Source organism: Hyphomonas beringensis (assembly GCF_000682755.1).
GTDB lineage: Bacteria > Pseudomonadota > Alphaproteobacteria > Caulobacterales > Hyphomonadaceae > Hyphomonas > Hyphomonas beringensis.
Genome location: NZ_AWFF01000028.1, coordinates 55,837 through 107,012, shown reverse-complemented (window position 1 = coordinate 107,012; position 51,176 = coordinate 55,837). Strand labels below are relative to the sequence as shown.

The window sequence follows — 51,176 nt, the reverse complement described above, 5'->3', positions numbered from 1 at the left end:
GTTGCGGCCAGTCCGGCTTTAGGTGCTGCCGAGGGCAGAATGCCCCCCTAAACCCCTACGTCCAGCATCGCCTTGTAAGCTGGCCGGGCCTGGACCGTCTCCAGCCAGGCCTTCGTCGCCGGCAAGGCCTCCAGCGCGCCCATTGCGGCGGCGGACTGGATCTGGAAGGCCATCAGGCAATCGGCGGCGGTGAAGCTGTCGCCGGCGAAATAGGCATGCTTCGCCAGATGCCCTTCGATCGTCTTCATGGCTTTGACCTGTTCAGCCTCCATAGAGGCGGCCAGCGGCGTCTCCAGCAAGCCGGCATTCATCAGGTAAAAGCGGAACAGGCCCGGCAGGAAAATCGCGCCCTCAGCCGCATGGACCCATTCGAGATAGCGCGGAAAATCAGCCGAATCAGACCGCGGGTGCAGTGTGTGGTCCGGGTCATGTTTGGCCAGCAGATATTCGGCAATCGCGCCGGTCTCCGCGATGACGATATCGCCGTCTTCCAGCAGCGGTGACTTGCCCATCGGGTGCACCTTCAGCAGCGCCGCCGGGGCGAGCCGTGTTTCAGGATCGCGGCTATGATGGACAATCTCGTGCGGCACGCCGAGTTCGAGCAGCAGCCAGACAATACGCTGCGAGCGCGAGGCGTTCAGATGGTGCAGTTTCAGGCTCATGAAGGGCTCCCCTTGGATGGATTCTTGGCGCGGCGGCTCTATCTAGGACCCATGCAGGCCTTTGCAGAGCTTCTTGACCGATTAGTCTTAACGCCTTCCCGTAACGGCAAGCTACGCCTGATGGTCTCCTATTTTCGCAACGCGCCGGATCCGGACCGCGGCTATGCCCTTGGCGCGCTGACCGGCGACCTCGACTTGAAGAGCATCAAGCCCGCCGCAATCCGTGAGTTGATTACCGACAGGATGGACCCGGAACTCTTCCGCCTGTCCTATGACTATGTTGGCGACATGGCCGAAACCGTCAGCCTCGTTTGGCCGGGAGAGCGCCGCGCGAACCGGCCGCCGCCCCTGTCAGAGATCGTCGAGGCGCTGGAAGAGGCCACCCGGCCCGGGGCGCAGCGCCTGGTCGCCGGCTGGCTTGATGGGCTGGACCCGACAGGCCGCTGGGCGCTGCTGAAGCTGATCACGGGCGGCCTGCGCATTGGCGTCTCCGCGCGGCTCGCAAAGCTGGCGCTGGCCGAGTTCGGCAGCGTTGACGTGACAGAGATCGAGGAGATCTGGCATGGCCTCGCCCCGCCTTATGAGAGCCTGTTTGCCTGGCTGGAAGGCAAGACAGAACGGCCCGAGCCGGACATTCGCGCCCCCTTCCGGCCGGTCATGCTGGCCCACCCGCTGGTCGCAAAAGCCGACAGGGACAATCCGGATGCGGTCGACCCGGCGCTGATTACGCCAGAAGCCTTTGCCGCCGAGTGGAAGTATGACGGCATCCGCGTGCAGGCCACCTCCGAAGACGGTGTACGGCGCATATATACCCGCACGGGGGACGATATCTCCCACACCTTCCCGGACGTGCTGGCGGCGATGGACTTCGAGGGTGCGATCGATGGCGAGCTTCTGGTGCGCGCAGAGGATGGGATAGGCGTCGCGCCCTTTAACGCGCTTCAGCAACGCCTGAACCGCAAGACGGTGTCGAAAAAGCAGATGGACACGCATCCGGCCTTCATCCGCGCCTATGACCTGTTGCAGGATGGCGAAGAGGACGTCCGCCAACTGACCTTTCGGGAGCGTCGCAAACGTCTGGAAGCCTTCATCGCCCGCGTGGACACTCCGCGATTTGACCTCTCCCCCCTTGTGCCTGTCACAACCGTGGAGGCATTGGACGCCCATCGGATGCAGCCCCCTGCTCCGGAAATTGAAGGCCTGATGCTGAAACGCTGGGACAGCCCCTATCTGCCCGGACGGGTCAAAGGCCACTGGTACAAATGGAAGCGCGACCCGTATCTCGTCGACGCCGTACTGCTTTACGCCCAGCGCGGCCACGGCCGCCGGTCCAGCTTCTATTCGGACTTCACCTTCGCCGTATGGCGCGATGAAGACGGCGAGGATCGGCTCACCCCGGTCGGCAAGGCCTATTTCGGTTTTACCGATGAGGAGCTGAAGCAGCTGGACAAATTCGTCCGTGACAACACGATTGAGCGCTTTGGCCCCGTGCGCTCTGTTACGCCGTCGCTGGTGCTGGAGGTAGCCTTCGAAGGCCTGCAGCGCTCTGCCCGCCACAAATCCGGCGTCGCCATGCGCTTTCCGCGCATCAACCGCATCCGCTGGGACAAGCCTGCCGAAGAGGCAGACCGTCTGGAAACGCTGGAGGCGATGCTGCCGGAATAAGGACGGCACGGTCCGCCCCAAATCAACTCTTACATTCCGCATAACAGAGTCTAAGCTGAAAAACGGGAAGGAGTGAAAAACCGATGAGCCAGAATAATCTACGAATGATCCACACTTACGCGGATTTCTGCAAATACCATGATCAAGGAAACGTCAGGCCTGATCTGACATCTCACCTGGGTCGGAAAAGCCTGAACCGTCTTAAGGAAATGGGCTGGCATATAGGGTACTGGCGGCCTCAAACCGATTTTCTGCGTATATGCAGAAGCTCGGATGAAAACTTCCAAACCGCATATCAGACCGCTGGAATTGATTTCTGGGTCCGCGAATAAAAAGGGCCGGACAGAAAACCGCCCGGCCCTTTGAATTTTGTACGGAAGAAGAAATCCTTAGACGGACTCTTTCAGTTCCTTGGAAACGCGGAAGGCAACTTTCTTCGACGCTTTGATCTTGATGGACTCACCCGTTGCCGGGTTACGGCCCATGCGTGCCGGGCGCTTGCGCACTTCCAGCGTGCCGAGGCCGTTCATGCGGATACGTTCGCCTTTTTTGAGGCGCTTCGTGATCCGGTCAGCCATGTCGGAAAAGATTTCCTCGGACTGTTTTTTCGTGAGGCCATGGGCCTCTGCGATTTCGGCAGACATCTGACGCAGGGTCGTGGTCGTTGCCGTTTTCGGCGCAGCCTTGGCAGCAGCAGCTTTGGCCGGAGCGGCCTTTTTAGCTGGTGCAGCTTTCTTGGCAGGAGCAGCTTTCTTCGCCGGTGCCGCTTTCGCAGCAGCAGGTTTAGCAGCAGCCTTTGCAGCCGGTTTTTTCGCCGTGGTAGCCGCTTTAGCAGCGGCCGGTTTCGCAGCGGCCTTCTTGGCCACAGGTTTCTTTGCCATGAGCAAATTCCTCTATTGAGTCTCCGCAGAGACGGCGGCGTATAACGCAAATTCGCCCGATGGCATCATACTTTTTTCAGCCGGAACTTATTTGCCACCTGAGAATTCAGGCACATATGACTGGCATGGAAAAACGTCTGCCTCTGATCATCATCGTGCTCGGCCTGTTGCAACCCCTGTCCGGGGCGCTTGCCCCTGCCTTTGGAATTGGTACGCCGATTGGAAATGCCACACGCGACATCGCTGCACCGGAACAACCCCTGCCTGTGTTCTTTTCCATTTGGGGCGTGATCTTCCTGACATATTTCCTGTTCGGTCTCGCCTATTGGCGCAAACGCGAACCCTGGATGGACCATGTCGCAAAGCCCTTGGCGCTGGCAGGCCTTTTCAATGTGGTCTGGATGATCAGCGCACAACTCATCGCGTATCAGCCCCTGAATTTCCTGCTTCTGTTTCCGATTGCGATCACGGCATGGCTCGCCGCCTATAGACTGGACCGCCTTCGGGAAACCGGCTGGAGCCCGATCAAGGCACTGGCCGACATGACCACATGCCTTCTGGCAGGCTGGATCAGTGTTGCCATCGCCATTTCCATTCCATTGACGATCCGCACCTTTACCGATCTTGGACCAACCGACCTGCCCTGGAACATGCTGTGGACGACGCTGATCACCGCAGGCATGGCCGCGTGGATGTTCGCGCGCTATATCAGCCGCAGCTGGTGGTACTTCATCGCACTCGGCTGGGGTGTGATCGGCATCATCCTGAACAACTGGATGGAGACACAGATGCATTGGCTGGCCATCACAAGCGGGATTGTCCTGATTGTGATCCTTTCCCTGCGACTGTTCCGGGGTGCAGATGGCGCTGTGGTGCCCAGCTGAAAAACTGGACAAGGCGCACAAACTGACGCTCTCTTACAGTCAAACATAGATCAAGATCCGGCCCTCTCATGGACATAGAACACCTCACCCTGCCAGACATCGATACGACCAACTGGCCTGTCTGGCTGTCGTCGTCATGGCCCTTCATGGAGAAATGGGGCCTGGTGCTGTTGGCCTGTATCCTGATCTGGCTTGTCTCGGGTCTGATAAAGTACCTGATCATGAGGGTCGGCAAGCGGGCCACGGCTAAAGACGAATCCTTTGAAGGGTCCAGTTGGGATGTTGCCAGCTCGATCGCGCGGGTCTTCGCACTGATCTTCATGTCTCCCCTGCCCCTGGGTCTCGCCGGATATGACTGGAGAGCCATCATAGAGAAGCGCGGGCCCAGCGCCTTTGCGGCGGTGGCCATTCTTGTCATTGCCGTATTGTTCGCCAATTGGGTGGCCCGGTCCATGCGCGCTTTTGGTGGCAAGGCACATGCCCATCATGGCGCAGACGATACGCTGTTTGCCTTCTCCGCCTCGCTGCTGAAATATCTGATCTTTGCCATCGCCATTGTGCTGGCATTGACGCAGCTTGGCTTCCCGACCGCATCTCTTGCCGCGCTGCTGGGCGGCGCAGCCCTGGCCATCGGCCTGGCCCTGCAGGATACGCTGAAAGCCGTCGCGGCTGGCGTCATGCTGGCCCTGTTCCGCCCCTTCCGCATCGGAGACTATGTGACGCTGGCCGGTATGGAAGGCGAGGTTTCCGACATCACGCCCTTCCGAACGACGTTCCGGCAGATCGACAACAAGACGGTTTCCATCCCGAATGACAAGGTATGGGCCGACCCGTTGGTCAACCATACGCGCCAGACACGCCGACGCCTCGACCTCTATTTCGATATTTCATATGATGACAATATGGACCATGCGCTTCAGGTTCTGCTGGCCGTTGCGAATGATCATCCGCGTGTCCTCTCCAAGGGAGAGACATGGGTGGGCGTTCATACACTGGCCGACTGGAGCGTGCGCCTGCGTCTGCGCGCCTTTGTTGCCACGCCGGAGTTTGTGCAGGTCCGCGCGGATATCACCAAGGGCGTGAAAGAAGCCTTTGACCGCGAAGGGATCACCATTCCCTTCCCGCACCAGGTCAATATGGCCTATCGCCCGCACCCTCAGCCGGAGGTTGAACCAGCTGAACTGCCCAAGACAAGTGATATTGAATCCTAAACGCCCCCAATCCCCAAAAGGAGACCGGTATGCCAGAAGATCTCACCCCCAGCGCTCTGTGGGCTGAATACTCCCCCTTCATTCTCGCCTTCGGACTGAAAGTGCTCGGCGCGCTTCTTGTCCTGATCATCGGCCTGCGCATCGCGGGCTGGCTGTCAGGAGCGGTGCGTAAGGAGGCGCTGAAGCGCGAAGGCATTGACGACACACTCGGGAATTTCTTTTCCTCCCTTGTTCGATGGGGCCTGATGGCAGCTGTGTTCATTGCCGTTCTGCAGGTCTTTGGTGTTCAGGCGACCAGCTTTGTTGCCGTGCTGGGCGCACTCACCCTGGCGATTGGCCTGTCCATGCAGGGCGCGCTTGGCAATATCGCCTCTGGGGTCATGATCATGCTGTTCCGCCCCTACAAGCTGGGCGACTATATCGAGGCCGCCGGTGTTGCCGGTACGGTGAAGGATATCAACCTGTTCCAGACTGTTCTTGCCACGGTGGACAATGTCAAAATCATCATGCCAAACAGCCAGGCCATTGATGGCGTGATCGAGAATTATTCCGGTTATGACACGCGCCGCGCGGACGTCACCTTCGGGATCGACTATGATGACGACATGGACAAGGCCATCGACATCATCAAAGGTGTGATTGAGGCAGACGACCGCATCCTTCGTGACCCGGAACCGTTCGTGAAAGTGGTCAATCTGGGCGACAGTTCTGTCGACATCGCCAGCCGCAGCTGGGTGAAGGCTGCTGATTTCTGGGATGTTAAGTTCCATTTGACCAAGGCGGTGAAAGAGGCCTTTGATCGTGAAGGCATCTCCATTCCGTATCCGCATCAGGTGGAGATCCATAAAGAAGCCGCAAATGACTAGAGTGAGCCCTCAAGACATATGACCACCCCTCCGCCTTCTTCCGAATTGCCTGAAGTCACGGTCGAGCCGATTCCACAACCGGCGCCCGAGCCAACACCGAAGGCAAAAGAGGCGGCAGCCAAACCTGAACCGCGCCCATTGCTGGCGCGGTTGTTCGGCATCTCTATCTGGGGCGCTCTGAAGCTGATTGGTCTGTGCATTCTGGTCGGATTTTTTGTGCTGGCCTCGCAATTCGATCCGACCAATCCCGATGTGAATGCAGGCGAAGCCATCATGAATGTCGCGCGGACGGCGGTTTCCGCGCTTGGCTGGGCCCTGCAGAATTTCTGGAAACCGGCGCTGGCAGGCGCAACCATCGTGTTGCCGCTCTGGGTGCTCTGGCGGCTGATCAGCCTGCCGTTTCGCAAATAGGTCAGGCCGGGGCACGGGAACCCCCGGGCCGTTCCTGCGTAGACTTGTTGAAGACGGGACAGGAGCCCCACATGAAATATTCCCTGATTGCAGCCGTTTGCGGCCTGATGATCACAACCGCCTGCGCCTCCGCGCCGGACTATCGCCCTGCCCTGACAGATGACGGACAAGGCTATTCCTCTCAGGTGATCGAGGCGAACCGCTACCGGGTCACCTATAGAGGCGATACCGCGCAGACGTCCGGTGAGGTACAGAACATGGCCCTGCTGCGCGCGGCAGAAGTGACCATGGAAAATGGCGGTGAGTGGTTCGAAATCGTCGGCGATGAGACCTCAGGCGATGTCCGCACTCAGGAACGCCTGGCCGATAATGGCGTGATGAGCCGCCCGGAACTGCGCCGCGATTGCGGTGTTCTGGGCTGCACGACACGCGGCTATCCGGTCGATGTGAGCCGCAGCGATATCGAGACCGAAACACGCGTTGTCTACAGCCACACGCTGGAAATGGTGATCCATCAGGGGGCGAAGCCGCAAGGCAATTCCCGCGCTTATGACGCCGCCGAAACGGCTGCAAATCTGAGGGCCACAATAGACTGACCCTGCGTGACAGCTTTGCAGTTGTCCCAAGCGCCTTATCATCCTCCCGGACTGCATATCCGGGAGGAAATTTCATGGACATAACAAAACTGATGTATCGCGACGGCCTGATGGAGGGCGAACGCGTTCTCATTACGGGCGGCGGCACCGGGCTTGGCAAGGAAATGGCCGAAGGCTTCCTGAAGCTGGGCGCTGAAGTACATATCTGCGGACGGCGCGGACAGGTGTGCGAAGACACAGCCGGTGAGCTGATGGACAAGCATGGCGGCAAGGTCGTGCCCCATGCCTGTGACATTCGGGTGGCTGAGGCCATCACTGACATGAATGACCAGATCTGGGCCCAGCACGGCGCCCTTACAGGCCTGATCAACAATGCCGCCGGCAATTTCATCAGCCGCACCGAAGACCTCTCCATTCGCGGCTTTGATGCGATTTCGAACATCGTGTTCCGCGGCAGTTTCTACATGACGCAGGATATCGGCAAACGCTGGATCAAGGCCGGTGACAGGGGCAGCGTCTGTTCCATCCTGACGACCTGGGTCTGGAATGGCGGGCCGTTCGTCGTGCCCTCGGCCATGTCTAAAGCGGCCGTCAACACGATGACGCAATCACTGGCCGTTGAGTGGGGCCGCTATGGCCTGCGCTTCAACGCCATCGCGCCGGGCCCCTTCCCCACGGAAGGCATGTCCAAGCGCCTTGCACCGGACTCCGAAGGCGCAAAGCGCATGGATTCCGGCGGCGGGAACCCGATGGGCCGTGTGGGTGAGATGCACGAACTGGTCAATCTGGCCGTGTTCCTGATGGCGCGCGGCGCGGAATATGTGAACGGCCAGACCATCGCGATTGACGGGGCCGCCTATAATGCAAGCGGTGGCAACTTCGCCCAGCTGACGGCCTGGGGTGATGAAGAATGGCAAGCCGCGCGCGACGCCATCGAAGCCACGAACGCGAAAGACAAAGCCAAACGGACCGTGTAGACTGACGCCTCGACATGACACCATGTAGAGGATGATTGATATGTTCCGACTGATTTGCCTGTCCGGCTTGCTGGCGGCCAGCGCGTTGACCGCCTGCGTCTCTCCTGAAACGAGGACCGTCAACGTGTCAGCCCCCGATGCTAAACGGCCCACGGAACATGCCATCACCGGCGAGTTGACCTATCGGGAGCGGATAGCCCTGATCCCCGGCAGCCTGGCGGAAGTCACCCTTATCGATGTGTCGTTGGCTGATGCGCCCTCCACACTGATCGCCGCCGAAGAAATCGAGATCGGTGCGGAGCAGGTGCCGATCCCGTTCACCCTGATCTACGATTCCACCGCGCTGGAACCGCGTATGAGCTATACCCTGCGCGCGACGATCAGCGATCCGGAGGGAAACCTTCTGTGGACGACAGACACGGCACATCCCATCGCGGCGGGTGATGGAGATGTCGATGTCGGCACGCTGATGCTGGTCAATGCCATGGGCTCCGGCGCGCCGTCTTCCGCCCTGTTGGGAGAGGAATGGATTGTGGAAGACATCAACCGAACGGGTGTGATGGATTATGCCCGCGTCTCCATCCAGTTCGGCGCGGATGATACGGTGAACGGAGAAGCCTCCTGCAATCGCTATACCGGCAAATATGAGCAGACCGGCAATGATCTCGCCATCGGCCTGCTCGCCCTGACACGCCGCATGTGCGGTGAAGCGCAGATGGATCAGGAAAGCCGGTTCACGGACATATTGAGCCGCGTGACGGAGTTTTCCTTTGACCAGACCGGCGCCCTTATCCTGTCCACCGATGCAGGCGAAACCCTGCTGGCGCGCCGGTAGCGGATGGAAGGGCGTGACGGCACCGAGACGCTTGCCCAGCGGCTGCTGGAGCTGAAGCGCGAAACAGACAGCCTGGTGGTGGGCCTCACAGGCTCTGTCGCCTCCGGCAAGACCACATTGGCCGGCAAGGTCGAGGACATTCTCGACAAGTCTCACCGCGCAGAAACGATCTCCACAGACGGTTTCCTGTTTTCCAATGCCGTTCTGGAAGAGCGCGGGCAAACCCTGCGCAAGGGCTTTCCGGAAACATATGACATGACGGCCATGGGCGACGCACTCGAAGCGCTTGCCGCCGGAGAGGCCGCCTTCCCGGTCTACAGCCATGTGACCTATGATGTTGACCCCGGCCTGACGCGCACGATTGTCCAGCCGGACATACTGATCCTTGAAGGGCTTGGTTTCCAAACGCTCTCGCCCCCGCCGCGTCACGACCGGGAGCCGGACATCCTGATCTATCTGGATGCCACGGAAGACAATCTGCAGACCTGGTTCCTCGAACGCTTTGTGCGCTTCTGGCATGCGGCAAAAGAAGACCCGTCTTCCTTCTATGCCAATTTCCTGCACATGTCCGAACCGGAACTTGTGGCCTTTGCAAAATCCGTCTGGGAGCAGATCAATCTACCCAATCTGCGGGAGCATATTGCTCCGCTCCGCGAGACGGCAGACATCGTTGTGCTGAAAGATGCCGATCATGCCATACGCATAACGCATGACAGGATCGGCTAGTCTCTATCAGGCGTTCGGCGCGATCAGATATTTCTCACCCGTTGCCTTGGCATTGTAGGCGTGCAGCGTCTCCAGATCGAGGGCTTCGGCGAGCGAAACCGTCTTCGTGTAGTGGCTGGCAAAGGTCGTGTTCAGCTCGTCGATCACCCGCTTGTGCATGCGTTCGCGCACTTCCGGGGCGGCCTTCTCCAGGAACGGCGTCAGCAGATAGCCACTGAGATTCCAGGCAAAGCCGACACCTGCCGGGACGATGGACGGTGACATGTCGAGCCGGCCATAGATGTAGACCTGTGTCTCTGTGCCGGAGCCGTAACGGGAATATTCCTTCATCTTGCGATTGGCCGCGGCTTCCATGGCAATCAACAGCTGGCCGGCGAGCGGACCGCCGCCAATGGCATCAAAGCCCATCGTAGCGCCGGTTTCGACGAGGCCGCTGATCAGGTCTTCCATGAAGGTGTCTGAGGAAGAATTGACGATATGTTTCGCCCCGATGCCGCGCAGGATGTCTTCCTGTTCTTTCTTGCGGACAACGTTCAGGATCGGCACGCCATCCTTGAGACAGATCTTGTTCAGCATCTGGCCAAGGTTTGACGCAGCCGCCGTATGCACGAGGGCGGAATGGCCTTTGGCCTTCATCGTCTCAACGAAAGACAGCGCCGTCAGCGGGTTCACATAGCAGGATGCACCCTGCTCTGCGGTCGTGCCGTCTGGCAGGGCCATGCACTGCGAGACATGCAGTGTGCGGTATTCCTGGTACATGTTGCCCCCCAGGCAGGTGACCATCTTGCCAAGCAGCGCCTGCGCCGCCGGGGAGTCGCCCGCCGCAATCACGGTGCCTGCCCCTTCATTGCCCACGCCCAGCGACTGGCCAAGCCGGGCCTTCATTGCGCGCAGGCCGCCTGCCGGCACATCAGCCGAAATGGTGGGGCTGTCTTTCGTGCCGCCCTGCACGGCGGTCGACATGTCCGCACCGCCGACCAGCAGGCCGAGGTCGGACGGGTTGATCGGCGTGCCTTCAACGCGCACAAGCACCTGGTCCGGACCGGGCACTTTCACCGGTGCGCTTTCAAGGGAAAGTTCAAGCTTGCCTTCCGGCGTCACCAGCGTGCGGATCTGCAGGCTTGTCTCGGGAAGTTGATCGGCCATTGGGTATTCCTCTTTTCGTGTTTGACGTCCTGAATCTGATTTCAGGGAGTTATAATGACCTTGCCGACGACTTCTCTGTCCGTCAGCAAGCGGTAGGCTTCACGCCACTCGTCCAAAGGCAAATTGGCATGGATGCGCGGATGCGTTTGCCCCTCCGCCGCCCATTTCCAGATGGCCTGAACATTCTCTTTGCCGCGTTCGGGAAATCGGCGGCCATACTCCCCCGCCCTTACACCGACCACGGAGAACCCCTTTATCAGGGGCATGTTGACTTTCACTTCCGGAATGCGCCCCGATGTGAACCCGACCACCAGAAGCCGCCCGTCAAAGGCGATGCAGCGAACGCTCTCATCAAACACATCGCCGCCAACGGGATCGAAGATCACATCTGCGCCCGCACCGCCGGTCAGCGTCTTCACCTTGTCCCGAAAGCCCTGAGTGACATTGATCACATAGTCGGCGCCATACTCCAGAACCTTGTCCAGCTTGGCATCAGAGGCCGAGGTTGCGATCACGGTCGCGCCAAGCAGCTTGCCGACATCAACCGCCGCCATGCCGACGCCGCCACTTGCGCCGTGCACGAGCAATGTCTCCCCCGGCTGCAGATTGGCCCGGCGCACCAGCGCCACATAGGCCGTGACATAAGCGGCGGAGTAAGATGCTGCGTGCGCAAAATCCATCGTCTCCGGCACGCGGGTCAGCCCCGAAGCCGGCAGGACAGTATATTCCGCAAACGCACCGGTCTTGTTGCCGCCGGCCACGCGGTCACCCGGGGCGAAGCCTTCAACGCCCTCGCCGACAGCCTCGACCACACCGGCGCATTCCATCCCCTGAATAAAGGGCAGATCGGGCTTCAGCTGATACTTGCCCTGGCTCATCAGCAGGTCCGGGAAGTTCACACTGGCCGCCTTCACGCGCACCAGCACCTCCCCCGCCCCCGGGTCTGGCCGCGCGACATCCACGACACCCAGACCGGAGAAATCCTCCGTCAGTTCATGACAGACAAGCGCTCTCATAGGCGGGCAACGGTCTCGCGAACCATGTCGGCAATTTCGAGACAGGCTTTGCGCGAGCCTGGAGAGAAACCGGTAAAGGCCGTGAAGGCATGTGGCAGAGTCTCAAAGCATTTATGCTTCACCGGCACGCCCGCCGCTTTCAGGCGCTTGGCATAATCATCGCCCTCATCACACAGCGGATCATGGCCAGCCGTCACAAGGACAGCCGGTGGCAGGCCTTCCAGCTCTCCTGTCTGGGCGGGCGACAGCAATTGATCGGCCCGGTCGAAGCCCTCTGGCAGATACTGGTCCATGAACCACTCCATCGTATCGGTGCTGAGGGAGAAGGTCTCGCCGAAATCTTTCTGGGAAGGATACTCCTCCACAAGGTCCACCGCGGGATAGATCAGCAATTGATAGGCCGGCAGCGGCTTGTGCTCACGCTGCATCTCCTGGCTGATAATGGCGGAGAAATTACCGCCCATACTGTCACCGCCGACGGCTGCCACACCCTCGGGCGCACCATAGCGGCCCGCATTGCGCACGCCCCATTCATAGGCCTGGATGCAATCATCAATGCCCGCCGGGAATTTGTGCTGAGGCGCCAGCCGGTAGTCGACGGAGAGAACCGGGCATTTCACAACCGAGGCGAGAATCGAGCACCAGGCATTGCAGGTTTCCAGATCGCCAATCACGCCGCCACCCATATGATAATAGACCAGCAAGGGCGCTTTCGGGTCTTGCGTCTCGGGCCGGTAGAGGCGGACGGGGATTTCGTTGCGGTCCGGGCCGGGAATGGTGAAATCCTCGGTCTTCACACCCGGCTCCAGCGGCGCAGCCATCGAATCCAGCTGTTCCTTCACGGCGGCCTGCGCGACTTCGGGCTGCAGCGAAGACATGGGCGGCGCGTTGCGGCCATTCCAGGCCACCAATTGCAATTGTGGCTCCAGCACCCGTCCGCGTATCTGGACAGGCTTGCCCCCGGCCATTCGGACCAGAATGCCATCTGGCAGCTTGAAAATGAGCTTGGTGATCATCTGCTGCAGGCTCATGTCGGCCTCCCTGTCCTCAATGAACCAGAAGATTAGACCTGCCCGGGCACATCCGCCAAGGGCTCGTGCAGCTTTACTTTGCGGTAATCTCGCGCACCCCGCCCAGCAGCATTGAAGCAGCGAACTGTGTGGCGCCCTCAACATCAATCGGGCGGCGCGTCAGCATATGGTCCCCCATCTCACGCGCAATGCCGATTGCAGCCGCCGTCAGATAGGCCGTATCGAGTTTTGGCCCCTCATCCCGGGACAGCACATGCTCCAGGTCCAGGCGGATCTCTTCCGCCACAGCCAGCATTTCCGGCGTATCCACGCGCACGCCGATCAAAGCGAGATGCGGTGCGCCATTACAGATCGCCTCCTCATTCTCGGCGGCGATAAAGCCGAAATAGGCCCGGAAGGCATCATAGACATAGGCCTCGAAGTCCGTTGCCGTCGCGCGCACATCGCTCAAATGCGCGCGGAAGCGATGCGCGGAATCCTCGGCAATCGCCTCAAATACTTCTTCCTTGGACTTGAAGTAATTGTAGAACGTGCCTGCCGCGAGCTCTGTCTCCCGGATGATGTCGCGCACCGTCGTGGCCTCAAAGCCAATCCGGGCAAAAACCTGACGCCCCGCATCCAGAATGGCGCGCCGGTTGGCAGCTTTGGACCGGGCACGCTTGCCGGTCGGTGACGGGAGGATTTTTGCGGGTGCTGTCATGGGGGCTTCCTGATCGGGACACCGCTATCATGACCAGAGTGTCACCATGCGTCAACTTTTTACACGCCCTGCGCGAGAGCTTCTGCAGTGGGGGGTCCTCCGGTCTCCCGTCTGAACTGGCGCAGCATGGAGACGATGACGCCAAAAACGACCCGCAGAATGATCAGCAGCAACACCCCCAGAAGCGGCTGGCCCATCCCGATGGCCAGGAAAGCGCCCAGGATGATCGCCACATGAAGGGTGACGATCCGGCCATAGGGCGCGAACATTTCGCCGCCCAGCTCCGCGTTCCGGAACTCACCCTTGAGGATGTAGTCGCTGACATAGAGCACCAGATTAACCGCCAGGATCGCCGCGACGAACCAGGCCATCCCCTGCCCTGACCCAAGCGCCCAGTGCACCAGGCCAATCGGATCCTCTCCGCTCGACGACATGCCCTTTCCGGACATGGACCGGATGAACAGGCCGTGGCCATAACAGAACATGCCATAGTGCAAGGTGAAAAAGGGAATCAGGAACAACAAGCCCGCCAGATTTATCAGGCTGGCAAAGCCCGTTCCGATCATCCGCAGAATGGTCATCACTCCGATGACCAGATTCTCCAGCCAATACAGCGCCACCAGCGGCACCGCGCCCCAGCCATAGATCACAACAGCTAGGATCGGCAGAAGGTCGACCGCCAGCACCAGCCAGGCAAGCGGATTGCGATAGGTCCGCAGGACCAGTTCAGGATCGAAAAAGCGCTTCATTCAGCGCCGCGCCTTCCGGGCAACTCCCAGGTCATCCAGTCTGGTTTCACGATACGTCCCCCTTATCGCGTCTGCCTATTCGTAGGCCTGCGCATATTCATAAGGCGGAAACGAGAACGGGTCACGGGGGGTCAGGCCTTTTGAACCGCGGGGGTTATTATAATCGCCTAGCAATATCTCGTAATGGATGTGAACCGCAGACGCATTGCCGGATGATCCCATCATGCCGACAGGCTGGCCAAAGCCGATATGCTTTCCGGGCGAAACGCCCGGCTGGATGTAGGCCAGGTGCGCATAGCGGGTGTAGACGCCCTTGCCATGGTCGATCAGCACCATATTGCCATAGCCGGTGGACACGCGCGCCTCGATCACCTTGCCCGGCGCGGTGGCGTAAATCGTGCCTGCGGGGCGGGACTGGAGGTCAATCCCGTCATGACGGCGGCTGAAGCGTTGGCCGAAGCCCGATGTCAGGCACACATCATTGGCCGGGGACGCCGCCAGCGGCAGGCCGTTGACCACGACAATCGGCTTGTAGTTCAGAACCCAGCCATCCTCATCCACAAGCGGCGAGTTCGACACGCGAATGCCATAACAGGCGCGCAGATAGGCATTTGGCTGGAATGTGCCCTGCGGCGCGGCCCTAACGGGTGGGCTCGCCGGCGCTTGGGTTACAGGCGCGCGTGAGGGGGCACCACGTATATCTATCGGCGCTCTCGTGGCACAGGCGGCCAGCACCATCAGCATGAGGACAGGCAGGAAACGAAACATGCCTGCCCTTATGCCCTGTATACGGTTAATATCAGGCAACGACGGGAGCGCGTTTCGCCCCGCGGTCAATTTCTTTCATTAAGTCTTTGCAATAAGCGTTGAAATCAACCTGCATGCGGTGGCGCGGACTGTCATAGAAATGGCCGAGATGCTGTTTCTCGTCTTCGACGATGATGCGCTCCATCTCCTCTTCCGGCGGGAAGGCATAATCGCCATTCAGCGCCGCCCCGACCAGCTTTGACTGCTGCTCTGCAAAATTCACCAGCGTCGGCAGGGGCTGGGCGAGACCCAGGAAAAAGATCGTCTCCCTGCCCGGCTTCACCATGCGCTTGTAAAGCGGGAAGACATTTTCCTTCGGAGTCAGATCATCCTGCTTCAGGAAGGGAAAGGTCACATTATAGCCCGTAGCCCAGACAATCGCGTCCACCTTTTCCCGCGTACCATCGGTGAACACGACGCCGTCGCCGTCCAGGCGCTCAATGCCCGGCTTGGGGATGATGTCGCCACAGCCGACGCGCGTCAGGAATTCACCTGAGACAGACGGGTGGCCGTCCAGCGGTTCATGGTCCGGCTTGGGCAGGCCGTAATCTTCCATCATGCCGATGGTCTTCTTGATTTTCTTGCGGGCCAGCGCCCGTCCGAGCCCGGAGGGCAACCAGGCGGGCAGCACCGCCTTGTCGGCCGGCTGGCCGTCCATGTATTTCGGCATCACCCACACACCGCGGCGCATGGAAATGAACAGCTTCTCCGCCAGCGGACGTTGTGACAGCTCAGAAGAGATATCCATCGCCGAATTTCCTGCGCCTACGACCATGGCGCGCTTGCCGCGAAAATCATACGGCTCGAAGGGGTCTGTGTAATTGTGGGAGTGGACCTGATAGCCATCGAATTCGCCCGGATATTCCGGCATGCGCGGGTCCCAATGGTGGCCATTGGCAACGACGACCGCATCATAGTCCCGCGTCTCCCCCGTCGACAGCGTTACCTTCCAGCGCCCGCCGGGCAGGTCTTCCACATTCGTGACGGCTGTATTGAAGGTGATCGTCTCGCGCAGGCCGAAATGGTCTACATAATCGCGGAAATACTGCAGCAGCTGGGCATGATGTGGAAAATCCGGCCAATCCTCAGGGACGGGATAATCCTCAAAGGCAAGACGCCATTTGGACGTGTCGATATGCAAGGATTGATAACAGGAGGAGGCGCCGTTCGGATTCTTGTAATACCAGTTGCCGCCAATATCGTCCGACATCTCGAAACAGTCATAGGGCAGGCCATAATCCTTCAGGCGTTTTGCCATGGTGAAGCCGGAACAGCCTGCACCAATAATGCAGGTCTTCGGTTTTGAGGCACCGTCGAATGCCATTTTCTTTTCCTCCAGATGAGCTGTTTGTTTTTGCTCTTTTGACAATGATGTTATCGGGGCAAAACGACTCGTCAAACGAATGAGGGCCAAAATGAGCAATGACCCCGCGTCAGCACCCGAACCGTGGGAGCTAATGCAAGAGAACATAGAGATGATCAGCGGCGGCGTTCCGTGGGGTCGGCGTATGGCTTTCCGGTTCACGCGCATCGAGAAGGGACACGCCTGGGGTCTGCAGCCCTGGAAAGAGCGCCTTGTCGGCGATCCGGACACAGGCGTGATCCATGGCGGCGTGCTGACTGCGTTTCTGGATAATCTGTCCGGCACGGCGGCCGGTTCCGCCCTCTCCAAACCTCGCTTTGTGGCGACACTGGACCTACGGATCGACTATATGCGCCCGGCAGAAAAGGGCCGCGACATCATTGGCGAGGCCGAATGCTATCACACCACGCGCAATATCTGCTTCACGCGCGCCTGGGCGTATCATGAGAGCCGCGACAAGGTGATCGCCACAGCCGCCGGCGCCTTCGCCATCAACAAGCCGCGCCCCGCAGACAGTATGGGGAAAATAGGCTGATGAAGGACGAAAACACGAAACTGAGCCGCGCCGACGAAGTCCGCGCCTTCATCGCCCGCACGCCGCTGGCCCAGGAAATGGGCTTGCGCTGTGAAGTCATGGGCGACGAGATGACCATGGTGATGCCGTATCAGGACAAGCTGATTGGCAATTTCATGATCAAGGCCATTCATGGCGGGGCGATTGGCGCCTTCCTTGAGCTGACCTCACAGGCGCAGGTTTTCCTGGTGACAGAGCATCTGGCCCGCCCGCCCCGGCCGATCAATCTGACAATCGACTATCTGCGCCAGGGCCATGCCAAGGATTTATATGCCCGCGCCGAAATCACCAAGATGGGCCGCCGCATGTGCTCGGTCCGCGCAGAGGCCTGGCAGGACGAACGCGAAAAGCCTGTTACGACGCTGATGGCGCACTTCATGGTGGCCGGAGACTAGGCAATTTTGGGGGTGGATACGCCGCGCCTCTCCACCCCCAAACTTAGCCCCTAAACTATCCCAAAACAGACCCAAAACAGCCCCGAAAAGAGCCTGAACAGCCCCATCGGAGCCCCGGATTATTGGGTCTCTTCGGCCTCATCCACCTCTTCAGGCACATCCGCGTCGGCAGCCACCAGCGGAAAAGCCCGCGCGATTTCCTGGTTCCATTCATAGAGATGCGGCCAGTTTCCGCCCGCATTGTCCATCAGGCCGAGATGCACGATGACCAGATCCCGGCTCGGCACGATCCAGATGGTCTGGCCTTCATGGCCCTGCGCGGAGAAGGCATCATAGGGCGGCGAATGTGCGGCCTGACTGGCCGGCACCGGATCTGCGGAAGGCGTGAGCCAGAAGCCCGCGCCATAGGTGTTCGCGTCTGTCTCTTCCGGATCTGTGCGCGAAAAGTCCACCCAGCCCTGGGGCAAGAGCCGCCTGCCCTCCCACATGCCGTCACGCAGATAGAGATAGCCGAATTTTGCAAAATCCCGCGCAGACGCCCAGACGAGCGAGCCGCCGAGATAAGTGCCTGCCGTGTCATACTCGATCACCGCGTCCATGCCGATGGGGTCTGCCAGATTACGATCGAACCAGTCCGTAAAGTCAGCTGCGCCGCTCACCTGCTGCAGCGCGTAACTGATGAGATGGAAGCCCGCCGTGGAATAGTTCCACACAGTCCCCGGCTTATGCACGGGCGGCAACTTATCCTCTGCATATTGCAAGACATCGAACCGGCCGGCGCCATACATCATCTGTACGACATCATTCGTCATCAGATCAGTGGCACCGATTTCCAGATAGTCCAGCCCGTCTGTCATGTTCAGCCATTGACGCCAGGTAATATCCGCTCTCGGATCGCCCGCCTCGAACGGCGTGGGCATGGGCGCGTCCAGATCATCAATCAGGCCGAGCTTCACCGCCCGCCCGACCAGTGAGGAGGTGATCGACTTTGCCATGCTCCAGGAGACCTGTTTCGTGTCCGGGCCAAAGCCCTCGCGATAGGTTTCAAAGACCAGCTTGCCATGATGAATGATGACAATGGCGCGGGTCTCCCCCATCGGGTCTGCCAGTTCGCCTGCCATGGCGCGGTCAATGACGGGCTGGATCAGCTCTGCCGTTTCGGAGGGCATCTGCCCCGTTTCCCAGCCATGGGTTGGCCAGGCAAGACCTTCCGGTTGAGGTGGCAGCGGCACAAGCGGCTCAGCCCCCGCAAGCCCCGGCGCCAGCATCAGGCCCAGCGCCGCCAATCCTGACTTCACGCGTCTGCTGTACACGAAAACCTTGCCCATCTTGCCCACTCTCCCTTACTCTCTGAGCGAAAGATTAGGGGCAAGGGATGAAACTCGTCAAAGCACTTTTGATTGTGGCGGTGACATTGGCCATCATTGGCGGCGCGGTCTGGCAATTCTGGTTGAAGGATCAGGTGGCCTTTGCGCGCGTCGCAACGGCCTATGGCGCCAAGACGGTTTGTTCCTGCCTGCACATTGGCGAGCGAAACATTGAAAGCTGCCGCAATGACTTCACCGTGGATGTCAGCGCCATCACCTTCAGCGATGAGGACAATGTCACCCGCGCCAGCGTGCTGGGCGGCCTGGTAAAGGCCGAAGCCCGATACGAGCCCGGCATGGGCTGCACACTTGTGAAGAAGTAGCGCCTAGTCGCCCATGCGTTCGACCGGGGCGGGCTCGCCGTCAAACAGGTTTGTATATTCCGGCTTCAGTTTCTCACGGAATGCCGATTGCGGCACCGTGATGTGATAGGCCCCTTCCGCATACGCCCCAATATCATAGGGCGCAAAATGCACGACATAGCCACCGAACTTTCCAGGCACAGTGGACGGCACGAAATTCACCTCCCCGGCCAGGATGCTGTCTGCATTGACCAGTTCAGCGGCCTCGGCGACAAATGTTTCCATCTGGCCTGAACCGCCTGCCTTAGTCTGTTTCTGCTCGGCAATCTCCTGCCATACCAGATTCATATGCTCACGGATGGTCGCCTGAGGCTGCAGGAAGAAATTGCTGAGGCGCATGGGCTGTCCCGTCTGGGAATCATAGAGCCGCGCATCGGTCATGTAATTGCCATGAGCGCCGCCAGTGAACGTGTAGATGAAGCCCTCAAGGCTCATCACATTGCCAGCTTCGGCGACGACATTCCATTTGATGCGTACGACATAGGGGCGGAAATACTCAGGATCGGCTTCCTTGTAGGCCTTGGCGTCGGCCAGCATCGCCTCGATGCGAATCTGGGCGCTGTCGACGATATCCATGGCGATGGCCGGTGCCTTCTGGAACAGGGCCTCATCAAAGGTGACCTCTGCCTTCAGATATTCGTTATCCACGATAATTTCGCGCGGCAGGTCCGCAAGGGTTTCGATGGCCATGACATCCACTGAGCCGTCATAGCCATCATCCTGCCCTGCAACGGCGTCGCCCGCCTCAGGCAGTTCACGCACCTTCTTCTGACAGCCTGCCAGAAGAAGGGCCCCTGCGAGCGTTGCCATTGCAAGTGTTTTCATGCCGGGTCTCCCTAGAGGCTGAGGAGTTCCGTGTCGCCTCCTTGCGCCGTGATATTCACAGTAAGAGTGCGCTCTGTGGCGAAACGATGCAAGTAGTGTGGCCCACCTGCTTTTGGTCCGGTTCCGGAGAGGCCTTCGCCGCCAAATGGCTGTACGCCGACCACCGCCCCGGTCATCGAACGGTTCACATAGGTGTTGCCGACCGGCACTGCATCGCGCACTTCGATCTGGAAGCTGTCGAGACGGGAATGGATGCCCAGAGTCAGGCCATAGCCCTTCGCTTTCAGCGCCGCGCCGACCTTATCAATGTCATCCGGGTCATAGCGGACAATGTGGAGGATCGGGCCGAACTTCTCTTCCGTAATCTGGTCAAGGGATTTCAGCTCGACCAGGGCCGGGCCGAAGCCATAGCCGGTCTCGCCGATCCTGCCGGCCGGAATCTGGTGAAGCACCTTGGCTTCGGTCTCCATCTTCGCCAGGTATTCCTGCAGCATTTCGCGGGATTCCTGGTCGATCACCGGACCGACATCCGTGTCCGGATCGGCCGGGTCGCCGATCTTCAACTCGTTCATCGCGCCAATCAGGCCCTCGACCAGCATGTCCGCCGTATCATGCGGCAGGAACGCGACCCGCAGCGCCGAACAACGCTGCCCGGCTGAACCAAAGGCCGATACGATGATGTCGTCGATCACCTGCTCCCTCAGCGCTGTCGTGTCGACGAACAGGCCGTTGAGGCCGCCTGTCTCGGCGATCAGCGGAATGATCGGCCCGTCACGATCGGCCAGGGACTTGGCGATGATGCGTGCGGTGCTGGTGCCGCCAGTGAAGCAGACACCGGAGACGCGCAGATCCTTGATCAGGACTGAGCCCACCTGTTCACCGGTGCCCGGCAACAGGTGCAGGGTTTCGACCGGCAGGCCGGCCTTGTGGAACAGCTTCACGGCTTCGAAGGCGATCAGCGGCGTTTGCTCTGCGGGCTTTGCGACAACCGTGTTGCCGGAGGCCAGCGCAGCCGCAATCTGGCCCGTAAAGATGGCCAGCGGGAAGTTCCACGGGCTGATGCAGCAGAAGACGCCTCGTCCGTGCAGGGAGATCTGGTTGGTCTCCCCTGTTGGCCCGGGCAGGCGTGTAGGCCCGGTGAAGTCAGCCTCGGCCTGTTTTGCGTAATAGCGGCAGAAATCGACTGCCTCACGCACTTCGGCGACCCCATCGCCCAGCGTCTTGCCGCCTTCGCGGGCCATCAGGGCGATCAGGCGCGTCATGTTCTCTTCGAGAATATCGCCCATGGCGCGCAAATGCTTGGCACGCTCCGCCCCGCCGAGACGGTCCCATTGGACCTGATAGCCGGCGGCTGATTTCAGGGCCTGGTCAATATGCTTCTCGTCAGCCGACTTGACCGAGCCGAGCACGATCTCGGTATCAAAGGGCACGCGCACCATGTCGCCGCCGCCTGAATCGACCTTGCCATTGACGATCGGCCCAGCGGAAATTGCCGGGCTATCGCGGAAGGATTTAACCGCCGCGGCCAGATCCTTGCGGATGGCATTCTGACTGATGTCCATCCCGGCGGAATTGCGCCGGTCCGGGCCATAAAGGCGTGGCGGCGTCGGGATGCGCGGGTGGCGGCGCGGGCCGACTTCCACCTTCACGATCGGGTCTGCCACGACCATTTCGGCCGGAACATCCGGATCGAGGAAAGAGTGCACGAAACTGGTATTGGCACCATTTTCCAGCAGGCGGCGCACCAGATAGGGCAGCAGGTCGCGGTGGGCACCGACCGGCGCATAGACGCGAACCTTACGACCGGCATCCGCTGCCGCGAACAGGGCTTCCCCCATGCCGTGCAGGCGCTGGAATTCAAATGCCGTGGTGCCGATATCGTCCGCCAGCTGTTCAATCGCCGCAACCGAGTGGGCGTTGTGCGTAGCAAATTGCGGATAGATCGCGCCGGATGCTTCCAGCATCTTCCGGGCGCAGGCGATGTAATGGAAGTCCGTACCATTCTTCGTGGTAAAGACGGGGAAGTTCGGGAAGCCTTCGACGTGCGAGTGCTTGATCTCGCTGTCCCAATAGGCGCCCTTCACCAGGCGGACCATGAAGCGGCGACGCGTTTGCCCGGCAAGATCCTTGAGCAGATCAATCACGACACCAGCGCGTTTCTGATAAGCCTGCAGCGCCAGCCCCAGACCGTTCCAGCCTTTCAGCGATGGCTCGCGCGCCAGGCGCTCAAGAATTTTCAGGCTGATGACCAGGCGGTCTGCTTCTTCCGCATCCAGACAAAGATTGACGTTTGACTTCGCCGCGCGCTGGCAGAGCTCCAGCACGTGCGGATACAACTCGTCCATGATGCGTGCTTCATTTACGGCTTCATAGCGCGGGTGCAGCGCGGAGAGTTTCACGGACACGCCATTGGCCTGTTCCGGCGAAACGGACGGATCTTTATCGGCGGCGACGGCATCAATTGCGTTCTGATAGGCCTTCAGATACCGCTCGGCATCCTTTGCCGTGCGGGCCCCTTCGCCCAGCATGTCAAAGCTGAAATGCGCTGCTTCGCCAGCCTTCACCATGCGGCGGCCACGTTTCTGCGCGTCCTTCACATTGCGGCCCAGCACGAATTGCTCGCCCATGATGCGCATCGCCTGCATCATGGCTGCGCGGATGACGGGCTCGCCGCTTTCGCGGATCAGGCCCTGCACGAACTTCCCTGGCCCCTTCTTCAGGCTGGCCGGCACGCCGATGACACGGCCTGTCAGCATCAGGCCCCAGGTGGACGCGTTGACCAGCCAGGAATCCGATTGCCCCATATGGGCAGTCCAGTCACCCGAGCTGATCTTTTCGGCAATCAGTTCGTCGCGGGTTTCAGGATCGGGTACGCGCAGCAGGGCCTCTGCCAGACACATCAGCGCCAGCCCTTCGGCATTGGACAGACCGAACTCCTCAAGGAAGCTCTCCATCATGCCCTTGTTCTTGTCCTGCTGTCGCGCCTTCTCGACCAGTTCCAGTGCGCGACGCATCGTTGCCTGGCGCAAATCGTCAGAGAGGGGGGATTGTTTCAGCAGATCTTCGAGAAGTGCCTCTTCATCGGCAAATTTGATGTCGTCGAGGGAGTTCCAGTCGATCTTTTCCAAAGCAAGCGTGTCAGCCATATAATTCCTGAATGAGCGTTTGTGTGAGTGATATGAGAACTAGGTACACTAGACTTTAATCCGCAAAAGGCGAATCCGGGCCAATTTTTGCCTCCTGATAAGCCATTAAGAGGCGGAAGCCTACCACCTGCATTGCATGCACAGCAGGACTGTTCAGGACGCAACTGGCCCTTTACGCACTCTACCAACCCCGCCAAAGTGACGCGGGACTGTGGCTGAGGCTGTTGAAGGAGCGCTCATGCGCATCATGCTCGTAACGGACGCCTGGGATCCTCAGGTGAATGGCGTCGTGCGCACAATGAAGCGCGTGATCGAGGAAACCGAGGCCATGGGCCATGTCTGGGAGATCGTTCATCCCGGACAGGGGTTCAGAACCATGCCCCTGCCCACCTATCCGGAGATCAAGCTGGCCCTGTTCGCCCGCCACCGGATCGAGGAGCGTTTCCACGAGTTCGAGCCGGACGCCATCCATATTGCCACGGAAGGCACGCTGGGCATGGCCGGGCGCGCCATGTGCCTGACGGTGAAACACCCCTTCTCGACCGCCTATCACACGCGCTTTCCGGAATATGTCGCCGCCCGCCTGCCGATCCCGGTTTCTGCCGGCTATTCCTTTGTGCGCTGGTTCCACAAATATTCCGGCAAGGTGATGGTGCCGACCCCGTCCATGGTGGAGGAGCTGAAAGCCCAGCGCTTCATCAATCTGGTCGCGTGGAGCCGCGGCGTGGACACGACCATGTTCAATCCGGACAAGCGCATTCCGGAAGGCGCGGAAGACGACCCGTTCAAGGGCCTGGCCCGCCCGATCTTCCTGAATGTCGGCCGCGTGGCAGTGGAGAAGAATATCGAAGCCTTCGCCGAGCTGGATCTGCCGGGCACCAAGGTGATCATTGGCGACGGCCCGCAGCGAGAAGAACTGGAGAAGCGCTACGAGGATGTCGTCTTCCTGGGCGCAAAGTTCGGCGAGGAATTGGCCACCTATTACGCCTGCGCAGATGTTTTCGTCTTCCCCAGCCTGACCGACACATTTGGCCTTGTCGTGCTGGAGGCGATGGCCTCAGGCACGCCTGTAGCGGCCTATGAGGCAACCGGCCCGCGCGATGTCATCCCCGGCTCCAATGCCGGCACGATCACGCCTATTGGCGGCGATCTGGCCGCCGGGGCAAAGGCCTGCCTGGATCTGGACCGGGAGACCTGCCGCAAATATGCCGAGGGCTATAGCTGGCGTGCCTGCGCGGAAGCCTTCATCGAGAATCTGCAGCCCCTGCCGGCCCCTGCCCGCAAACGCTTCTGGCAAAAGATCCGCCTGCGTCGCCGCAAGAAGCCACAAATCCCGGGCCTCTAGGACCCGCTATTTCCGCGCGCCCCGATTGGCCAGCTCTTCTGCAATCTCCTGCTGTGCGAGACGGTCTTCCGCCGGCAGCGGGATCAGTCCCTTTTCCAGCAGATAGCCATCCGGCCCCATGGCACGGTCTGACACGAATTCGGCAATGAATTCAGCAAGGCCCGGCACCAGCGGCAAATTCTGATCCTTCACATAGATATACATGCTGCGTGACAGGCCGTAATCGCCCGAGGCAATCGCTTCGAACGTCACCGCGACACCGTCCAGATGGGCCGCTTTTACCCGATCTCCATTCTGCTCCAGAAAGGAATAGCCAAGCACGCCAAGCGCGGTCGGTGTCTTGATCAGGGATTGGATGATGGCCGTATCATTCTCGCCCAGATCGATCCACGCGCCATCGGTGCGGATCGTATGCGTGCGCAGCTTGTAGGCGTCAGGATCAGATGTCTTGAGGGCCGCCATCGCGGGCACGTCCAGCGCCCCCTGCTCCATGCCCAGCTCGACAAAGGCATCGCGCGTGCCGGAGGTGGGCGGCGGGCCGAACACCATGATCGGCTCGTCCGGCAGATTCGGATTGACCTCAATCCAGCTATTGTAGGGATTGGCCATGAAGCCGCCCTGCCCATCCGGCAATTCCGCCGCAAGGGCGCGGTAGAGGTCCACCTTTCTCAGATCCAGCGGCGGGGCCTCACGGGCATTGGCCAACACAATGCCGTCAAAGCCGATGGAGAGGGCCGTGATGTCCGTAATGCCATTGCTGGCGCACAGGGCCGTCTCGCTTTCATGCACGGAGCGCGAGGCATCCGCGATGGAGGGATGGTTCGGGCCTATGCGCTGGCAGAAGGTCTTGAAGCCGCCGCCTGTGCCGGTCGTCTCGACAATTGGCGTCGGGTAGCGGGTTGTCGCGCCGAAGCGTTCCGCCACGGTCGTCGCAAAGGGCGCCACCGTGGACGAACCGACAATGCGGATCTTCTGCGCATCCTCACGGTCCACGGGCGGCGGCAGAATGACATCTCCCGTTTCCAGCTCGGACAAATCCGTTTTGCCACATGCCACAAGGCACGCCATCAAAAGGGATACGAAAAAAGGCCCAAGCCTGACTGTCATTTCGGGAGGAACTCCTCGGCAAGTGCTCGCGTTTTAATCAATTAGCGGCAGGGTTTCAGCCCTGTAGAATAAGGGCTTTACGCCCGTAATGTTATCTATGGGTGACAAAAAATGCACCATGCCCAAAATTTTCGCTTGCATGCCCGAATAGAGTCTCCTACATCGCCGTTCGAATTTGAAGCGGCGGACATCTGGGCCAACCCTTAAACTGGGGGCCCCCTGTACTAACGCCCAAAGCTGGTTAAAAGCCCTTTGGAGGTTAGGTGTCATGCACTCCTATGCTACTCCCTATAATATTGTTGCCGACGTGCAGCCGGACGTTCCTGTTTGGTGTTTCCGTCCGGAGCGCGTCACTGCGGCCGCGAAATGGTTCCGGGAATCTTTCCCGGGCGAGCCATTCTATGCCGTGAAGGCAAACCCTGGCGAGCACGTGCTGGAAGCCCTCTGGGAAGCGGGCGTGCGCAGCTTCGACACGGCCTCTCTCAACGAGATCGAGCTGATCCACCGTAAATTCCCGGGCGCCCGCATGGCGTTCCTGCATCCGGTGAAGAACCGCCGCGCGATCCAGCGTGCCTATCACGAGTTCGGCGTGCGCATCTTCGTCACCGACACGATGGAAGAACTGAACAAGATTCTTGAGGAAACCGACTACGCCAAGGACCTCACCATCATTGTGCGCATTGCGGTTTCCTGTGACGGCGCTGCCCTGCCGCTGGCCGGCAAGTTCGGCGCAGGCGCTGAGGATGCAACGGAAATCCTGCGCGAAGCCCGCCGCTATGCGGATGAGCTGGGCGTGTCCTTCCATGTCGGCAGCCAGGCCATGAAACCGACAGCCTGGGCGACTGCCATGGCAGACGTTTCCCGCATCATCATCGCGGCGTCCGTGACGGTCGACATCGTTGATGTCGGCGGCGGCTTCCCGTCGATCTATGCCGAAAACCCGCCTCCATCGCTGGAAGACTATGCGGCCATGGTCGAGCGTTCCTTCGAGACGATGTACGTTCTCGAAAACGCCGAACTGTGGTGCGAGCCGGGCCGTGCGCTGGTTGCTGAAGCAGAAAGCCTGCTGACCCGTATCGAACTGGTCAAGGGCGACGCGATCTACATCAATGATGGCTCCTATGGTGCCCTCTATGATGCCGTGCACGAGCGCTGGGCCTTCCCGATGCGCGCGCTGCCGGGCGATGGCCGCACGCTGGGCCGTCTGGTCGAGTACACCGTCTATGGCCCGACCTGTGACTCCACAGACAAATTCCCGGAGAAAGTCTGGCTGCCAGCCGGCCTGACCGAGGGCGACTATCTGGAATTCGGCAATCTCGGGGCCTATGGCCGTGCGATGTCCAGCCGCTTCAATGGCTTTGGCGAAACCGAAGTGGCCCTGGTCTACGATGCCCCCTGGCCGAGCCTCTACAATTCGGTCGGCGCGGAAGTCATCTCTATCGGCGCATCCGCCACGCTCTGAACATCCGGAAACCCATATCGCCTGAGGACCAGCGCCAGATCCGGCGCCTCTTCAGGCGGACTGGTCAGCCAGGCATGCCCGCCCAGGCCCCTGCCCTCAGTATCTGGCGGCAGCACGCGAATGGTCTGACGGGCAATCGCCGCCCCTGAATCGATATAGCTGACCGGCTGGGGCGCGCTCGCCACCAATTGGGCCCGCACCAGCGGGAAATGCGTGCAGGCGAGCACGATCGTATCGATCTTGTCACCGCCGGGGGCCTCGAACAGCGGGGCCTGCGCAGCGGCAAAAGCCTCGATGGCCAAGTCCTCCCCGCGCGCATGGGCTTCGGCCAGCTTCACCAGCTCGATACTGCCATGCATGATGACCTGGATGTCCTTGGCGAAGGTGTCGATCAGCTCTGCCGTATAGGCGCGGCGGATGGTGCCCGGCGTTGCCAAGAGGCCGACTGTGCCGGTCCGGGTCAGCTGCGCGGCGGGCTTGATCGCCGGGACGGTGCCGACAACCGGTATATCCAGTACGGCGCGTACATCCGGCAGGGCCAGCGTGGAGGCCGTGTTGCAGGCAATCACGAAGACATCCGGGCGGACATGCTCAACCAGGCGCCTTGCCACTTTCGGCAGGCGCTCTCGAAGCGCATCATCGGACTTGTCGCCATAGGGGAAAAAGCCGGAATCTGCTGAATAATGGATACCCAAGGCAGGCCCCAGCGCCCGAATTTCCTCGGCCACAGTCAGGCCGCCGACGCCGGAATCGAACACGAGTACCCTGCCCCGCGCAGGCGATGGAACGAAATTGGAGGGGAGCGTGTCGGTCAGCATTCCAGCGAATCCTAGTGGCATTTGCACAAGGCGAAAACCGGGCAAGCCCGTGGCTTTGGCACGGGATTTGTTGTGCAGCGCAACATAAGCAGCTATATATTCCTCTTTGGAACAAGGGAAATACTATGTTTGATCTCTGGCTGACACCTTGGCGCGCCACACTTTCCCTGACCGCCGCCACGCTTGAAACCATGATGGCCGCTCAGAAGAGCATGGCGATGCTGGCTCCCATGGGCACGGTTGAACCTGTGACGGAAAACAAGCTGCGCGACGCGTTTCATGTGGCAGCGGATGTCAATTTGCGCCGCTGGGAAGACACAGCCGGAGCCATCCAGAATTTGCCGAACTGGTATCATGAGATGAACCGCATGCCGGGCAATCTGATGACCGACTGGTTCGACGCTGCGCGCCGCGCCCCCAAAGCCTAATCAGACAGGCCTTCTTCGCGCGCGGCGGGCAACCATACCCCGAAGGCCGTGCCCTCGCCTATGCGGGTTTCGACAGCGAAACCGCCGCGATGATGGGCCATGATGTGCTTCACAATGGCAAGGCCCAGCCCTGTGCCGGTAATCTTTCCGCCCCGGCTCTGGTCGGCGCGGTAGAAGCGCTCTCCCAGACGCGGCAGGTGTTCACGCTCAATGCCTGGCCCCTGGTCCTCGACCCGCATCCAGACAGCCCGCTCCTTGGTGCCCGGCCGACCGGAAGCTGGCAGCAGGGTCATGCGCTCTGCGCCCATCCAGCTCTGGCCCGCCTTGATGCGCGCATCCGCCATGCTCCCAGAAAGGCCAAAGCTCAGCACGATCTGGCCGCCCTCAGCGGAATATTTCAGGGCGTTGGAGACAAGGTTCTCGACCACCTGAATCATCTCATCCCGGTGCGCAATGACCGGGATGCTGCCGCTTTCAGCCCGCACGTCCAGCCGCACGCCCTTCTCTGACGCAATCGCGCTGAAAGCGTGGGTGGCATCAGAGACGATATCCACGAAATCCTCGCGTTCCCTTGGGGAGACATGCTCAGACGACTCGATCCGCGACAGGGAGAGAAGGTCTGCGATCAAACGCGACATGCGCTGAGTCTCCCCCGCCATGATGGCAAGGAACCGGTCCCAGGAATCCTTGTCGTCCTTGGCGGGCCCGCGCATGGTTTCGATGAAGCCGGATAGCGCCGTCAGCGGTGTGCGCAGCTCATGGCTGGCATTGGCCAGAAAGTCTGATCGCGCCCGCGCGGCACGGCGAACAGGGGTCAGGTCTTCCAGCACGACAAGCGTGCGTCGTGCCTTGCCCGGACGGGAAACATAGGCCCGCCATGTTTCATCCGGACCACTCTCAACCTCGACAGCGGCAGGCTCGACCGTACCGCTCTGAATGGCATTCTCGATGGCAGACAACAGCCCTGGAGAGCGGATGACCGTGCTGGCGCGCGGGTTCACCCGGCCATCCAGACGCAGGATGAACTCCGCCTCCTCATTGAAAGCGACAATGCGCTGCTCATCATCAATTTCGAAGGCTGGCAGCGGCAGGGCGTCCAGCATGACGGTGGAATCGCTGGGCTCCGGCGTGATGGCTGTCTGCTCAATCGCAAAGCGCGGACTAATCGGCAGGATCGACGCCGTGCCAACATAAACTGCTGTGGCCACAGAGGCCGCCACGAGCAGGGCAGCAAAGGCCTCAATCAGGCCCACAGCCCCGGTCAGCCACATCAAAAGCAGAATCGCGCCGAAACAGGCAACCAACGTCACAAAGTCACGGGCGCGCCTTGTCAGGGCCTTCTTTGCCGCTTCCTTTGCGTCGGCTGACATGCCTTCGCTCATCGCAACTCCCGTTAACAGACTGCCCACAGACATCCTTATCTGTAGCGGCTATTGTGTAACGATAAAACTACCAAGTGCCGTTATGCATATGCGGCACATAAGTTACTGTCTCTTAATCATAAAATGATTATTGAATAACGATAATTTCTCGTTGACAGTCGACTAGCGGACGCGTAACGGAAAAAAGACTAAGTGGGAGCGTTGCCAACGGCATGACACGATCAATTCTTATTTTCAGCACGGCATTTCTTGCTGCGTGCGCCTCATCACAGGCAAACCTGCCCGGAATCGATGGCGACCGGGGGGAAATCTTTGCCGTTGCGCCGGAAGCTCCTGCTGAATGGGCCGCGCGTGGCGTGGCCGGAACGGCGCCAACGGGCAGCTGGCTGACACAGTTCAATGATCCGATCATGGTCAATCTGGTACAGGAAGCGCTTGCCAACAGCCCGACGCTGGAATCGCGCGCAGCCCTCGTGCGCGCCGCCAAGGCCGCCACACGCACAGCGCGCTCCCAGCGCCTGCCCAATGTGGATGCTTCTGTCTCTGCGGGTGGCACCTCCAATGGCTTCGAGACGGCCAGCGGCATCGACCGCAGAACCGACAGCGTTTACGGCCTCGGCGTAGATGCCAGCTGGGAAGCAGATTTGTGGAACCGGCTGGGCCGCGGCGTTGCCGCCTCCGAAGCCGATCTTGCTGCAAGCGAAGCTGATCTCGCCGCTGCCGAACTGTCGGTTGCTGCGCAGACCGCGATTGCCTGGATCAATCTGAACGCCGCCCTCGCGCAGGAAAATGTCGCCCTTCAGACCTATGAAGCACGCGACCGTGTGCGCATCCTGACAGAGCGACGCTTCCAGCGCGGTCTCGCCCAAGCGCTGGACGTGCGCACGGCCCGCAGCGCGCTGGCAGGGGCCGAAGCCAATATCGCCCTGCGCCGCCAGCTTTCCGGAGAAGCCGCCCGCCGTCTTGAAATCCTGCTGGGCCGTTATCCGGCAACGGAAATTGAGGCCCCCGCAGAATTGCCGGTGCTGGACGTGATGCAGCCGGAAGGCAATCCGATGCTTCTGCTGGCCCGCCGCCCGGATATTGCCGGCGCAGAGGCAAGACTGGTCGCTGCCGGCCTGAGAGCAGAACAGGCACGCCTGGCCATGCTGCCGAGCCTGCGCCTGACCGGCTCTGTCTCCACCAGCCAGGCCGATTTCGCAGACGCAATCGACCCAGAACGTATCGCCGCCCGCCTGGTCGCCAGCCTGGTGCAACCGCTGTTTACCGGCGGCCGCCTCAGTGCGCAGCGCGACGCCGCCATCGCCCAGGCAGAAGCCGCCATCGCCAATTATGCCAGCGCAGCCCTGTCTGCCTGGGGAGAAGTGGAAGACGCGCTTGCCGCTGACACCCTGCTCGCAGATCAGGAAGACGCGCAGATGCGTTCCCTGGAAGAAGCCCGGCTCGCAGAAGAGTTGGCAGAACGTCAGTACACAAGCGGCACGATCACAATCTTCAACCTGATTGATGCCCAGACACGCCGCCTGACAGCGGAAAGCAACCTCGTTTCGGCACGCGCCAATCGCGCGACCAACCGCATTTCCTACCACCTCGCCCTTGGTGGCGGCTTGCCCGTGAGCGCCGCTGCCAATGTTAGCCAAGCCTCGCAATAAGACGTCGCAGAATAGCGACAGGAGATAAATAAATGGGACGCGTTCTTTCAGTCATATTGCCGATCGGCATCATTGCCATTGTTGGTGGTGTCGGGTTCGTCGCACTGTCAGCCTTGAAACCGGAACCCGAGAAGGCCGCTGAAGCCACTGCCGGGCTGAATGTGTTTGCAGAGCCTGTGCGCCAGGGTGATCTGGAGCTTGTTGTCGAGGCGCAGGGCGAAGTGAAGCCGCGCCGGGAGATCATCGTCGCCCCGCAGACATCTGGCCGCATCTCATATGTTTCTCCGGATTTCATTGATGGGGGCTTCATCAAGAAAGGCCAGCTTCTGGTACGGGTTGAAGCGGCCGATTATGAACTCGCCGTCGTCCGTGCACAATCTACCGTGGCGTCGGCTCAACAGGCCCTTGCCCGCGAAGAAGCAGAAGCCGAACTGGCCCGTCAGGATATTCTGGATTTGGGCATTGAAGATGCCTCCCCTCTTGCCCGGCGGGAGCCGCAGCTGGCGGAAGCGCGCGCTGCATTGGAAGCCGCGCGCGCTCAGCTGAAGGATGCTGAACTGGCCCTGGGCCGGACAGCCGTCTACGCACCTTTTGATGGCCGCGTCCGCGAACGCAATGTGGATATCGGCCAGGTCGTGGCCACTGGCCAGTCCCTGGGCAATATCTTTGCCAATGATGTGGTTGAGGTGGCCATGCCCCTGAACGACACGGAAATGGGCCGTCTGGGCCTGCCGCTCGCCTTTGTCGCCACCAAGGAAAATCCGGGACCGGACGTTACCTTCCGCGCCGTGGTTGGCGGTGTGCCGCGGGAATGGCATGGCCAGGTTGTCCGCACGGCGGCCGCCGTCAACTCGCAGACCCGCCAGATCAATGTGATCGCGGAACTGAAAGACCCGTATGGCGCCGGCGCCGATGGCGATGCGCCGATGGCCCCCGGCCTGTTCGTAACGGCTGCCATCAAGGGCGAGACGATCAAGGATGTGCTGATCGCGCCCCGCGCGTCCCTGCGCGGTGATGACCGCATCTTCATCGGCCTGCCGGATGAGGGAAAGCTGTCGATCCGCCAGATCGATCTGATCTATTCCGACCCGGATGGTGCCTATGTCTCCTCCGGTGTGGAACCAGGCGAACTGGCTATTGTGAGCCCCATCCAGGCACCTTTCGATGGCATGAACATCACCGTGATGCAGCGTATGGAAGATGGCTCTATCAAGGTCTATGAACGCACATCCTCCGAAGACACATCAAAAGCAGATGAGACCGCCGAACTGGCTCAGGCTGGTGACAGTGACAATGGAGTGGCCCAATGAGCGGCATCGTTGCCTGGTTCGCGCGTAACGCGGTTGCAGCCAACCTGCTGATGATCGTTGCCTTTGTGGGCGGCGTCTTTGGCTACACCAAGATGGAACAGGAGATGTTCCCGGTCGTGAATGTGAGCGGGGCATCTGTTTCTGTTGCCTGGAACGGCGCCTCGCCACAGGATGTCGAGGAACAGATCGTCACACGGATCGAGGAAGCCGTCGCAGACATCAACGGCCTGGACCGGATCACCTCCATCGCCAATGAAGGCTTTGGTGTGGTCAACATCAAGGGCCGTGACGATGTCGACATGGACAAGTTCCTGGACGATGTGAAACTGCGTGTCGACCAGATCAACAACATGCCCCAGGCGGCGTTCCAGCCACAGGTTACGCGCTGGGAACAACGCAACTCGTTCATGGGCCTGGCAATTCATGGCAATGTCGATGAACGCACACTGAAACGCCTTGGCGACAAGGTACGCGATGACATTGCCAATATCCGCGGCGGCGAACTGGCCGAGTTGAATGGCGTACTTGATGAGCAGGTGAATATCGAGGTTTCCGAAGAGGCTCTTCGACGCTTCGGGATCAGCTTCACCGATGTGGCCAATGCCATTCGTCAATCCTCTCTGAACTCTTCCGGCGGACGCATCGAATCCTCTTCCGGCGATGTAGCAATTACCGCCCGCCAACTGGCTGACACAGCCGGTCAGTTTGGCAACATCATTATTCGCCAGACGACTGAAGACGGCACGATCCGCGTGGATGATGTCGCATCGATCGATGATGGCTTCGTCACGGACAAGTTCAAAGCGACCTTCGATGGCGAGCCAACCGTGTTCGTCATGATCCCGTCGCCGGACACGATGCACATTCTGGATTATACCGACAGCTTCCACAAATACGTGAAAAAGGCCAATGATCCGGCCAATGGCATCCTGCCCCAGGCCGTGAAAGTGGATGTGCTTTGGGACGATTCCGAAAGCTTCCAGGACCGTATGGACCTGATCACGCAATCCGCTTTTCAGGGCGCTGTGCTGGTGATGCTGGTGCTGATCCTGTTCCTGCGCCCGACTGTGGCGCTGTGGGTGACGGCAGGCATCATCACGGCGTTCGCAGGCGGCATCATGCTGCTGCCCTATTTCGGCGTCTCGTGGAACATTCTGTCGACCTTCGCCGTGCTGCTGGTGATCGGCGTGATCGTGGACGACGCGATCGTTGTGGGAGAGAACATACACAAGGAGATTGAAAGCGGCCGGAGCGAAGGCCTGGATGCGGCTATCATCGGCACCCAGATGGTTCTCAAGCCCGTCATCTTCGGGGTTCTCACCACAATCATCGCCTTCCTGCCCTGGGCGTTCATCACGGGCCCGACCCGCATGTTCACGCAGCAGATCACCTTCGTGGTGGTGGCTGCGCTGATCTTCTCGGTGATCGAGTGCATGCTGATCCTGCCGAGTCACCTGTCGCACATGAAGAAGCAGAAATTTGACGGCCCGTCCGGCAAGCTGCTGAAACTGCAGCACAGCATTGCCGACAGCCTTCTGTGGTTTGCCAACAATCTCTACAAGCCCGCGCTCGAAGTGGCGATCCGCTTCCGCTATGCAACCTTGGCCCTGTTCTTCTGCCTGTTCTATCTGGCCACCCAGGTATCAAGCATGGGGATTGTTCCATTCAAGTTCATGCCGGAAATCGAAGCCGACATGATCCAGGTTGAGATCAGCATGCCGGAAGGCACCCCTTATGAGCGCCTGATTCAGGTACGTGACCAGCTTCAGGCTGGGATTCAGAAAACCAAGGAAGAAGCCCATACGGAATTCCCGGATGTCAAAGGTGACCTCATCACCTCTGCCTCCGTGGTTGCCTCTGGCACCAGTGTCCGCTCATGGATCAGCATCATCCCGCCGGAAGAACGCCCTGTCGGATTGCGGTCCAAGGAAGTCTCCGAATTCATGCGCACAAATGTCGGCGACATTCAGGATGCAGAAGAAGTCACATTCGACTTCACCTTCAATGACGAACAATCCGGCGTACGCTTTGCCCTGAACCACCCGAATCTGGAGCGTCTGCGCGAAGCGGCCGCTGTCGTGAAGGAACATCTGGCGACGTACAACAACGCCTATGATATCGGGGACAATCTGTCGTCCGCTGCTGAAGAGATCCGCATTTCGCTGAAGCCGGGCGCAGAAACCCTTGGCGTGACGCTGGCGCAAGTCTCCCAACAGGTACGCCAGGCCTATTTCGGGGAAGAGGTCCAGCGCCTGCCCCGTGACGGAGAAGACGTCCGCGTCATGGTACGCCTGCCTGAAACGGCACGGGAAAACCTGGACAGCCTCAGCGCCCTGAGAGTGCGCACGGCAGACGGGCGCGAGATCCCGATCAATCAGGTCGCGAACTTCGAGTATGCCCCCGGCATCAACCGGATCATCCGGCGCAACCGCACCCGTTCTGTCTCGGTCTATGCCGAAGTCATGGGCGAAGGCGGACGCGGCCAGATCATGGGCGCCATGGAGCAGGATTTCTGGCCCGACTTCCAGAAACAGTTCCCGGACGTACAACGCGGTGAAGCTGGCGGCTTTGAAGAAGAGCAGAAATTCTTCTCGGAGATCGGCCGCCTTATCCTGATCGCCATCGGCACGATGTATATCCTGCTGGCCGTGGCCTTCCGGTCCTATGCCCAGCCCGTCCTGCTGATGATGGCCCTGCCCTTCGCCTATTGCGGCGCGGTGTTCGGCCTGTGGCTATTCGATACGCCGATGGCGATGTTCTCCTTCTTCGGCATTGCCGCTGCAGCAGGCGTCGTGATCAACGACAACCTCGTCCTGATCGATTATGTGAACCGCAGGCGTGATGAAGGCGCGGGCGCAGTGCAGGCCCTGGTGGATGGCGGCGTGTCGCGTTTCCGCCCGATCCTGCTGACCTCCGTGACGACCTTTGTCGGCATTCTGCCGCTTATCGCGGAGAAATCCGTACAGGCGCAGTTCCTCAAGCCGATGGTGGTGTCGCTCGGCGCGGCAGTGGCCTTCGCCCTGTTCGTGTCCCTGCTGATGGTTCCGGCCATGTATGCTGTGGGCGTGGAGATTGGCCGCATCTTCCGCTGGACCTGGGGTGGCAAGCCCTTCCGCCAGATCGGAGAGACCTATAGCGGCGAAGTGACAATTGATGAAGAAGAGTTGATCGGCACCAGCCACAGTGGTGGGCTTGGCCCGGCGGCTCCTGCGGAGTAAATTACCTTCAATTGATGTGTATTTACCCGCCCCTTCTGGACGGCTGGTGCGCATCTAAAAGTCTGGGAGAGACCTAATGAAGAAACTCATGCTTGGTGTCGCAACTGCGGCGCTACTGGCTGCCTGCACGACAGCGCAAACCGATGAGACCGTTCAAACGGTAGAAGCAGTTGAAACCGTAGAAGCGCCGCCTGCAGAAACTCCGCCCCCCGCACGTCCGACGCCAAATGCGGACGGCAAGTATGTGACCGCAGATGGCCTGGAACTGACCGCTGCTGACTATTGGGGCCCTTGGGGCATCGACCTGACCCTTCAAAATCCTGCCGTGAAGCCGGGTGATAATTTCTACGCCTGGGCCAATGGCAAATGGCTCGATTCCTTTGAAATCCCGGCCGACAAATCGCGTTATGGATCATTTGACCTGCTGGCGGAAAAGTCCGAACAACGCGTTCTGAAGATCATTGATGATCTGGCTGCTGCAAAGCCCGCGCTTGATACGCCGGAAGGCAAGATCGGCGCTTACTATAATGCCTACATGGCCACTGACACGATCAACGCTGCAGGCCTGACCCCAGCCCAGCCCTATCTGGACAAGATCCAGTCCATCAAGAACCTGGATGATCTGGCCGTTCTGTTCAGTTCGCCGGGCTTCAGCTCCCCGATCAATGGCTTTGTCTTCTCTGATGACATGGATCCGAACACGAACATCTTCCAGATGAGCATGGGCGGCCTCGGCATGCCGAACCGCGACTATTATCTCAAGACGGACGACAAATCTGTTGAGCTGCGCGCCGACTATCTGGAACTGCTGACCTTCCTGCTGAGCGAAGCCGGCTATGACGATGCCCCGGCAGAAGCCCAGAAAGTGCTCGATCTGGAAACAGAGCTTGCCAAGGCAGACTGGGACCCTGCCCTCTCCCGCAATCCGGAAATCACCTACAACAAGGTGTCAAAGGATGATCTGGCCGCAATGTCCGGCAGCTTCCCGGTGGTTCGTGCCCTCGACACGATCGGTGTCGGTGACCAGAAGGAATTCCTCGTCGCAGAAATTCCGCCGACCCCTGAGGAACTCGAAATGGCTGGCATCACGCCTGAGCAGGCTGAAAAGCTTGGCGGCGGCTTCCCTGCCATGTTCCAGATCATCAGCGATACGCCGCTGGACACCTGGAAGGCCTATCTGACCGCGCACTTCCTGTCCAATTACAGCAGCGTTCTGCCGCAGGAAATCGATGATGCCGACTTCGCCTTCTATGGCACCGCCCTGCGCGGTCAGCCAGAACAGCGCGAACGCTGGAAGCGGGCCGTGTCCGCCACTCAGGGCGTGCTGGGTGAAGCCATCGGCAAGGTGTTTGTCGAGCGTTACTTCCCGCCGGAAAACAAGGCGGAGATGGACGAACTGGTCAAGAATTTGCGCAAGGCCATGGCGCTGAACCTGGAAGACCTTGGCTGGATGAGCGAAGCCACAAAGGTGAAGGCAGAAGAGAAGCTCGACGCCTTCAACCCGAAGATCGGCTATCCGGACAAGTTTGAAACCTATGACACGCTCGTCGTGGGCGACAACGCCCTGGAAAACCAGATCAATGCTGGCAAATGGGCCCTTGAGGACAATATCTCGAAACTGGGCAAGCCGGTCGACAAGACCGAATGGTTCATGACCCCGCAGACGATCAACGCCTATTACAACCCGGCCTATAACGAGATCGTCTTCCCGGCCGCTATCCTGCAGCCGCCCTTCTTCAACATCTCGGCTGATCCGGCTGTGAACTATGGCGCCATTGGCGGCGTCATCGGTCACGAAATGGGCCACGGCTTTGATGACCAGGGCGCCAAGTATACCGGTGACGGTGTACTGCAGAACTGGTGGACCGAAGAAGATCTGGCCGCCTTCCGTCAGCTGGGCGATGCGCTGGCCGAGCAATATTCGGCTTACTGCCCGCTGGATGATGGCGAGACCTGTGTGAACGGCCGCCTGACACTTGGCGAGAACATTGGCGACCTCGGCGGTCTGTCCCTCGCCTATCGTGCCTACAAGATGTCCCTGAACGGCGAGGAAGCCCCCATCATTGACGGGCTGACCGGCGACCAGCGCTTCTTCATGTCCTGGGCTCAGGTCTGGCGCGCCAAGTATCGCGAAGAGGCGACGCGTAACCAGATGGCAAGCGATCCGCACTCCCCGCCGAACTATCGTGTGAACGGCATCGTTCGCAACCTGGACGAGTGGTACAAGGCCTTTGATGTCCAGCCGGGCGACGCATTGTACCTGCCGCCGGAAGAGCGCGTGCGCATCTGGTAATCACCCAGAAATAGTAATCTATGTTACAGAAAGCGGCGCTTAACGGCGCCGCTTTTTTTTATCGCGCGTTAAGAATGTCTTGCTAGCATGCAGATTGGTATGGGGGTTGCATAGAATAGTCCAAGCAAAGGACCCTAAACCAATATGGCAATTCTGGACCGCCTCTTCGGAAGTCGAAAATCAGAGACTCAAGCGCCCACGACCGAGCGCGTAGAGCAAATGGTTGCCACACATTTGGAGCGGCCGCGGCCTGCCCGCGCCATGGTCTATCGTGAAGCTCATGTCACCTATGATTCCGGCTACAAGCGCCGCGGCATAGTGCTGGATCACTCTGATACAGGCGTGCGTCTGCGCTTCCCCACCAATGAACGCCTGCCGGCTACGGTGACCCTGAATGCCAGCGCTGTCGGCCTGGAAGGCACGGCCCGCGTGGTATGGCAGGAAGGCTCTGAAGCCGGATTCTCCCTGACCCGGCGCTAGTCTCCCGGTCCTCAAATCGGGTCGGCGAAACTTTCCCCAGGGACAACTTCCTTGGCTTTTCCCGCATTTCAAGCTTGTATGGCCTCCCATCAGAAGGAAAGGGAGACCCAAATGGCCATCATGAAGTCCGAGCAGATCCTCGCCGAATCCAGCAAATCATTCGAGGATGCCATTCAGACAGCCATCACCCGGTTCGATGCGACGGTAAAAGGCCTCGCCTCCGCCTATGTGAACGAGATGTACACCACCATCAAGAATGGCAAGATCGAGAAGTATCGCGTCAATCTTCAGATGACGTTCGAGGTGATGCCGCCAAAACCGGCTGACAAGGCCTCTCGCAAGAAGGCAACCAAGAAGAAATAAAGACCTCTTCGTTCCGGCGGGCACGATGCTTACTGGCGCCCTGCCCGCCGCGACAGCCTCACATTCCCGGCATCTTGCCAGAAAAGAGCGTGACAAGTTGCACGGTCCGCCTAATTTCCATCGAAAGCTGGAGGAGATGACCCATGCCCCGTTCCCTGATGATCGCCACCCTTGCGCCACTCTGCCTGGGCGCCATCGCCGCCCTGCCCGCGAGCGCGGAAGGCCCAGCCCCCGCCCCTGAACAGGAGACTGCCATGAACGCCACCGAATTTACCTCAATCGACGGCAAGACGCTGGACCTGACCTCTCTCGGCGCCAAGGCCATCCTTGTTGTGAACACCGCCTCCAAATGCGGATACACACCGCAATATGAGGGCCTGCAGGAACTCTATGAATCGAAGAAAAAGGACGGCCTGGTCATTGTCGGCGTGCCCTCCAATGATTTTGGCGGACAGGAGCCAGGCACCGAGTCTGAAGTCAAAACCTTCTGCCAGATCAATTACGGCGTCACCTTCCCGCTGACCAAGAAATATGCCGTCACCGGCGCGGAAGAGCATCCCTTCTATCTCAACGCGGTCGACAAGCTGGGCGAAGGCGCACAGCCGAAATGGAACTTCCACAAGGTGCTGATCTCCGGCGGCGGAACGCCCCTGAAGGCCTACCCCTCTGCGACCAAGCCGTCTGATCCGGACTTGCTGGCTGATATTGACGCAGCCCTCGGCGGCTGATGCACCCCTGCCCTGCGCCATAACGTGCCCTCACAGGGGGGCACGTCAGGTCGATTACGACCTAAGCACGGTCTTGACGACTCCCCGGTGGAAGCGCTTTGTGTTCGCAATTGCAGAAAACCCCAGCGGAAGGAAACTCCATGTCAGAACAAGATCCCGTCGTCATCGTCGGTATGGGCCGTACCCCCATGGGCGGCCTACTCGGTGACCTTGCCAGCATGACTGCCAGCGAACTCGGCGCCATCGCGATCGAGAAAGCCGTCGGCGAAGCCAAACTGTCCGTCGGCGAAGCCAATGAGATCATCATGGGCAACTGCCTTCCGGCCGGCCAGGGACAGGCCCCTGCCCGTCAGGCAGGCTTCAAGGCTGGCCAGGATAAGAGCCTGGAAGCCACCACGATCAACAAGATGTGCGGCTCCGGCATGCAGGCGGCCGTGATGGGCCGCAACGCCATCCTCGCCGGGGAAGCCAGCATCGTCATCGCAGGCGGCATGGAATCCATGACCAATGCGCCGCACCTGATGCATGTGCGCAAGGGCCACAAATACGGCGCCATGGCCGCAGAGGACCATATGGCGCTGGACGGCCTGTCCGATGTCTACAAGGGCGGCCCCATGGGCCAATTCGCCGACATGATTGCCGGGGAATACCAGTTCACCCGCGAACAACAGGACGCATATGCCCTGGAAACGCTGAGCCGTGCCCAGAAGGCGACAAAAGAAGGCAAGTTCAAGCGCGAAATCGCGCCCGTCACGATCAAGAGCCGCAAGGGCGAGACGGTCGTTGATACAGACGAACTGCCCCGCACGGCGATGCCGGAAAAGATCCCGACACTCCGCCCCGCCTTCAGCAAGGAAGGCACCGTCACGGCGGCCAACGCCTCCGCGATTTCCGATGGCGCAGCAGCTATTGTGCTGATGCGTGAATCCGAAGCCAAAAAGCGCGGCCTCACCCCACTGGCCAAGATCGTTTCTGCCTCCAGCCACGCACATGAGCCGGAATACTTCACCACGGCGCCTGTGCCGGCCATGAAGAAGGCCCTCGAAAAGGCTGGGTGGAGTGTTGATGATGTCGACCTCTGGGAAATCAATGAGGCCTTCGCGGTCGTTCCGATGATTGCCATGAAGGAAATGGGCATTTCCCATGACAAGCTGAACGTGAATGGCGGCGCCTGTGCCATGGGCCACCCGATTGGTGCCTCCGGCGCCCGCCTGATCGTCACCCTGCTCGCCGCCATGGAAGATCGCGGCGTCAAGAAAGGCATGGCCAGCCTCTGCATAGGCGGCGGCGAAGGCATTGCCATGGCAGTTGAGCGCTACTAGGCGCTGATATGCTGGAAGATACCCGGATCCCGGATCATTTCGTCGAACAGGCGGGCTGGTGCGAGGATCTGGGGTCTCCCTTTACCGCCGCATTGCTGCGAAGATTCGCGGAAGACTTTGATGCTGGCGGCCCCACTCATGATCTGTGCAAGGACTGGAGCGGCAGTCCCCGCAAGGATGCCCTGGGCCTGCGCATTGCCGGCGCCCTGCATCATGCGGTTCTGACAGGCGACGCCCCGGATCTTGCCGCCACCTACCCCGCCGCAAGATATGACTGGTCCATGGATGACATCTGGGCCATCGCAAGCGCCTGGCTGTCGGCCCATATGGAGCATGTCAGGTCTTTCATCAAAAGCCCTCCGCAGACCAATGAAACCCGGCGCTGTATTGCCCTGCTGCCGGGTTTTCTGCATCTCGCGGATAAATACCGCATGCCGATGAACCTGCTGGAACTGGGCGCAAGTGCGGGTCTGAACCAGAACTGGGACCGTTACGCCTATGATGGCGGAACCTGGCAGCGCGTCAGCACATCCAACGTGACAATCAGCACGCATTGGCGTGGGCCTGAGCCGGCCCATCTGGACACGGCGCCAGTCATCGCATCACGTGCCGCATGTGACCTGAACCCGATAGATGTTTCGGATGAGGCCGCCTATCTGCGCCTGAAAAGCTATGTCTGGCCGGACCAGACAGAACGGCTGAGCCGTCTCGACGCTGCGGCAGCTCTGGCCCGGCGCACAGGCGTACACGTGGACCAGGCGGATGCCGCCGACTGGCTGGCCCGCATGCTAAGCGAACGTCCGCAAGGAGAGCTGACCGTCATCTATCATTCGGTCTTTCTGGTCTATCCGCCTCGCGATGTCATCGCGCAGATCATGCAGATGATCGAACAGGCAGGCGCCGGTGCCAGCGCCAATGCGCCTGTGGCCTGGCTGTGTTTTGAACCGGAATCCCTGTTCGGGGGCAGTCGCGCCTCGCCGCGCATGCAGACCCGCCTGAAGACCTGGCCGGATGGCGAAAACCTGCTGTTCAACGAGTCGAACGGACATGTGACTGAGGTTGACAGCCTCCTCGGCTAGTCACTCTCTTCTGAGGCGTAACTCGCGGCCAGTTCTGCTGAAAACCCATTCAGGGCGGATGCGGCTTTCTGACTGAAGCTGTTTGTGTTCACGATGATGACCAGCCCCTGTTCCGGAAGAACATGAATGGTCGACAGCCACATCGTGTTCGATCCGCTATGGCCCAGAACCGGTCCCAGTTTTCCCGGCGGGATCATTCCCCATCCGAAGGCATAATCCGAATCTGCATCCGGATAAGGCGTCATCAGCTTTTCTTCCGTCGGTCCGGGCGTCAGGAACTGGCTGAGGAAAACAGCATGCGGCACGAGTGGCACATGCAGGGTTCCCGCAGGCCCCAGCGCAGCCGGATTGTCCGCTGCCGTGCCTTTCCCTTTAGCCTTCCATTTGCCAAAGAGGTTTCTGGCATGGCCCTCAATGCCTTCTTGCGGCGGGCCAAAGCCCCAGCCTTCGCCTTCCGGAACCAGCGTTGAGAGAAACAGGGCCTCATAATTTTCATAGCCCTGACGCTCGGCGATCCGGTCAATCGCGGCCCCGGCGATCATGTAGCCCAGATTGCTGTACTGGAAAGCTCCGACTTTTCCGTCAGGCGCTTTGGAGAGATAGTTTTGGGCCAGCTCTGTTCGCTGCGCCTCCACAGGCTCTTTGGAACCCCGGCTGGTCAGGAACCAGGTGACGCCCGGATTGGCTGCCAGACCGCTGCGATGCGAGAACAGCTGCTCGATGGTCACATCCTGCCAGGCGGGGTCCATCTCCTCCGCCAGGTCCGGAAACAGCTCCGGCAGGGTCGCGCCCCATTCGGCCTCCCCCTGCTCCACCAGACGGCCATAGAGCAAGGCTGTGAGCATCTTGGTGTTGGAGCCGATATGCCATGCATCGTCCGGCTGGACCGCGTCTGCGCTGCCTTTGCGCCGTTCACCTGAAACCGCAAGTCCCAGCACGTCGCCGTCCGTGTCCACCACCACAGCGCCCAGCGCGACAAGCCCCGCATCCTGGCGAACAGACTCCACTTTTTCCTGAAGTTCAGCCTCGGTCAGCGGCGCCGCCATGGCGGCAAGCCCCGTCAGACCCAAAGTGGCGGCCGCAATCATTGAACGAAACATCACATATCTCCTGCTATCCTTTAGAGGTATAGTCAGGTGGACGAGGACTTTCTTACATCTTCCACCAGATCCAGCGGCAGCGCCGTCGTGCGCTTGGCCACACGGATGACGATGCGAGACTGAACATCCGAGACAAGGGCAGACCCCAGCAGCTTGTCACGCAGGAAATTGTCATAGGCATGCATGTCGGTCGTCACGATGTGGATCATGTAGTCCACTGCGCCTGTCACCGTCATGCATTCGACGACTTCCTGCCAATCGCGCACCATGCGCTCAAACGCTTCGAGGTTTTCCCGGCTCGGCAGCGCCAATTTGACGCTTGCCAGAACTTCGAAGTTGAGTCCGAGCGATTTATTGTCCAGCAGGGTGACGCGCCCGGTAATGAACCCGGCCTCTTCCATGCGTTTGATACGCCGCCAGCAGGGTGAAGAGGACAGACCAACACGGTCAGCGATCTCGGCAACGGATAGTCCGGCATCATGCTGGATGATGTCCAGGATCCGCGCATCAACTGCATCTAGTTCTTGGGCCAATTTTGCTTAAACTCCTGCAAATTCCGGTAAATTTTACCCCGGAATAACAAAAACCGCGCAAGAAAGGCAAGCAATTTCGTGCGATTTACCCAATAATATGCCACAAACCCTTGGGATAGGCATATCATGCAACATCGCGAAGTTACGCTGGACGACAAATACGACCTTGTCGAGGGCAAAGCTTTTATGACGGGTATTCAGGCCCTCGTGCGCCTGCCGCTTGATCGCAAACGACTGGATATTGGCATGGGGCTGAACACGGCCGGCTTCATATCCGGCTATCGTGGCTCTCCCCTTGGCGGATATGACCAGCAATTGCGGGCTGCCCAGAAATGGCTCGACACCTATGACATCAAGTTCTGGGAAGGCCTGAACGAAGACCTCGGCGCAACCGCCGTCTGGGGCAGTCAGCAACTCGGCCTGTTTCCAGGCGCCCGATATGATGGCCTGTTCGGTATCTGGTATGGCAAGGCCCCCGGCGTTGACCGGACAGGTGACGTGTTCAAGCACGCCAATGCCGCTGGCGCCTCAAAGCATGGCGGCGTCGTTTCGATTATTGGCGACGACCATAATTGCAAATCCTCCACCCTGCCCTCGCAATCCGAATTCGCGATGCAGGATGCCGAAATCCCTGTGCTGAACCCGGCCTCCATTCAGGATGTGCTGGACTATGGCATCCATGGCTGGGCGATGAGCCGTTTCTCCGGCGCGTGGACCGGCCTTGTCGCGCTGGCGGATACAATGGATTCCGGCGCCGTGGTCAGCGTGGACCTCAGCCGCTTCAACTTTGTCACCCCGGACTTTGTGCTTCCGGAAGACGGCGTCCACATGCGCCGCGGTGACAGCCCGCTGGATAAGGAACGCCGCCTGCGCCAGGTGAAGCTTCCCGCTGCGCAGGCCTATGTGCGCGCAAACCAGCTTGATCAGGTCATCCTGCCGTCGCCGAAGCCCCGTATCGGCGTCATTGTGACAGGCCAGGCCGCCCGCGACGTGTTCGAGGCGCTCGCGGCGCTTGGCCTCTCTCCGCAGGATGCGGGACGCCTGGGCCTCTCCATCTACAAGGTCGCAATGCCATGGCCTCTGGAGCCGGAAGGGGTTCGGGCGTTCTGCCGGGGGCTTGAGCGCGTCGTCGTCATTGAACACAAGCGCCCCCTGATCGAGGATCAGCTGCGCTCTGCCCTCTACGACCTGCCGGATGGCCAGCGCCCCTATATCGAAGGCAAGCGCGACCGCGAGGGCAAGCCCCTGCTGTCAGACATCGCCTCCATCTCCATCCCGGAAATGGCGGGCGCGCTGATGAAGATCATGCCGGAAGGCTGGGATACGAGCCGCGCCGACGCCTATTTCGACCGCGTCGGCCGGGCGGGCGAAGCGGCCCGTACCAATGCCTCCGAAACGATCCGCACACCGCACTATTGCTCGGGCTGCCCGCACAATACGTCTACCGTGGTGCCGGAAGGCTCCCGCGCCATGGCAGGCATTGGCTGCCACTATATGGCGAACTTCATGCCGGACCGGAAAACCGACATGACCAGCCAGATGGGCGGCGAAGGCATTGCCTGGGTCGGCCAGCACTGGGCGACCGATGAGGGCCACGTCTTCGTGAACCTTGGCGATGGCACCTATTCCCACTCCGGCAGCCTTGCCATCCGCGCCGCGGTCACCTCCGGCGCAAACATGACCTACAAGATCCTGTATAATGACGCCGTCGCGATGACGGGCGGCCAGCATGTCGAATCCGGCCAGACCCCGGCCCAGATTGCGCAACAGGTAGAGGCCGAAGGCGTCGAGAAGATCGTCATCGTCACCGAAGACCCGACCCGTTATGCCAATGTGGCTGACCTGCCCCGCCGCGTAAAAATCTATGACCGCGAAGATCTGGACAACGTTCAGGACATGCTGCGCAAGACCAAGGGCGTCTCGGTCATGATCTATGACCAGATCTGCGCCACCGAAAAGCGCCGCCGCTCCAAGCGCGGCCTGCGCGCGCCGGACCGCACGCGCGTCGTTATCAATACCGAAGTCTGCGAAGGCTGTGGCGATTGCTCCATCAAGTCGAACTGTCTCTCGGTTGAGCCGGTCGAGACGGAACTGGGCCGCAAGCGCCGGATCAATCAGTCCACCTGCAATACAGACCTGTCCTGCCTGCGCGGGTTCTGCCCCAGCTTTGTGACCATTCAGGATGGCGAACCGGCCTGGGAAGACCAGCCGCGCCCGGTATTTGACGATGCCGGCCTGCCCCTGCCCGAAACGCCCAGCCTGGCTGAGCCCTGGAACGTGCTGTTCACAGGCGTCGGTGGCACAGGTGTCACGACGGTGGCGGCCGTGCTGGCCATGGCCGCACATGTGGATGGCCATGCCGCGTCCAGCCTGGACATGACCGGTCTTGCCCAGAAAGGTGGCCCGGTGCTGAGCCATATCCGATTTGCCCGCGAGCCGGAGATGATCTCCACCGGCCGCGTCCCGCCGGCCAGCGCAGACCTGATCATTGCGTGCGACTTGGTTGTGGCCGCAGGCGGCGATGCCATCAACATGATGGATGCCGGCCGCACAGCTGCCTATGCCAATTCCGATGTCACGCCGACCAGCGAATTCATCCGTGACCGGTCAAAGCGGTTCGAGAGCGATCTTCTGGCCTCCCGCGTGAAGCGTCAGGCACGTGACTTTGCCGCTTTTGATGCCGAGGCGCTGGCCGTCGGATACCTGCATGACGCGATCTACACCAACATGATCATGGTCGGCTATTCCTGGCAAAAGGGCCAGGTGCCGGTCAGCCTGCGCGCGCTTTACCGCGCCATTCGTCTGAATGGTACGAAGGTGCAGGATAACATGTCCGCCTTCAATATTGGCCGGATTGCCGCCGCAGACCCGCAGCGTCTGGAACAACAGCATGACCCGCGCGGCCATCTTGAGCCAAAGACGCTGGACGAGCTGATCGACGACCGCGCAGAGCGCCTGACGAAATATCAGGATGCGGCTTATGCCGAAAAATATCGCAGCATCGTTTCGCAAGTCCGCGCGGCGGAGCATGGCGCAGGCCTTGGCGACAAGCTGACCCGGGCCGCGGCCACCTATGCCTACAAGGTGATGGCCTACAAGGATGAGTACGAAGTCGCCCGTCTCTACACGGATGGCAGCTTTGCCGACTATGTGGCGAAACAATTCAAGGGCGGCAAGATGCGCCTGATGCTGGCCCCTCCGATCCTCGCCAAGAAGGATGCCCAAGGCCACCTGCAGAAAAAGCATTTCGGTGCCTGGATGCTGACGGTCTTCAAGCTGATGGCGAAGTTCAAGGGGCTGCGCGGTACCAAGTTCGACCCGTTTGGCTATACCGAAGAACGCAAGATGGAACGCCAGATCCGCGATGACTATCTCACCGGCCTCGCCCGCATCGCGCAGGAACTGACGGCAAAGAACCATGAGCTGGCCATCTCACTCGCCGAAATTCCGGACGATATCCGCGGATATGGCCATGTGAAGGATGCGGCAGTCGAAACCGCCAAGGCGAAGGAAGCGGAGCTTTGGGCCAACTGGCCGGAGGGCAAACTGCCGACCGAGAAGACGACCCTGATCTCGGCGAAGTAGTCTCTACTTCGCCGCGCTCACATCGACGTCCACAATCCGGCCCTTCTTGCCGAGCTTTTTCAGCTCGCGCTCAAGATATTTCTTCTTGATCGTCTTCCGGATGTGCTTGCCATTTCTGTAGGTCACATCGATGCGGACATGCTCGTCCGGCCCGTCCAGCGCGTCGCCGGTTACGCGCACCGCGCCGGAACCGACCGCATAGGCGCCCTTGGCCGTGCCCTCGACAACATCCCCCGCCACACTTACCGGTACGGTAACGATCTTGCTGGCCATGCAAGCGGGCAGAGTGATGAGCGCGCCTGCAAGCAGCGCGGTACGTAGAATGGTCATGTGCGGAAAGCCTCCCCTGTTCAGGGGCCACCTAATCAGGGAAGTGTTTAGGGCTGATTACAATTACCGCAGCATGCCCCCTGCCCCTAATCCCGCGCCAGTGCCTCATCGATCAGGCGGGCCGTGTTCGCAACGCCATAGAGCGCAGCGAAGCTGCCGAAGCGCGGGCCCTGGCTCTGGCCGAGCAGCACTTCATACAGCGCCTTGAACCATTCGCGCAGATTCTCGAACTCATGTTCCTTTCCAACAGAGAAAGTCAGCGTCTGCAGGTTTTCAGACGTCGGCTCATCATCGAATGCCTTAAAGCGCGCGGACAGGTCTTTCATCGCCGCGCGTTCCTTGTCCGTAGGCGCACGATAGGTTTTCTCCGGCAGAACGAAGTCCGTATAATAGCTCATCGCATAGCCGGCGAGCTTGTCGAGCATCGGATGCGTTTCGGGCGAGGCCTCCGGCGCATATTGCGAGATGAAGCCCCAGAGCTGGCTCTTGTCTTCCGGGTTCGCCACGGCGACCAGATTGAGCAACAGCGCAAAGCTGACCGGCGTCTTCACTTGCGGCGGGTTGCCAGAGTGGATGTGCCAGACCGGATTCTCGATCTGACGCGCAGGCTCCTCCTCCGGATACTTTTCCAGGAAGGTCAGATACTCGTCCACCGCTTTCGGGATGACATCGAAATACAGCTTCTTCGCCACACGCGGCTTCTGGAACTGGAACAGGCTGAGGCTCTCATCCGGGGCATATTTCAGCCAGTCTTCCACCGAGATGCCATTACCCTTGGTCTTGGAGATCTTCTCGCCCTTGTCGTCCAGGAACATTTCGTACACGTACTGTTCCGGCGGACGCTTGCCGAGAATTCTCGTGATCTTGGAATAGATTGGCGCATTGGCCTGGTGGTCCTTGCCGAACATTTCAAAGTCCACGCCCAGCGCCGCCCAGCGCATGCCGAAATCCGGCTTCCACTGCATCTTCACATGGCCGCCCTTCACGGGCACGGTGAATTCCTTGCCGGTCTCGTCCTCGAACGTGACCGTACCGGCCTCTCCGTCTACGGCCTTCATCGGCACATAGAGCACTTCGCCGGTTTCCGGATGGATCGGCAGGAACGGGCTGTAGGTCGCCTGGCGTTCCTCGCCCAGCGTAGGCAGCATGACATCCATGATGTCTTTATACTTCTGCGCCGCGCGCAGCAACATGTCGTCAAAGCGTCCGGACTTGTAGCATTCCGTCGCCGACAGGAATTCATACTCGAAACCGAACTGGTCCAGGAACGCGCAGAGGCGCGCATTCATGTGGGCGCCATAGCTGTCATGCGTGCCGAACGGGTCCGGCACCGCCGTCAGCGGCTGTTGCAGATAGGGCTCCAGCTTTTCCGGGTTCGGCACGGTGGGCGGAACTTTCCGCATACCATCCATATCATCTGACACACAGATCAGGCGCGTTTTGTACTTGCCCGCCGTCAGCACTTCAAAGGCGTGGCGCACCATGGTTGTGCGCACAACTTCGCCGAACGTGCCGATATGCGGCAGGCCGGACGGGCCATAGCCGGTCTCGAACGTGACCGGGTCATCGGCGCTGCGCTGGCCGGCCTTTATCTGCTGCTCCACGCGTTGTTCCAGCTTGCGGGCAAGCTCGAACGGCCAGGCCTTTGCGGAGTGGGCGAGCGTAGAGAGATCGGTCATCAGGAATGTCAGTCATTGCTAAGTAAAAACAGGTGCGCCGGAGGTAGAGGCCACAGCCCCTCCGGTCAAGCTGGGCGATCATTCCTTGTTAAAGATATTTGACATGTCAAAAATCTTTGACTAGATGAGCCATGTAAGAAATTTTTGACATGGAGAGACGCGAATGTCCTTTCACGAAAAATCCGCCTGGATCATGGGGCTGCTGCTTTCGCTTACCGGATATTGGTATCTCTCAAGGGTCTGGGCCATGTCTGAGGCGATGGGAGAGACCGCGCCGCCCGTCATCGGCCTGATCGCTTTTGCGACGGTCATGCTGGTCGCCGGGGCCGTAATCAGTCACATCATTATCGCGGTGAGCAATCCCGAGGAGGCAGAGGCCGAAGAGGATGAACGCGACAAACAGGTGCTGCGCCAGGCGGGCAATGTGTCCGGTTATGTGCTCGGCTTCGGCATCTTTGCGGGCCTGTGGCAGTATTACTTCCTGCGCGACGGCAATCTGCTATTCCATATCTGTGTGGGCAGTTTGATTGCGTCACAGGTGGCGGAATATGCGCTGACCATCTTCTATTACCGCCGGGGCGTGTAAGCGATGGCCAAACGCCCGCCTATCTCGAACCGCGTAAAGCAGCTGCGCGAGACTCATGACGGGATGAGCCAGGCCGCCCTCGCCAAGGAGATCGGCGTCACGCGGCAAACCGTGATCGCCATCGAACAGGGCCGCTATTCCCCTTCCCTCGAAAGCGCCTTTCGCATCGCCCGCGTCTTCGGCGTGGGGCTGGAAGACGTGTTCAGCTGGGACGACCCCCAAGATAGCTGAGCACAGCATGGCGAATGCGCGCCTTGAGGCTGTCGCCATCGGTCTCGCCACGCTCCCCCGCCGTGTCACAAATGCCCAGCACGATGGCGAAGACATCCACAGTGCAGGCCTCCAGCCCGAAGGGCAGGCTGAGGCCGCTTTGCTGCAACTCCTGGCGCACAAGGGCAAAGCCTGCCTCATGCACGGCCTGCAGGGCCGGGTCATGCGCCAAACGCCGCTCTTCCATGTCGATCATGCGCGCCAGCGCCGGGCGGTCCATCTGGTGCGCAATTACGACATCCAGCAAGGCCTCCAGCCGCGACAGGAAGGGCGCGCCCGCCGACGCATCTGACGCGGCCTGCAGCCCTTCATACAGGCGTTCGGCATCCGCCAGCACCAGCGCCGCGGTGATCGCCTCCTTGTTCGGGAAGTATTGATAGAGAGACCCGATCGACACGCCCGCACGCGCCGCAATCGCGTTCGTCGTGTATCCCTCCATCCCCTCCCCTTCGAGAATGTGAGCTGCCGCCGTCAGGATTGCGTCGACCGTGATCGCGGACCGCGCCTGAACTGGCCGTTTTCTGGGGGTGGGTGTCTCTGCGGAGGTCATCGGGAAAGGCCTTGCGAATGCGAGTTTCAAAATACGAGCAATAGCTCATATTTATCGCATCACACCGCCACCGCAACCAAGGATTTGCGCCATGCCCTTTGACATGCCCCCGCCTGCCCACGGCCTCAACGCACCGCAGGTCTCCGCCACGCTCGCCCGCCTGCATCAGGAGGCCCGCCAGGATCGCAATGTGCTGCTGCGGGCCCTGCCCGCCATCCTGACAGGCTATCTGAAAGGCCGTTCCACCTTTGAATCGGCAGAGCCCTATCTGAAAGACGCCTACATACCTGTCTCGCCGGACTTCGGCCGGCTGATGTATCTTGCCGCCCTGTCTTCACGGGCGCGCAACATCGTGGAGTTC

48 protein-coding genes (1 of these 48 running past the window's edge) are annotated in these 51,176 nt (G+C 60.1%); 28 read left to right on the top strand and 20 right to left on the bottom strand.

What is annotated here, in order from left to right:
• Positions 1–47: 47 nt before the first annotated feature.
• Entirely contained in the window at positions 48–662 is a 615-nt protein-coding gene (locus tag HY29_RS05360; protein WP_034793619.1) for a glutathione S-transferase family protein, read from the bottom strand.
• 51 nt (positions 663–713) lie between these two features.
• On the opposite strand from HY29_RS05360, the gene HY29_RS05355 reads away from it, so the two are divergent.
• On the top strand, positions 714–2,327 hold the full coding sequence (locus tag HY29_RS05355) for a cisplatin damage response ATP-dependent DNA ligase (protein WP_034793595.1): 1,614 nt from the start codon (positions 714–716) through the stop codon (positions 2,325–2,327).
• Positions 2,328–2,716: 389 nt separating this feature from the next.
• On the opposite strand, the gene HY29_RS19345 is transcribed toward HY29_RS05355, so the two are convergent.
• The gene (locus HY29_RS19345) at positions 2,717–3,208 is read right to left on the bottom strand and encodes an HU family DNA-binding protein (RefSeq protein WP_081811234.1); all 492 of its coding nucleotides are present in this window, start codon (positions 3,206–3,208) and stop codon (positions 2,717–2,719) included.
• A 116-nt stretch (positions 3,209–3,324) separates the two neighbouring features.
• Here HY29_RS19345 and HY29_RS05345 point away from each other — a divergent pair, with 116 nt between their 5' ends.
• The 8 genes from HY29_RS05345 to HY29_RS05310 all read left to right on the top strand — a co-directional run bounded on the left by HY29_RS05345 (position 3,325) and on the right by HY29_RS05310 (position 9,714).
• Positions 3,325–4,092 carry a hypothetical protein gene (locus HY29_RS05345; RefSeq protein WP_034793592.1) on the top strand — a complete coding sequence of 256 codons (768 nt, stop codon included), beginning with the start codon at positions 3,325–3,327 and terminating at the stop codon, positions 4,090–4,092.
• Positions 4,093–4,160: 68 nt separating this feature from the next.
• Positions 4,161–5,303, top strand: coding sequence for a mechanosensitive ion channel family protein (locus HY29_RS05340; RefSeq protein ID WP_051601156.1), 1,143 nt, complete (start codon positions 4,161–4,163; stop codon positions 5,301–5,303).
• A 29-nt stretch (positions 5,304–5,332) separates the two neighbouring features.
• A complete protein-coding gene (locus tag HY29_RS05335) occupies positions 5,333–6,169 on the top strand; it encodes a mechanosensitive ion channel family protein (RefSeq protein WP_051601155.1) in 837 nt (278 codons plus the stop codon).
• An 18-nt stretch (positions 6,170–6,187) separates the two neighbouring features.
• Positions 6,188–6,580 (top strand): hypothetical protein, encoded by a 393-nt coding sequence (locus HY29_RS05330; protein WP_051601154.1) that lies wholly within the window; start codon positions 6,188–6,190, stop codon positions 6,578–6,580.
• Between the two features lie 71 nt (positions 6,581–6,651).
• Positions 6,652–7,176: a CC0125/CC1285 family lipoprotein gene (locus HY29_RS05325; protein WP_034793589.1), complete on the top strand. Its 525-nt coding sequence runs from the start codon at positions 6,652–6,654 to the stop codon at positions 7,174–7,176.
• A 74-nt stretch (positions 7,177–7,250) separates the two neighbouring features.
• A complete protein-coding gene (locus tag HY29_RS05320; RefSeq protein WP_034793587.1) occupies positions 7,251–8,153 on the top strand; it encodes an SDR family oxidoreductase in 903 nt (300 codons plus the stop codon).
• A gap of 40 nt (positions 8,154–8,193) precedes the next feature.
• Positions 8,194–8,988: an META domain-containing protein gene (locus tag HY29_RS05315; protein WP_034793584.1), complete on the top strand. Its 795-nt coding sequence runs from the start codon at positions 8,194–8,196 to the stop codon at positions 8,986–8,988.
• A gap of 3 nt (positions 8,989–8,991) precedes the next feature.
• The gene (locus tag HY29_RS05310; RefSeq protein WP_051601153.1) at positions 8,992–9,714 is read left to right on the top strand and encodes a nucleoside/nucleotide kinase family protein; all 723 of its coding nucleotides are present in this window, start codon (positions 8,992–8,994) and stop codon (positions 9,712–9,714) included.
• Positions 9,715–9,720: 6 nt separating this feature from the next.
• Here HY29_RS05310 and HY29_RS05305 read toward each other — a convergent pair whose 3' ends face one another.
• The 7 genes from HY29_RS05305 to HY29_RS05275 all read right to left on the bottom strand — a co-directional run bounded on the left by HY29_RS05305 (position 9,721) and on the right by HY29_RS05275 (position 16,487).
• Positions 9,721–10,860: a zinc-binding dehydrogenase gene (locus HY29_RS05305; RefSeq protein ID WP_034793582.1), complete on the bottom strand. Its 1,140-nt coding sequence runs from the start codon at positions 10,858–10,860 to the stop codon at positions 9,721–9,723.
• Positions 10,861–10,901: 41 nt separating this feature from the next.
• Complete coding sequence (locus HY29_RS05300) at positions 10,902–11,876, bottom strand: NADPH:quinone oxidoreductase family protein (RefSeq protein WP_034793579.1); 975 nt, start codon at positions 11,874–11,876, stop codon at positions 10,902–10,904.
• Positions 11,873–12,907: an alpha/beta hydrolase gene (locus HY29_RS05295; protein WP_034793576.1), complete on the bottom strand. Its 1,035-nt coding sequence runs from the start codon at positions 12,905–12,907 to the stop codon at positions 11,873–11,875. Before HY29_RS05295 ends, HY29_RS05300 begins: the two co-directional genes overlap by 4 nt.
• A gap of 73 nt (positions 12,908–12,980) precedes the next feature.
• The gene (locus tag HY29_RS05290; protein ID WP_034793573.1) at positions 12,981–13,607 is read right to left on the bottom strand and encodes a TetR/AcrR family transcriptional regulator; all 627 of its coding nucleotides are present in this window, start codon (positions 13,605–13,607) and stop codon (positions 12,981–12,983) included.
• Between the two features lie 59 nt (positions 13,608–13,666).
• On the bottom strand, positions 13,667–14,356 hold the full coding sequence (locus HY29_RS05285; RefSeq protein ID WP_034793570.1) for a DUF6498-containing protein: 690 nt from the start codon (positions 14,354–14,356) through the stop codon (positions 13,667–13,669).
• Positions 14,357–14,431: 75 nt separating this feature from the next.
• Positions 14,432–15,124 (bottom strand): M23 family metallopeptidase, encoded by a 693-nt coding sequence (locus tag HY29_RS05280; protein WP_051601152.1) that lies wholly within the window; start codon positions 15,122–15,124, stop codon positions 14,432–14,434.
• Positions 15,125–15,155: 31 nt separating this feature from the next.
• The gene (locus HY29_RS05275) at positions 15,156–16,487 is read right to left on the bottom strand and encodes a flavin-containing monooxygenase (RefSeq protein WP_034793566.1); all 1,332 of its coding nucleotides are present in this window, start codon (positions 16,485–16,487) and stop codon (positions 15,156–15,158) included.
• 91 nt (positions 16,488–16,578) lie between these two features.
• Between HY29_RS05275 and HY29_RS05270 the strand changes: the two genes are divergently transcribed.
• Both HY29_RS05270 and HY29_RS05265 read left to right on the top strand, forming a co-directional pair.
• Positions 16,579–17,061: a PaaI family thioesterase gene (locus HY29_RS05270; protein WP_162176673.1), complete on the top strand. Its 483-nt coding sequence runs from the start codon at positions 16,579–16,581 to the stop codon at positions 17,059–17,061.
• A complete protein-coding gene (locus HY29_RS05265) occupies positions 17,061–17,495 on the top strand; it encodes a PaaI family thioesterase (protein WP_034793563.1) in 435 nt (144 codons plus the stop codon). Before HY29_RS05270 ends, HY29_RS05265 begins: the two co-directional genes overlap by 1 nt.
• Positions 17,496–17,614: 119 nt before the next feature.
• Here the strand turns inward: HY29_RS05265 and HY29_RS05260 are convergent, their stop codons facing one another.
• On the bottom strand, positions 17,615–18,823 hold the full coding sequence (locus HY29_RS05260; protein ID WP_051601150.1) for a serine hydrolase domain-containing protein: 1,209 nt from the start codon (positions 18,821–18,823) through the stop codon (positions 17,615–17,617).
• Positions 18,824–18,870: 47 nt separating this feature from the next.
• Here HY29_RS05260 and HY29_RS05255 point away from each other — a divergent pair, with 47 nt between their 5' ends.
• On the top strand, positions 18,871–19,185 hold the full coding sequence (locus tag HY29_RS05255; RefSeq protein WP_034793560.1) for a hypothetical protein: 315 nt from the start codon (positions 18,871–18,873) through the stop codon (positions 19,183–19,185).
• A 3-nt stretch (positions 19,186–19,188) separates the two neighbouring features.
• On the opposite strand, the gene HY29_RS05250 is transcribed toward HY29_RS05255, so the two are convergent.
• Together HY29_RS05250 and putA are read right to left on the bottom strand one after the other, a co-directional pair.
• Positions 19,189–20,049: a DUF3298 and DUF4163 domain-containing protein gene (locus tag HY29_RS05250; RefSeq protein ID WP_081811231.1), complete on the bottom strand. Its 861-nt coding sequence runs from the start codon at positions 20,047–20,049 to the stop codon at positions 19,189–19,191.
• 11 nt (positions 20,050–20,060) lie between these two features.
• Positions 20,061–23,195 (bottom strand): bifunctional proline dehydrogenase/L-glutamate gamma-semialdehyde dehydrogenase PutA, encoded by a 3,135-nt coding sequence (gene putA / locus HY29_RS05245; RefSeq protein ID WP_034793551.1) that lies wholly within the window; start codon positions 23,193–23,195, stop codon positions 20,061–20,063.
• Between the two features lie 238 nt (positions 23,196–23,433).
• On the opposite strand from putA, the gene HY29_RS05240 reads away from it, so the two are divergent.
• Positions 23,434–24,540, top strand: a complete 1,107-nt coding sequence (locus HY29_RS05240; protein ID WP_034793549.1) for a glycosyltransferase family 4 protein — start codon at positions 23,434–23,436, stop codon at positions 24,538–24,540.
• A gap of 6 nt (positions 24,541–24,546) precedes the next feature.
• Here HY29_RS05240 and HY29_RS05235 read toward each other — a convergent pair whose 3' ends face one another.
• A complete protein-coding gene (locus tag HY29_RS05235; RefSeq protein WP_034793545.1) occupies positions 24,547–25,647 on the bottom strand; it encodes a substrate-binding domain-containing protein in 1,101 nt (366 codons plus the stop codon).
• Positions 25,648–25,915: 268 nt separating this feature from the next.
• Here HY29_RS05235 and HY29_RS05230 point away from each other — a divergent pair, with 268 nt between their 5' ends.
• On the top strand, positions 25,916–27,109 hold the full coding sequence (locus HY29_RS05230) for a type III PLP-dependent enzyme (RefSeq protein WP_034793543.1): 1,194 nt from the start codon (positions 25,916–25,918) through the stop codon (positions 27,107–27,109).
• Here the strand turns inward: HY29_RS05230 and murI are convergent.
• A complete protein-coding gene (murI, locus tag HY29_RS05225; RefSeq protein WP_051601149.1) occupies positions 27,055–27,927 on the bottom strand; it encodes a glutamate racemase in 873 nt (290 codons plus the stop codon). The genes HY29_RS05230 and murI overlap by 55 nt on opposite strands.
• 125 nt (positions 27,928–28,052) lie before the next feature.
• On the opposite strand from murI, the gene HY29_RS05220 reads away from it, so the two are divergent.
• Positions 28,053–28,355, top strand: coding sequence for a hypothetical protein (locus HY29_RS05220; protein WP_034793542.1), 303 nt, complete (start codon positions 28,053–28,055; stop codon positions 28,353–28,355).
• Here the strand turns inward: HY29_RS05220 and HY29_RS05215 are convergent.
• Positions 28,352–29,725 (bottom strand): sensor histidine kinase, encoded by a 1,374-nt coding sequence (locus HY29_RS05215; protein ID WP_162176672.1) that lies wholly within the window; start codon positions 29,723–29,725, stop codon positions 28,352–28,354. The two genes, HY29_RS05220 and HY29_RS05215, sit on opposite strands and share 4 nt — an antisense overlap.
• A 224-nt stretch (positions 29,726–29,949) precedes the next feature.
• Here HY29_RS05215 and HY29_RS05210 point away from each other — a divergent pair, with 224 nt between their 5' ends.
• The 9 genes from HY29_RS05210 to HY29_RS05170 all read left to right on the top strand — a co-directional run bounded on the left by HY29_RS05210 (position 29,950) and on the right by HY29_RS05170 (position 42,182).
• The gene (locus HY29_RS05210) at positions 29,950–31,389 is read left to right on the top strand and encodes an efflux transporter outer membrane subunit (protein ID WP_051601147.1); all 1,440 of its coding nucleotides are present in this window, start codon (positions 29,950–29,952) and stop codon (positions 31,387–31,389) included.
• Between the two features lie 32 nt (positions 31,390–31,421).
• A complete protein-coding gene (locus HY29_RS05205) occupies positions 31,422–32,699 on the top strand; it encodes an efflux RND transporter periplasmic adaptor subunit (protein WP_034793540.1) in 1,278 nt (425 codons plus the stop codon).
• Positions 32,696–35,917: an efflux RND transporter permease subunit gene (locus HY29_RS05200; RefSeq protein WP_034793538.1), complete on the top strand. Its 3,222-nt coding sequence runs from the start codon at positions 32,696–32,698 to the stop codon at positions 35,915–35,917. Before HY29_RS05205 ends, HY29_RS05200 begins: the two co-directional genes overlap by 4 nt.
• 76 nt (positions 35,918–35,993) lie before the next feature.
• Positions 35,994–38,210 carry a M13 family metallopeptidase gene (locus tag HY29_RS05195; RefSeq protein WP_034793536.1) on the top strand — a complete coding sequence of 739 codons (2,217 nt, stop codon included), beginning with the start codon at positions 35,994–35,996 and terminating at the stop codon, positions 38,208–38,210.
• Positions 38,211–38,354: 144 nt separating this feature from the next.
• Positions 38,355–38,690, top strand: a complete 336-nt coding sequence (locus HY29_RS05190; protein ID WP_034793533.1) for a PilZ domain-containing protein — start codon at positions 38,355–38,357, stop codon at positions 38,688–38,690.
• A gap of 111 nt (positions 38,691–38,801) precedes the next feature.
• Positions 38,802–39,053, top strand: a complete 252-nt coding sequence (locus tag HY29_RS05185) for a dodecin family protein (RefSeq protein WP_051601160.1) — start codon at positions 38,802–38,804, stop codon at positions 39,051–39,053.
• Positions 39,054–39,196: 143 nt separating this feature from the next.
• Positions 39,197–39,781, top strand: coding sequence for a glutathione peroxidase (locus HY29_RS05180; RefSeq protein WP_206741929.1), 585 nt, complete (start codon positions 39,197–39,199; stop codon positions 39,779–39,781).
• 140 nt (positions 39,782–39,921) lie between these two features.
• On the top strand, positions 39,922–41,103 hold the full coding sequence (locus HY29_RS05175) for a thiolase family protein (protein ID WP_034793529.1): 1,182 nt from the start codon (positions 39,922–39,924) through the stop codon (positions 41,101–41,103).
• 8 nt (positions 41,104–41,111) lie between these two features.
• The gene (locus tag HY29_RS05170; RefSeq protein ID WP_051601146.1) at positions 41,112–42,182 is read left to right on the top strand and encodes a DUF2332 domain-containing protein; all 1,071 of its coding nucleotides are present in this window, start codon (positions 41,112–41,114) and stop codon (positions 42,180–42,182) included.
• On the opposite strand, the gene HY29_RS05165 is transcribed toward HY29_RS05170, so the two are convergent.
• Positions 42,179–43,282, bottom strand: a complete 1,104-nt coding sequence (locus HY29_RS05165) for a serine hydrolase domain-containing protein (protein WP_034793526.1) — start codon at positions 43,280–43,282, stop codon at positions 42,179–42,181. The two genes, HY29_RS05170 and HY29_RS05165, sit on opposite strands and share 4 nt — an antisense overlap.
• Positions 43,283–43,314: 32 nt before the next feature.
• Entirely contained in the window at positions 43,315–43,815 is a 501-nt protein-coding gene (locus HY29_RS05160; protein ID WP_034793517.1) for an Lrp/AsnC family transcriptional regulator, read from the bottom strand.
• Between the two features lie 126 nt (positions 43,816–43,941).
• Here HY29_RS05160 and HY29_RS05155 point away from each other — a divergent pair, with 126 nt between their 5' ends.
• A complete protein-coding gene (locus HY29_RS05155) occupies positions 43,942–47,400 on the top strand; it encodes an indolepyruvate ferredoxin oxidoreductase family protein (RefSeq protein ID WP_034793507.1) in 3,459 nt (1,152 codons plus the stop codon).
• 3 nt (positions 47,401–47,403) lie between these two features.
• Here the strand turns inward: HY29_RS05155 and HY29_RS05150 are convergent, their stop codons facing one another.
• On the bottom strand, positions 47,404–47,730 hold the full coding sequence (locus HY29_RS05150; protein WP_034793505.1) for a hypothetical protein: 327 nt from the start codon (positions 47,728–47,730) through the stop codon (positions 47,404–47,406).
• 86 nt (positions 47,731–47,816) lie between these two features.
• A complete protein-coding gene (locus HY29_RS05145) occupies positions 47,817–49,409 on the bottom strand; it encodes a lysine--tRNA ligase (RefSeq protein ID WP_034793502.1) in 1,593 nt (530 codons plus the stop codon).
• A 163-nt stretch (positions 49,410–49,572) separates the two neighbouring features.
• On the opposite strand from HY29_RS05145, the gene HY29_RS05140 reads away from it, so the two are divergent.
• Together HY29_RS05140 and HY29_RS05135 are read left to right on the top strand one after the other, a co-directional pair.
• Complete coding sequence (locus HY29_RS05140) at positions 49,573–49,995, top strand: DUF2178 domain-containing protein (RefSeq protein ID WP_051601145.1); 423 nt, start codon at positions 49,573–49,575, stop codon at positions 49,993–49,995.
• A 3-nt stretch (positions 49,996–49,998) separates the two neighbouring features.
• Positions 49,999–50,226, top strand: a complete 228-nt coding sequence (locus HY29_RS05135) for a helix-turn-helix transcriptional regulator (RefSeq protein WP_034793499.1) — start codon at positions 49,999–50,001, stop codon at positions 50,224–50,226.
• On the opposite strand, the gene HY29_RS05130 is transcribed toward HY29_RS05135, so the two are convergent.
• Positions 50,198–50,815 carry a TetR/AcrR family transcriptional regulator gene (locus HY29_RS05130; RefSeq protein ID WP_034793496.1) on the bottom strand — a complete coding sequence of 206 codons (618 nt, stop codon included), beginning with the start codon at positions 50,813–50,815 and terminating at the stop codon, positions 50,198–50,200. The two genes, HY29_RS05135 and HY29_RS05130, sit on opposite strands and share 29 nt — an antisense overlap.
• A gap of 91 nt (positions 50,816–50,906) precedes the next feature.
• On the opposite strand from HY29_RS05130, the gene HY29_RS05125 reads away from it, so the two are divergent.
• On the top strand, positions 50,907–51,176 hold the 5' end (the start) of the coding sequence (locus HY29_RS05125; protein WP_034793481.1) for an O-methyltransferase. The gene runs 429 nt beyond the window's last position; 270 of the gene's 699 nt are visible here — the first part of the coding sequence; it begins with the start codon at positions 50,907–50,909; its stop codon lies off the right edge, out of view.

What these genes read in the sequence shown, in the direction of transcription:
- HY29_RS05325 (WP_034793589.1), top strand. Translation starts at nt 6,652, where the DNA reads ATGAAATATTCCCTGATTGCAGCCGTTTGCGGCCTGATGATCACAACC.
- HY29_RS05140 (WP_051601145.1), top strand. Translation starts at nt 49,573, where the DNA reads ATGTCCTTTCACGAAAAATCCGCCTGGATCATGGGGCTGCTGCTTTCG.
- HY29_RS05275 (WP_034793566.1), bottom strand. Translation starts at nt 16,487, where the DNA reads ATGGCATTCGACGGTGCCTCAAAACCGAAGACCTGCATTATTGGTGCA.
- HY29_RS05315 (WP_034793584.1), top strand. Translation starts at nt 8,194, where the DNA reads ATGTTCCGACTGATTTGCCTGTCCGGCTTGCTGGCGGCCAGCGCGTTG.
- HY29_RS05200 (WP_034793538.1), top strand. Translation starts at nt 32,696, where the DNA reads ATGAGCGGCATCGTTGCCTGGTTCGCGCGTAACGCGGTTGCAGCCAAC.
- HY29_RS05165 (WP_034793526.1), bottom strand. Translation starts at nt 43,282, where the DNA reads ATGTTTCGTTCAATGATTGCGGCCGCCACTTTGGGTCTGACGGGGCTT.
- HY29_RS05145 (WP_034793502.1), bottom strand. Translation starts at nt 49,409, where the DNA reads ATGACCGATCTCTCTACGCTCGCCCACTCCGCAAAGGCCTGGCCGTTC.
- HY29_RS05360 (WP_034793619.1), bottom strand. Translation starts at nt 662, where the DNA reads ATGAGCCTGAAACTGCACCATCTGAACGCCTCGCGCTCGCAGCGTATT.
- HY29_RS05265 (WP_034793563.1), top strand. Translation starts at nt 17,061, where the DNA reads ATGAAGGACGAAAACACGAAACTGAGCCGCGCCGACGAAGTCCGCGCC.
- HY29_RS05235 (WP_034793545.1), bottom strand. Translation starts at nt 25,647, where the DNA reads ATGACAGTCAGGCTTGGGCCTTTTTTCGTATCCCTTTTGATGGCGTGC.
- murI (WP_051601149.1), bottom strand. Translation starts at nt 27,927, where the DNA reads ATGCTGACCGACACGCTCCCCTCCAATTTCGTTCCATCGCCTGCGCGG.
- HY29_RS05270 (WP_162176673.1), top strand. Translation starts at nt 16,579, where the DNA reads ATGAGCAATGACCCCGCGTCAGCACCCGAACCGTGGGAGCTAATGCAA.
- HY29_RS05210 (WP_051601147.1), top strand. Translation starts at nt 29,950, where the DNA reads ATGACACGATCAATTCTTATTTTCAGCACGGCATTTCTTGCTGCGTGC.
- HY29_RS05130 (WP_034793496.1), bottom strand. Translation starts at nt 50,815, where the DNA reads ATGACCTCCGCAGAGACACCCACCCCCAGAAAACGGCCAGTTCAGGCG.
- HY29_RS05180 (WP_206741929.1), top strand. Translation starts at nt 39,197, where the DNA reads ATGCCCCGTTCCCTGATGATCGCCACCCTTGCGCCACTCTGCCTGGGC.
- HY29_RS05320 (WP_034793587.1), top strand. Translation starts at nt 7,251, where the DNA reads ATGGACATAACAAAACTGATGTATCGCGACGGCCTGATGGAGGGCGAA.
- HY29_RS05340 (WP_051601156.1), top strand. Translation starts at nt 4,161, where the DNA reads ATGGACATAGAACACCTCACCCTGCCAGACATCGATACGACCAACTGG.
- HY29_RS05355 (WP_034793595.1), top strand. Translation starts at nt 714, where the DNA reads ATGCAGGCCTTTGCAGAGCTTCTTGACCGATTAGTCTTAACGCCTTCC.
- HY29_RS05135 (WP_034793499.1), top strand. Translation starts at nt 49,999, where the DNA reads ATGGCCAAACGCCCGCCTATCTCGAACCGCGTAAAGCAGCTGCGCGAG.
- HY29_RS05185 (WP_051601160.1), top strand. Translation starts at nt 38,802, where the DNA reads ATGGCCATCATGAAGTCCGAGCAGATCCTCGCCGAATCCAGCAAATCA.
- HY29_RS05285 (WP_034793570.1), bottom strand. Translation starts at nt 14,356, where the DNA reads ATGAAGCGCTTTTTCGATCCTGAACTGGTCCTGCGGACCTATCGCAAT.
- HY29_RS05195 (WP_034793536.1), top strand. Translation starts at nt 35,994, where the DNA reads ATGAAGAAACTCATGCTTGGTGTCGCAACTGCGGCGCTACTGGCTGCC.
- putA (WP_034793551.1), bottom strand. Translation starts at nt 23,195, where the DNA reads ATGGCTGACACGCTTGCTTTGGAAAAGATCGACTGGAACTCCCTCGAC.
- HY29_RS05215 (WP_162176672.1), bottom strand. Translation starts at nt 29,725, where the DNA reads ATGTCAGCCGACGCAAAGGAAGCGGCAAAGAAGGCCCTGACAAGGCGC.
- HY29_RS05190 (WP_034793533.1), top strand. Translation starts at nt 38,355, where the DNA reads ATGGCAATTCTGGACCGCCTCTTCGGAAGTCGAAAATCAGAGACTCAA.
- HY29_RS05310 (WP_051601153.1), top strand. Translation starts at nt 8,992, where the DNA reads ATGGAAGGGCGTGACGGCACCGAGACGCTTGCCCAGCGGCTGCTGGAG.
- HY29_RS05205 (WP_034793540.1), top strand. Translation starts at nt 31,422, where the DNA reads ATGGGACGCGTTCTTTCAGTCATATTGCCGATCGGCATCATTGCCATT.
- HY29_RS05170 (WP_051601146.1), top strand. Translation starts at nt 41,112, where the DNA reads ATGCTGGAAGATACCCGGATCCCGGATCATTTCGTCGAACAGGCGGGC.
- HY29_RS05295 (WP_034793576.1), bottom strand. Translation starts at nt 12,907, where the DNA reads ATGAGCCTGCAGCAGATGATCACCAAGCTCATTTTCAAGCTGCCAGAT.
- HY29_RS05155 (WP_034793507.1), top strand. Translation starts at nt 43,942, where the DNA reads ATGCAACATCGCGAAGTTACGCTGGACGACAAATACGACCTTGTCGAG.
- HY29_RS05150 (WP_034793505.1), bottom strand. Translation starts at nt 47,730, where the DNA reads ATGACCATTCTACGTACCGCGCTGCTTGCAGGCGCGCTCATCACTCTG.
- HY29_RS19345 (WP_081811234.1), bottom strand. Translation starts at nt 3,208, where the DNA reads ATGGCAAAGAAACCTGTGGCCAAGAAGGCCGCTGCGAAACCGGCCGCT.
- HY29_RS05260 (WP_051601150.1), bottom strand. Translation starts at nt 18,823, where the DNA reads ATGGGCAAGGTTTTCGTGTACAGCAGACGCGTGAAGTCAGGATTGGCG.
- HY29_RS05300 (WP_034793579.1), bottom strand. Translation starts at nt 11,876, where the DNA reads ATGAGAGCGCTTGTCTGTCATGAACTGACGGAGGATTTCTCCGGTCTG.
- HY29_RS05240 (WP_034793549.1), top strand. Translation starts at nt 23,434, where the DNA reads ATGCGCATCATGCTCGTAACGGACGCCTGGGATCCTCAGGTGAATGGC.
- HY29_RS05280 (WP_051601152.1), bottom strand. Translation starts at nt 15,124, where the DNA reads ATGTTTCGTTTCCTGCCTGTCCTCATGCTGATGGTGCTGGCCGCCTGT.
- HY29_RS05220 (WP_034793542.1), top strand. Translation starts at nt 28,053, where the DNA reads ATGTTTGATCTCTGGCTGACACCTTGGCGCGCCACACTTTCCCTGACC.
- HY29_RS05335 (WP_051601155.1), top strand. Translation starts at nt 5,333, where the DNA reads ATGCCAGAAGATCTCACCCCCAGCGCTCTGTGGGCTGAATACTCCCCC.
- HY29_RS05175 (WP_034793529.1), top strand. Translation starts at nt 39,922, where the DNA reads ATGTCAGAACAAGATCCCGTCGTCATCGTCGGTATGGGCCGTACCCCC.
- HY29_RS05255 (WP_034793560.1), top strand. Translation starts at nt 18,871, where the DNA reads ATGAAACTCGTCAAAGCACTTTTGATTGTGGCGGTGACATTGGCCATC.
- HY29_RS05330 (WP_051601154.1), top strand. Translation starts at nt 6,188, where the DNA reads ATGACCACCCCTCCGCCTTCTTCCGAATTGCCTGAAGTCACGGTCGAG.
- HY29_RS05230 (WP_034793543.1), top strand. Translation starts at nt 25,916, where the DNA reads ATGCACTCCTATGCTACTCCCTATAATATTGTTGCCGACGTGCAGCCG.
- HY29_RS05250 (WP_081811231.1), bottom strand. Translation starts at nt 20,049, where the DNA reads ATGAAAACACTTGCAATGGCAACGCTCGCAGGGGCCCTTCTTCTGGCA.
- HY29_RS05305 (WP_034793582.1), bottom strand. Translation starts at nt 10,860, where the DNA reads ATGGCCGATCAACTTCCCGAGACAAGCCTGCAGATCCGCACGCTGGTG.
- HY29_RS05345 (WP_034793592.1), top strand. Translation starts at nt 3,325, where the DNA reads ATGACTGGCATGGAAAAACGTCTGCCTCTGATCATCATCGTGCTCGGC.
- HY29_RS05290 (WP_034793573.1), bottom strand. Translation starts at nt 13,607, where the DNA reads ATGACAGCACCCGCAAAAATCCTCCCGTCACCGACCGGCAAGCGTGCC.